Genomic DNA, 57,671 nt, shown 5'->3' on the forward strand with positions numbered 1-57,671 from the left:
CCCCGTTCGCGCACCCCGCCCCCCCCGCGCGGCGGGGGGGGTGGTGGGCGCGGGGCGGGGCCCCCCCCCCTCCGGCGGGGCGCGCGGGCCCCCGCCGGCCGCTACCGTGATCGCGTGGGTAGCGCCGGGCCGTGCCCGGCGAACCTTCAATCAATACAGGATGCGGGTGCGCAACGTGCCCGGAATGGCCGCCAGTTCTTCGCGCACCGCGGCGGCCTGCTCCTCGCTGGCGGTGATGTCGATCACCACGTAACCCACCTTCGGGTCCGTGCGCAGGAACTGGCCGTCGATGTTGACGTTGTGGCGCGAGAAGATCTCGTTGACCTTGGACAGCACGCCCGGCACGTTCTGGTGGATGTGCAGCAGGCGCAGGCTGTCTTCGTGTTCGGGCAGGGTCACTTCCGGGAAGTTGACCGCCGACAGGGTGCTGCCGTTGTCGCTGTAGCGCACCAGCTTGGCGGCGACTTCCACGCCGATGTTGTCCTGCGCTTCCAGCGTGCTGCCGCCGACATGCGGGGTCAGGATCACGTTGTCGTGGCGGGTCAGTGGTGATTCGAAGATGTCGCCGTTGCCCTTCGGCTCCACCGGGAACACATCCAGTGCAGCCCCACCGACATGGCCGCTGGCCAGTGCTGCGTCCAGCGCATCGATGTCGACCACGGTGCCGCGCGCCGCATTGATCAGGTGCGCGCCCTTGCGCATCTTCGCCAGCTCGGTGCTGCCGATCATCCACTGCGTGGCCGGGGTCTCCGGCACGTGCAGGGTAACGATGTCGGCACGTGCCAGCAGGTCGTCCAGGCTGGCCGCGGCACGCGCATTGCCCAGCGCCAGCTTGGTTTCCACGTCGTGAAAGATCACCTGCATGCCCAGCGATTCGGCCAGCACGCCGACCTGGGTGCCGATGTGGCCGTAGCCGATGATGCCCAGCGTCTTGCCCCGTACCTCATGGCTGCCGCTGGCGGACTTCGACCAGCCGCCGCGGTGGCATTCAGCGTTCTTCTGCGGGATGCCACGGGTCAGCATGATCGCCTCGGCGATCACCAGTTCGGCCACGCTGCGGGTGTTGGAATAGGGCGCGTTGAACACCGGGATGCCGGCCAGCTCGGCCGCGTCCAGATCGACCTGGTTGGTGCCGATACAGAAGCAGCCCACCGCGATCAGGCGCTTGGCCTCGGCCAGCACCTCGGCGCTGAGCTGGGTGCGCGAACGGATGCCGACGATATGCGCTTCGGCGATGCGCGCCTTCAGTTCGTCCTCGGGCAGCGCCTTGGTGTGCGCCTCGATCTGGCTGTAGCCGGCGGCGCTGAATACCTCCACGGCGGTCTGGCTGACCCCCTCCAGCAACAGCACGCGGATATCCTGCTTCGGGAACGAGGTCTTCTTCGGCGACATGGGGCAACACGGCCAGTGGGACAGGGGCTGACCACTATGCCAGATCGGACCGCCCATGGTGCAGTGCGCAATTGGTTGCATCCGTAGCTATCTGTGCGGCACTGCGGGGCTGGACGCTGGCGCGTGCCACTGGCACGCTTGCCCGTTCGTCACGCACCGCGCTGGACCGTCATGACCGATTCCCGCATTGCCTCGCTGCTGCAGGCCTGTCCCGGCCTGAAGCTGAAGACCGACCCATCCGACCTGGAGCATTACGGTCGCGACTGGACCCGGCGCTGGACGCCGGCGCCGCTGGCGATCGCGCTGCCGGCCACGGTCGAGGAGGTGCAGGCGGTGATGCGCTGGAGCGCGGCCGAAGCGGTTGCGGTCGTGCCCTCCGGCGGCCGTACCGGGCTGTCCGGCGGCGCGGTAGCCGCCCACGGCGAACTGGTGCTGAGCCTGGAACGGATGAACAAGGCCCTGGCCTACGACGCGGTCGACCGGACCCTGGTGGTACAGGCCGGCATGCCGCTCGAAGCGCTGCACAACGCCGCGCTGGAGCATGGATTGATCTATCCGGTCGACTTCGCCGCGCGCGGATCGTGTTCGATCGGCGGCAACATCGCCACCAATGCCGGCGGCATCCGCGTGATCCGGTACGGCAACACCCGTGAATGGATCGCCGGGTTGAAGGTGGTCACTGCCAGCGGCGAACTGCTGGAATTGAACAAGGGCCTGATCAAGAACTCCAGCGGCTACGACTTCCGCCAGCTGCTGATCGGTTCAGAAGGCACGCTGGGCGTGATCGTCGAGGCGACGGTGAAGCTGACCGATCCCCCGCCGGCCAGCAACGTGATGCTGCTGGCGCTGCCCAGCTTCGAGGTGCTCATGCAGGTATTCGCCGCCTTTCGTGCGCGCCTGCAGCTGCAGGCGTTCGAGTTCTTCACCGACCGGGCGCTGGAACACGTGCTGGCACAGGGTGCGCAGGCGCCGTTCGACGAAGTGCATCCGTACTATGTCGTGACCGAGTTCGCTGCCAATGACGAGGCACAGGAAGCCGCGGCCATGGCGGCCTTCGAGGACTGCATGGGCAACGGCTGGGTCAGCGACGGCGTGATCAGCGCCAGCGACGCCCAGGCGGCCCAGCTGTGGCGCCTGCGGGAGGGCATCACCGAATCACTGGCGCGCTACAAGCCCTACAAGAATGACGTCTCGGTGCGTATCTCGGCGATGCCGGCATTCCTGGCCGAGACCCAGGCGCTGATCGGCCAGGCTTATCCACACTTCGATGTGGTCTGGTTCGGCCATATCGGCGACGGCAACCTGCACATCAACGTGCTGAAGCCGGACGACACCAGCGACGCCGAGTTCCTTGCCCAGTGCGAGCAGGTGACCAAGCTGCTGGCGCAGGTGCTGGCGCGTTTCGATGGCAGCATTTCGGCCGAACACGGGATCGGCCTGGTCAAGAAGGGTTACCTGGACAGCACGCGCGGGTCGGCGGAAATCGGGTTGATGAAGGCGGTCAAGCGCGCGTTCGATCCCGAAGGGCGGCTGAACCCGGGCAAGCTGTTCGACGCCTGATCTGGGCAAACCCTTCACGCACCCGTTACGCTCCTCCCATTCCTTCAACCGGCCTTCGACCGATGATCCGACCGTTCCTGCTGATTGCCCTGCTGTCCCTGCCGCTGGCCGGCTTCGCTTCCAGCTTCGCCGGCACCTCGGCCGGTTCGGCAACCGGTGCATCGTCCGGCTCGTCGGGCAGCAGCTCGGGTGACGACAAGGTCGTGCGCGCAGCGCGCGATGATGCCGCGGCCTTTGTCGCCAGCGACGGCCAGATCCGTGGCGCGCGCCTGCAGGCCGCGCTGGTCCATCTGCGCGAGCAGGACGCTGCCGCGCAGCAGCAGAGCGATCTGGAACTGGCGCGCGCCCTGCTGGCGCGTTGATCCGGGCCGCATGCCGCCCGCGGTTTCGCTTGCCGTGGCGCCGGCCGATGCACGGCTGAACGTCTTGCGTACGCGGGCAGCAGCAGATGCCGGCCGCGACCCGGCGCTGTCCAAGCGTGCCCTGCATGCAGGATGGGGTATCGCATTGGCGTGGCTGGCGATACCGGTGGCGCATGCGACCGACCGCCTGCAGCTGGACCCCGCAGGCCTGGACCCAACACAACAACGGCTGGCCCGGCAGACCCTGGCCGACGTGCAGTCGCTGCTGCCCGAGGGGCTGCTGCGCGCGTTGCCGCCGCAGGTGCAGGTGCGCTGGAGTGAGGCCCTGCCGGCCGATGTGCACGGTCGGGCCTTTGGCGGACGCGTGTCGCTGCGTCGCGACCTGCTGGATGAGGAGGTGCCCGCCGCCCGCCGCGCGCGACGCAGCGCGCTGGTGCACGAACTGGCCCACGTTGCCGACCGCAACGGTGCAGGCTGGTCGCGCAGCGCGCGCTGGCGCGATCTGTCCGGCTGGCAGCGCAGGCCGTGGCATCTGGGCCGCGGTGACAATGATTTCCGTGACCGCAGCCCGGATCCCTACGAGCTGACGGATGCGGCCGAGTACCTGGCAGTGAATGCCGAGCATTTCGTGCTCGATGGTGCGTTCGCCTGCCGCCGTCCAGCCCTGGCGCAGTGGTACCGGGCGCATTTCGGCACGCCGCCATCGCTGCCACGCCCGCACTGTGACGCGACCCTCCCATTGCTGCAGGCCGAAGCGGAGGAGGGGGCAGCCTCGTTGCTGCAGCTGGATCCCGCGCGCGTCTATGCGGTGGACTACCTGTTTGCTGAAGGCAGCCGGCAGCCGATGAGCCGCTGGGGCCACAGCATGCTGCGGCTGGTCATCTGCCGGCCGGGCCGGACGCCGGGACCAGCGTGCCGACTGGATCTTGAACATCACCGCGTACTGTCCTTCCGCGCGTTCGTGGGTGATGTGCAGATTTCCAACTGGCGTGGCCTGACCGGCGACTATCCGTCGCGTCTGTTCGTGCTGCCGCTGCAGCAGGTGGTGGATGAATACACCAAGGTCGAGCTGCGTGGCCTGCAGTCGCTGCCCCTGCGCCTCCAGCGCGAAGAAATCGCCAGCCTGCTGGAACGCACCGCGCAGGTGCATTGGACCTATGACGGACGCTACTACTTCGTCAGCAACAACTGCGCGGTGGAGACTGCGAAACTGCTGCAGGCCGGCGTGCCCCGGCTCGGACAGGCCGGGCTCGCCCAGCTCACCCCGCGGGGACTGCGGCGTCGGCTGGCACGGCTGCATGTTCTGGACGACCAGGTCCTGGCGGATCGGGCGGGTGCGCAGGCCCAGGGGTATTACTTCGCCTCCGCGCGTGATCATTACCAGCAGCTTTTTTCCGTGGCTGCCACCCAGCTCGCCTTGCCCGCGCGCGACGTGCGCGCATGGCTGAATCTGCCCGCGCGCGAGCGCGGCCCCTGGCTGCTGCAGGGTGATCTGCGCGCAAGTGCTGGCCTGCTGCTGCTGGAACAGGCCGCGCAGCGACGCGCGGAGCTGCGCGCGCGTGATGTGCTGAAGCGCCGTCTGCTGGCGGCGCCGGAGGGCGCTGAGGCACGCAGTCTGCGTGAACTGCTGGACCTGAGCGGGCAGTGGCTGCGTCCCGGGGAGCTGCTGGCGGACGGCGGCTACGGCTTGCCGCTGCCTGAGGAGCAGGTACTGCTGGCCGACCGCGTTGCGCTGGCCAGCGCCCAGGCGGTGCCGGCATGGCGGACCCTGCGCATGCAGCTGCGACAGCAGCTGCCGGCGTCGCAGCGGGGGGAACTCGATGACATCGACGCGAACCTGGCGGCGCTGGGTGAGCGTCTGCGACGGCAGGCGACGCCTACTGACGCGGCAGTTCGATGACGAAGCGGCTGCCGCCGCTGCCACCGGGCGCGCAGTAGACCTTTCCGCCATGTGCATCGGCAATGGCCTTGACCACGGCCAGGCCCAGGCCGCTGCCACCGCCCTGGCGCGAACGTGAACCGTCGGCGCGCATGAAGGGGCTGAAGATGTCCGCGTGCAGTGCCGGATCGATGCCGGGGCCCTCATCCTCGATGGCAACCTGCACGTGTCCCGGGGTGTCATGCACGGCGATCCGCACCCGGCCCGGGCTGGCGTAGCGCCGTGCGTTCTCCAGCAACGCAAGAAGCGCCTGCCGCAGGCGGGTCGGATCGCAGTGGGCGTTGTGCTCCTCGCGGCTGGTCTCCAGTTCCAGCACGAAGCCGGCCGCGCGGAACTGGGGATCGACCAGGGTCATCACCGAGTGCACCTCGGCCACCACATCGGTGCGGGCGCGGCGCACGTCCAGCCGGGCGTTGTCCGCCAGGCTCAGCACGCGCAGATCCTCGATCAGCCGCGACAGCCCTTCCACCTGCGCCAGCAGGCTGCGGAACTGCGATTCGTCGGGGTGGAACACGCCTTCGGCCAGGCCCTGCAGGCGACCACGCAGGATGGTGACCGGCGTGCGCAGTTCGTGGGCGATGGCGGCGTGCCACATCATCCGTTCGCTTTCCATGTGCTGCAGGCGGCGCGCCATCGCGTTGAAGTCGTCGACCAGCGCGGCGACCTCGCCGGGAGAGTTGCCGTCGGCGCTGGCACGTGCGCCCAGGTCGCCGCTGGCCAGCGCGCGCACGCTGTCGACCAGCGAATTCAACGGGGACAGGATACGGTGGGCGAGGCGGAACGATGCGGCGATCGCAAGGGCCAGCCCGGTCAGGATGACACCGACCATCCAGGCCAGTTCGGGACCGGTGGGCAGCCAGCTCTCCGGCTCGACCGTACTGGCCGGCGAAAACTCGACCAGCACCGCATACAGCAGCCAGGACGAGAGGATCATCATCACGATGACGCCGATCACCATCAGCGACATCGAGACGACGATGTGCCGGCTGAGCCCGGACCGGCGCATCAGCGGTCGGCCATCAGGCGGTAACCGACGCCGCGCACGCTGGCCGGGATGTTGACCATGCCCACGTCGTCCAGCTTGCGGCGCAGCTTGCTGACATGGCTGTCGACCGTGCGCTCCAGCGCTTCACTCTCAGGCAGGCATTCATGCATCAGTTCGCTGCGGCTGAAGATGCGGGTCGGTGCCAGGGCCATGCAGTGCAGCAGCTTGAACTCGGTCAGCGTCAGCAGGACTTCATGGCTGTAGCCATCGCCTTCCACATGCACGGCATGGGTTGCCGGATCGATCAGCAGCTGCCCGATGCGCAGTGCCGCCGGTGCATCCACGCGTGAGGATCTGAGCGTCCGCCGCAGCACCGCGCGCACGCGCGCAGCCACCTCGGCCGGGTTGAACGGCTTGACCACGTAGTCGTCGGCACCCATGCGCAGCGCGGTCAGCTTGTCCAGGTCCTGGTCGAGCGCGGTCAGCATGATCACCGGCGTTTCCCCGCGCTGGCGCAGCTGGCTCAGCACGCTCCATCCGTCCAGCCGCGGCAGTTGTACATCCAGCAGGACCAGGTCCGGACGCATGTTGCGGTGCAGGTCCAGTGCACTGTGGCCGTCGCCGGCGCGCAGGGTGCGCAGGCCCTCACGTTCAAGATAGGCAGTGAGGATGTCGGCGATCTCGGCCTCGTCCTCCACGATCAGGACCAGGGCGGCGAGGGCAGTGGAGGCGTGCATGCGTGGATCAGGCCATAAGGTGCTTGCCTCCATCGTATCTCCACACTTCCTCCATCGAAACCCCATCATCGCCGCGCAGACTGCGCGCTTCATGACCTATCCGCCGCGCCTGCGGCATTGTGCACAGCAATGAGAACCTTCAGGACCCCGGCCGCGTTGATCGCGGTCCTCGCCTTGGCCATGACGGCCTGTTCCTCGCCCGAAGCCAGCCCCGAACCCGCACCGCGCGTGAGTGTGGTCACCGTCGGCCCACAGGTCGTGCAGCGCGACGATGAGCTGCCGGGCCGCGTGACGGCCGTGCGTACCGCACAGATCCGTGCGCAGGTCGGCGGCATCGTGCAGCGTCGCCTGTTCGAGCAGGGGGCCGAAGTCACCGCCGGGCAGGCGTTGTTCCAGATCGATCCGGCGGCCTTCCGTGCGGACGTCGATTCGGCGCTGGCGGCCCTGCAGCGCAGCGAGGCGGCGCTTGCCCGCAGCCGTGTGCAGTCGCAGCGGCTGCACGCCCTGGCGGCGGCGCAGGCCGTCAGCCAGCAGCATCGCGACGACGCCAGCGCCGAGTACGAGCAGGCGCGCGCCGCGGTGAATGAAGCCCGGGCGATTCTTGCCCGCCGCCAGCTGGACCTGCGCTATGCGACGGTCAGCGCGCCGATCAGCGGACGCATCGATCAGGCATGGGTGACCGAGGGAGCGCTGGTCGGCGTGGCCGATGCCGAGCCGATGGCGGTGGTGCAGCAGATCGACCAGGTCTACGTGGATGTTCGCCAGCCTGCGTCCCAGCTGGAGTCGCTGCAGCGCAGCGCCGCGAGCGGTGGACAGTCGTCGGTGGCGATCATCGGCCCGGCGGGCCGGCCTTTGTCGGAACGTGGCGAGCTGCTGTTCTCCGGCATCAGCGTCGATGCGCGTACGGGCGACGTGATGCTGCGCATCCTGGTGAACAACCCGCAGCGCCAGCTGCTGCCCGGAATGTACGTACGGGCAAGAGTGCCGCGCGGTGCTCCGTCCAGTGCGCTGGTTCTGCCGCAGCAGGCCGTACTGCGCAGTGCTGGTGGTCAGGCCTACGCCTGGGTGGTCGGCAGTGACGGCAAGGCGGTGATCCGCACGCTGGAGATCGATGGCAGCGTGGATCGGCAGTGGCTGGTCCGGAATGGCCTGAAGGCGGGCGAGAAGGTGGTCGTCGAAGGCCAGGAGCGCCTGCAGGAGGGCGTGGTGGTCCAGATGCACGACTGGTCACGGCCCGTCGCCATTGCCGGGGCTGCACCGTCAGGTCGTCAGGGCTGAGTCCGCCAGGACCCGGCCGATCCAGGAAAATCCAACATGGCACGTTTCTTCATCGATCGCCCGGTGTTCGCCTGGGTGCTGGCGATCTTCATCATCCTTGCCGGTGTCCTGGCGATTCCGCGGTTGGCCGTGGAGCGCTACCCGGCAGTCGCTCCGCCCAGTGTCAGCATCTATGCGAGCTATCCAGGCGCAAGCCCGCAGACATTGAACGATGCGGTGGTCGCGCTGATCGAGCGCGAACTGTCCAGCGTCAAGCACCTGCTGTACTTCGAATCGTCGGTGGATACCTCCGGGGAGGCGTCGATCACGGCGACCTTCCAGCCGGGAACCAACCCCGAACTGGCCCAGGTCGATGTGCAGAACCGGATCAAGGCGATCGAGCCGCGGTTGCCGCGCAGCGTGCGCCAGAACGGGCTGTACGTGGAGGCGGCCGATTCCGGTTTCCTGATGCTGGTCGGCCTGCGTTCGCCGGATGCCAGCGTCAGCGAGGCCGCGCTGGGTGACTTCATGGCGCGCAACATCATCGAGGAACTGCGCCGCATCGACGGTGTCGGGCGCGTGCAGCTGTTCGGCGCGGAGCAGGCGATGCGCGTCTGGCTCGATCCCACGCGGCTGACCGGGTACGGCCTGACCATCGGTGACGTTGCCAGCGCCATCGAGCAGCAGAACCTGGAGATCGCACCGGGTCGCATCGGCGACTCCCCCGGTCTGCCCGGCCAGCGCCTGACCGTGCCGCTGACCGCCGATGGCCAGCTGTCCACGCCCGCGCAGTTCGCTTCGATCGTGCTGCGTGCGCGGGCGGATGGCTCGCGGGTACTGCTGGGTGACGTCGCCCGGGTCGAACTGGGGGCGCAGAGCTACGCCTGGGGTACCCGAGAGGATGGTCAGCCTGCGACGGCGGCGGGCGTCCAGCTGCGGCCCGGAGCGAACGCCGTACGCACTGCGGCAGCGGTGCGCGAAAGGATGGCCGAGCTGGCGCCGCTGCTGCCGCGTGGTGTCGAGGCGAGCATTCCGTTCGATACCGCACCCTTCGTCAGCATCTCGATCCGCAAAGTAGTGCAGACACTGCTGGAGGCCATGCTGCTGGTGTTCGCGGTGATGTACCTGTTCCTGCAGAACTGGCGCTATACGCTGATACCTGCCGTGGTCGCGCCGATTGCGCTGCTGGGTACGTTCGCGGCGATGCTGGCGCTGGGGTTCTCGATCAACGTCCTCACCATGTTCGGCATGGTGCTGGCGATCGGCATCATCGTCGATGATGCGATCGTGGTGGTCGAAGGCGTGGAACGGATCATGGCCGAGGAGGGGTTGCCACCCCGCGAGGCGACGATCAAGGCAATGCGCGAACTGACCGGCGCGGTGATCGGCATCACCCTGGTACTGACCGCGGTGTTCATTCCGATGGCGTTCGCCAGTGGTTCGGTAGGCGCGATCTACCGTCAGTTCACCGTCGCGATGTCGGTATCGATCCTGTTCTCCGCACTGCTGGCGCTCAGCCTCACGCCTGCACTGTGCGCCACGCTGCTGCGCGGAAGTACACGCGGGCATCATGGCCGCAGTGGCCTGTTCGGCGCCTTCAACCGCGGCTTCGAGCGGATGACCGGCCGCTACCAGCGTGGCGTGGCCGCTGTGCTGCAGCGAAGCGGGCGCATGATGGGGGTGTTCGTCGCACTGGTGGCAGCGCTTCTGCTGGGCCTGAACGGGTTGCCCGGGGCATTCCTGCCGGAGGAGGACCAGGGGTACTTCATGACCTCGATCCAGCTGCCGGCCGAGGCGACCACCGAGCGCACGCTTGCCGTCGTTGAAGCGTACGAACGTCACGTGGCCTCGCGCCCCGGCGTTGCATCCAACCAGTCGATCCTCGGGTACAGCTTCTCCGGCTCGGGGCCGAGTGCTGCACTGGCCTACACGATGCTGAAGGATTGGGGGGAGCGTGCCGGTGCGACGGCTGCCGGCGAGGTGGAGGCGGTACGGAAGGCGATGTCGACGCTGGTCGAGGGCGAAGTCATGAGCGTGATGCCGCCGGCCATCGACAGCCTCGGCCGCTCGTCAGGCTTCTCGCTGGCGCTGCAGGCGCGGACCGGGCAGACCCAGGCCGAGCTGCGCGCTGCCCTCCAGCAGTTGCTGCAGCTGGCCCAGGCCAGCACACTGCTGTCCGATGTGCATGCCGATGGAATGCCCGCAGGTACCAGCGTCCGGCTTGACATCGATCGCGCCAAGGCCGAGGCGATGGGCGTGGCGTTCAGCGAGATCAGCGGAACGCTGTCGGCGGCAATGGGCTCGCAATACGTCAACGACTTTCCGAACAAGGGACGGCTGCAGCAGGTCATCGTCCAGGCCGATGCGCCGTATCGGATGGAGCTGGGCGACGTGCTCAAGCTGTATGTCCGCAACAGCGAAGGGGGCATGGTGGCGCTGTCGGAGCTGGTCGATCCGCAGTGGACGGAAGCGCCCCTGCAGCTGCAGCGCTATCTCGGCTTCCCGGCATTGAATCTGTCCGGCGCGCCCGCGTCGGGCGTTTCCACCGGGCAGGCGATGGACGAGATGGAGCGCCTGGCCCGGCAGCTGCCGGCGGGCTTCGCACTGCAGTGGACCAGTCAGTCGCTGCAGGAGCGCGAGTCCGGCGCGCAGGCCCCGTGGTTGCTGCTGCTGTCGATGCTGGTGGTGTTCCTGGTCCTGGCGGCGCTCTACGAGAGCTGGTCCATACCAATGGCGGTGATGCTGGTGGTGCCGCTGGGCCTGCTGGGAGCCGTAGCGGCGGTGCTGCTGCGGGGCATGCCCAACGACGTTTTCTTCAAGGTCGGCATGATCACGGTGATCGGCCTGTCGGCGAAGAACGCGATCCTGATCGTCGAGTTCGCGCGACAGCTGCAGCAGCAGGGACGCGGGCTGGTGGAAGCGGCCGTGGAGGCAGCGCGCCTGCGCCTGCGGCCCATCGTGATGACGTCGCTGGCGTTCGCGCTCGGCGTGGTGCCTTTGATGGTGGCGCAGGGTGCCTCGAAGGAAACACAGCAGGCAATCGGTACCGGTGTGTTCGGTGGCATGGTCAGCGCGACCGTGCTCGCGGTGTTCTTCGTGCCGGTGTTCTATGTGGTGGTGCAGGGGGTGCGGCAACGGATCGCGCGGCGCCTGCGCAGGCGCCGGCCACTGCCGGAAGGATCTGTGGATGGGAACGGATAACGGTCAAAGGCTGCACGACGTACAGCTGAAGGCGCTGGAACGGCGCCTGTGCCAGGCCCTGATCGAGGGTGATCGACAGGCACTGTCGCTGCTGTTGTCGCCGGCGATGTTCATGATGGATGGCGATGGCGGGCGTCTGTTTGATCTGCCCTGGCTGGATGACTGGTTGGGCGGGCACCTGCAGGTGCGGGCGCTGCATCTGCAGGCGGTGGACACCCTGCTGTGCGGTCGGCTGGCGCTGCTGTCCAGCCCGGTGCAGATGGTGGTCGTCCGGCACGGGCAGGAGCAGGCATTGCGGGTGCGTCTGTTGCGGGTCTGGGCCTGTAGTTCCGGCGGGGAGGGCGCGCAGCTGCTGTCGATGACGGTGCTCGCGGCGTGAACGCGATCACATCGGTTTCAGCGCCGGCTCATCGCCGGATGATAGGGTGGTTATCTTCAGTACGGTCGACAAGGAGTCGAGTCATGCGTGTAGTTTCCAGTCTGTCGACGGCTTCGCTGGCCCTGGTGCTGGCGGCCTGCCAGCCATCGACGCCGCCTGCCGCAGCAGGTGGCACGGCTGATCCGGCGCCGCCGGAGCCGCAGCCGCTGTCCACGAACTCGACCGCCAGCCAGACGGCCTATCAGTGTGGCGATCTGGCCGTGCGTGCGACGTTCAACGGCGAGGACGCAGCCACCGTGGTGATCGGGGATCGCACGTTCGCCATGACCTCCGAGCGTGCTGCTTCGGGGGCGAAGTACGGCGACGGGCAGGGCAACAGTTTCTGGACGAAGGGCCACGACGACGGGCTGCTCAGCCTGAAGGGCGAAGTGGACCGCGAGTGCCGCGCGGTGGAGACCACGGAAGGCGACGGCCGTGCCGGTGCTGCCGCGTTCAGGGCGACCGGCAACGAACCGGGCTGGCTGGCGGTGGTCGACGGTGACACGCCGGGCCTGCAGGTGCAGGTCGATTATGGCCAGCGGCACTTCGACGTGGGCGCGCCCAACCAGGGGGCGGACGGGTGGAGTGGCAAGGCTGCGGACGGTACCGACATCAAGCTCACCTTCCAGCGCACGACGTGCACGGACGACATGAGCGGCGAGCCGTTCGAGGCGAAGGCGATGCTGACCGTCGGCACGCGCCAGTACCATGGGTGTGGCAATTTCGGCGCCAGGCAGCCGTAAGTTGGTCGGCAGAGCCGAGCGGGGCTCGGCTCTGCCAGGCGCGTGCGGTCAGCTCAGTCCGCGCGGCCTGCGAACTCGCCGGTGGCAGTGTTCACCAGCACGCGTTCGCCATTGACGATGTACTCCGGCACCATGATCTCGATCCCGGTATTGAGCTTGGCCGGTTTCGGACGCTTGGTGGCGGTGCCGCCCTTCAGTTCCGGCGGGGTCTCGATCACTTCCAGCACCACCGAGGCCGGCAACTGGATGGCCACCGGCTGCTCGTCGATCACCTGCACGTAGATGCCGGTCAGGCCATCGGTGATGTAGCCGGCGTCGTCGCCGATGACGTCCGCATCCAGGGTGTAGGGGGTGTAGTCCTCGTCATCGAGGAAGACGAACGCATCGCCATCCTTGTACGAATAGGTGGACTGGCGGCGCAGCAGTTCGACCTCGACCAGATTGTCGTCGGCATCGAAGCTGGCATCGAGCTTGTTGCCGCCCGGCACGCTGTACATGATGAAGCGGAAGCGGACGTTGCCACCCCGGCCCTGCGGGGAGCTGCGCTCGATGTCGCGGATCTGGTAGACGCCGTTGTTGTACTCGACGACGTTGCCCTTCTTGATGTCGTTGGCTTTCATGGTGATCTGGGTCGTTGGGGGTGGACGCCGTCCCGGCGCCCGGGGGAATCACTTCGGAGCGAGGCGGGTAGCGCCGTCCAGGCGGATGGTCTCGCCATTGAGGTAGGTGTTGCCGAGGATGAAGCCGACCAGGCTGGCGAAATCCTCCGGCTTGCCCAGCCGCGACGGGAACGGGATCGAGGCGGCAAGCGACTGCTGTACGGCTTCGGGCATGCCATCGACCATCGGTGTCCAGAACACGCCCGGGGCGATGGTGTTGACGCGGATGCCGAAGCGCGAGAGCTCGCGGGCCATCGGCAGCGTCATCGACACCACACCGCCCTTGCTGGCGGCGTACGCGGCCTGGCCGATCTGGCCCTCATAGGCGGCGATGCTGGCGGTGTTGATGATGACACCGCGTTCGCCATCGGCGCCGGCCTCGTTGTGCTGCATGCGGTTGGCGGCGGCCTTGGCCACGTTGAAGCTGCCGACCAGGTTGACCATCACCGTGCCCTGGAAGCCGGCCAGCGGCATCGGGCCTTCCTTGCCGAGCACACGGCCCGCGCCGAGGATGCCGGCGCAGTTCATCGCCACGTTGAGGCCGCCGAGGAAATCGTGGGCCTGGTCGATGGCCGCCGCCACGGCAGCTTCATCACTGACGTTGACGTTGAAATAGCGGGCGTTGTCGGCACCCAGCGCGGCGACGGCGGCGCTGCCTTTGTCGTCGTTGAGGTCGAACAGGGCCACCTTGCCGCCTTGGGCGACGAGGTGCTCGGCCACGGCCAGGCCAAGGCCGGAAACGCCGCCGGTGATCACGGCACGTACGGAAGACAGCTGCATTGCACGGTCCTGCAGGTTCGAGAACCGCCGATTCTAACGGAAGCCACGACCGCTGCCGTTGTGCACCGCGCCGCCCGGAGCCCGGGCGACGCGCCCTGATGGATCAGACGGCCGCGAGGGCCTGGCCGGTGCGGCTGGCGGTCGCACGCCCGAGCAGGCCGGCCAGCCAACGACCGGTTTCCGCCAGCGTCGGCAGGTCCACCCCGCTGTCCAGGCCAAGGCCCTGCAGCAGATAGACCACGTCCTCGCTGGCGACGTTGCCGCTGGCGCCTTTCGCGTAAGGGCAGCCGCCCGCGCCGGAGACGGCGCTGTCGACCACGCGCACGCCTTCTTCCAGGCAGGTGGCGATGTTGGCAATGGCCTGCCCGTAGGTGTCATGGAAGTGCACGGCCAGCGCGCTCATCGGGATCTCCGCGGCGACTGCCTGCAGCATCGCCCGCGCCTTGCGCGGCGTGCCGACGCCGATCGTGTCGCCCAGCGAGATCTCATAGCAGCCCATCTGGTGCAGGGCGCGCGCCACCCGCACCACATCGGCCAGGGGGACCTCGCCCTGGTAGGGACACCCCAGCACGGTGGAGACATAGCCGCGCACCCGTACGCCATCGGCGGCGGCGCGGCGCAGGATCGGCTCGAAGCGTGCCAGCGACTCGTCGATGCCGGCGTTGGTGTTGGTGCGGTTGAACGCCTCGGAGGCGGCCGTGAACACCGCCACTTCCTCCACGCCGACCGCGAGCGCCCGCTCGTAGCCCTGTTCATTCGGTACCAGCACTGGATAGTGGATGCCGGGCCGGCGCTGGATGCCGGCATAGACCTCAGCGGCATCCGCCAGCTGCGGCACCCACTTCGGGCTGACGAAACTGGTCGCTTCGATGCTGCGCAGGCCGGTGGCCGACAGGCGGTTGATCAGCTCGATCTTGTCGGCCGTAGAGACCGGTTGCTTTTCGTTCTGCAGCCCGTCCCGCGGGCCGACCTCGACGATGCGGACGTAGTCGCTCATGCCTCCGTCTCCGCAGCGGGGCGCTGGCAGACCGCCTCGATGTTGTTGCCGTCCGGGTCGAGCACGAAGGCGGCGTAGTAGTTCGGGTGATACCAGGGACGCACGCCGGGAGCGCCATTGTCGCGTCCTCCGGCGGCCAGGGCGGCGGCATGGAACGCGTCCACCTGCGCGCGGCCGGTACAGGCGAAGGCGACGTGCACGCCATGGCTGACGCTGCCGCCATTGCCGATCCAGAAGAACGGCTTGCCATCGCGGCCGAAGCCGACCTGGTCGTGGGTGCCGGTCTGCTCCGCGGTGACTTCCATCACCACGCCGATCTGCAGTGGGGCCAATGCCTGGCTGAAGAACGCCCTGCTGCGCGCCAGGTCGGCGCTGGTCAAACCAAGATGATCGAGCATGTTCAGGCCTCCGTTACCCAATGGGGGGCGCGCTTGTCGAGGAAGGCGCCCAGGCCTTCCTGACCCTCGGCCGAGACCCGCAGGCGCGCGATCAGGGCGGCATTGTCGCGGTCGAGCGCATCGCGGTCATGGCTGTCACGGACCTGCCGGACCAGGCGCTTGGCCGACGCTGAGGCGATCGGGCCGGCCTTGTCGAGCAGGGCCAGCTGGCGCTGCACCGCCTCGTCCAGCCGCTCCGGTTCCACCAACTGGTGCACCAGGCCGATGCGCAGCGCGGTGTCGGCGTCGAAGTGCTCGCCGGTCGCGAACCAGCGGCGGGCCTGACGCGGCCCGATCGCCTCGATCACGTACGGTGAGATCACGGCCGGCAGCAGGCCAAGGCGGCTTTCGGTCAGGCCGAACCGGGCGCTGGTGCTGGCGATGGCGATGTCGCAGCAGGCGACCAGGCCGACGCCCCCGCCGAAGGCGGCACCGTGGACCCGGGCCAGGGTCGGCTTGGGCAGTTCGTCCAGGGTGCGCATCAGGCGCGCCAGGGCCAGCGAATCCTCGCGGTTGTCAGCCTCGCTGGCAGCGGCCATGCCCCGCATCCACTGCAGGTCGGCACCGGCCGAGAAGGATGCGCCGTGGCCGGCCACCACCACCGCGCGCACCGCGTCTTCCCGCCCGGCCGCCTCCAGCGCGGCGGTCAGCCGGGCGATCAGGCCGGCATCGAAGGCGTTGTGCAGCTCCGGCCGGTTCAGCCAGAGGGTGAGGACGGCGCCACTGCGCTCGATCTGCAAAGCATCGTTCATGGGATTCCAGGGTCACTCCATACCTGTATGGATCATAGCGGGCCATTGGTCATGGGCCATGACGCGACGCGGGAATGTTAGAATCGAGAACCATTTACATCCAGCAGAGAACAGGCTAGATGACGCTGTCCGAACTGCCCCTGCATACCTCGGCCGTGGTCGACTCCGTGCAGGACCTGCATGCCAACGATGCCATTGCCCGCCGCCTGCGCGAGCTGGGCTTCGTCAAGGGCGAGGAGGTCCGCCTGGTGGCCAAGGGCCCACTGGGGGGAGAGCCGTTGCTGGTGCAGGTCGGGTTCACCCGTTTCGCACTGCGTATCAGTGAAGCCAAGCGCGTCGTGATCGACGCTGCCAGCCAGGAAAGACGTGCATGACCGCATCCGCCACTGCCGCCCCCCTGCGCATCGCGCTGGTCGGTAACCCGAACAGCGGCAAGACCGCCCTGTTCAACCAGCTGACCGGCAGCCGGCAGAAGGTCGCCAATTACACCGGCGTGACCGTCGAGCGCAAGGAAGGACGCCTGCGCGCGCCCTCCGGCCGCGAGTTCGCCGTGCTTGACCTGCCGGGTGCGTACAGCCTGCACCCGGCAAGCCTGGACGAGGCGATCACCCGCGACCTGTGCCGGGGCTTCTATCCGGGCGAGGCCGCGCCGGACGTGCTGTTGTGCGTGATCGACGCCACCAACCTGCGCCTGCACCTGCGCTTCGCACTGGAACTGCGGGAGCTGGGCAAACCGATGGTGGTGGCGCTGAACATGGTGGATGCGGCCGAGCGCCGTGGCATCCAGCTGGACGTGGCAGCGCTGGAGCGCGAGCTGGGCGTGCCCGTGGTCGAGACCGTAGCGGTACGCAAGCAGGGCGCGCGCGCGCTGGTCGAGCGCCTGGACCGCATGGTGCCGCACCTGGATGCGCCGTTGCCGCCAGCTGAGGACGGCATCGACTACCACGCCCGGGTACGCGACATCCTGGCGGTGGCCGTGCGCATGCCGGCACGCACCGCGAAGATCGACGACACGCTTGACCGCTGGCTGCTGCACCCGGTGTTCGGACTGGTGACGCTGGTCGTGGTGATGTTCCTGATCTTCCAGGCGGTGTTCGCCTGGGCGACACCGCTGATGGATGGCATCGAGGCCGGCTTCGGCTGGCTGGGCGAGGTGGTCGGTGGCGCGCTGCCGGAGGGGCCGCTGACCAGCCTGCTGACCGACGGCATCATCGCCGGCCTGGGAGGCGTGGTGGTGTTCCTGCCGCAGATCCTGATCCTGTTCGCGTTCATCCTCGCGCTGGAAGAGTCCGGCTACCTGCCACGTGCAGCGTTCCTGCTCGATCGGCTGATGGCCGCGGCCGGCCTGTCGGGGCGTTCGTTCATCCCGCTGCTGTCCAGCTTCGCCTGCGCGGTGCCGGGCATCATGGCCACCCGCAGCATCCAGGATCCACGCGACCGGCTGGCGACGATCCTGGTGGCGCCGCTGATGACCTGTTCGGCCCGCCTGCCGGTGTATGCCCTGCTGATCGCCGCCTTCATTCCCGATGGCAAGGTCGGCATCTTCAACCAGCAGGGCCTGGTGCTGTTCGGACTGTACGTGGCCGGCATCCTCAGCGCGCTGGCGATGTCGTGGGTCATGAAGAAGTGGCGCCGCGACAAGAGCGAGCATCCGCTGATGCTGGAGCTGCCCTCGTACCGTATTCCGCATCCGCGTGATCTGGCAGTCGGCCTGTATGAGCGCGGCATGATCTTCCTGCGGCGCGTGGGCGGCATCATCCTGGCGTTGACCGTGCTGCTGTGGTTCCTGCTGTCGTTCCCCGGTGCGCCTGCCGACGCCACGCTGCCGGCCATCGATTACAGCTACGCCGGCCGCATCGGCCATGCGATGACCGCGGTTTTCGCCCCGCTGGGTTTCAACTGGCAGATCTGCATCGCACTGATTCCGGGCCTGGCCGCGCGTGAAGTGGCGGTTTCCTCGCTGGCGACGGTGTACGCGCTGTCCGCGGCCGACGACGATGCGGCGATCTCGGCGCTCACGCCGGTGGTGGCCGATGGCTGGTCGCTGGCCACGGGCCTGTCGCTGCTGGTGTGGTTCATCTATGCGCCGATGTGCATCTCCACGCTGGCCACCATCAAGCGTGAGACCAACTCGTGGAAGAAGATGGGTTTCGCGGCGTTCTACCTGTTCGCAGCGGCCTACGTTGCAGCGCTGATCACCTACCAGGTGACCGTGGCGCTGGGAGGCGGCTGATGGACGCAGGACTGCTGCTCCAGTACCTGATCGTTGCGCTGGCCGTGCTGGTCAGCGCATGGGTCGTACTGAAAAAGCAGTTCCCCGGCAGCGTGCGCAGGATGCGCGGTGCCTTGGCACTGGCGCTGCTCAAGCCAGGCCGCGCCGGCTGGTTGCAGGCGCTGGGCCGCACGATCGCGCCGCCTGTCAGTAGCGGCGGCGGTGCCTGTGGTGGCTGCGACAGCTGCGGGCCGACGCCGCCGAAGCAGCACTGACTAGGCCGGGAGAGAGCGGGGGGCTGCTGCGCTCGCCGAAGCGTCAATCCCGCACCAGCCCACCGTCCACCACCAGATTCTGGCCGGTGACCGCGCGCGCCCAGGGGCTGGCGAAGAACAGCGCGGCGTCGGCGAACTCGGCCGGCGTGGTCACGCTGCGCAGTGGCGTGTTGGCGGCGATGTAATCGAACACCGCCTGCGGTGTCGCGGCGCTGGCGTCGGTGCTGCGCAGCAGGCCACCGGACAGCATGTTGACGGTGATCCCGTGCGGCCCCAGGTCGCCGGCCAGGGTGCGTGTCAGCGAAAGCAGGGCGGCTTTGGCTGCCGTGTAGTCGTGATAGGGCACCACCGGGTTCTGGAACAGATTGGTGCCGATGTTGAGGATGCGGCCGAAACCGCGCGCCTGCATGCCGGGCAGGGCGGCCTGCACGGTGTTGAGCGCGCCGCGCACGCTGCCTTCGAACTGCGCCTGGAACGCCGGCCAGCCAATGTCGGCGGCGCCGTCGCGCGCATCACCATTGAAGGAGAAATCGGCCAATGCGTTGTTGACCACGGTGGTCACGCCCTGGCCGAAATGCGCCAGCGCCTGCTGCAGCAGTGCCTCGATCTGGCTCCGGTCGGTGACGTCGGCGCGGAGCGCGAGTGCCTGCCCGCCCAGCTCCACCGCCAGCGCACGTGCGGCCGCCTCGCTGCGGTGGTAGTTGATGATGATCCGGGCACCCTGCGCGGCGAATGCGCGGGCGATATGCTGGCCGAGGCCGCGGCCAGCGCCGGTGACCAGTACCAGCTGTTCGCTGATCTGCATGGGAAATGCGGTCCATTGCATGAAGAGTCCTGCAGCGTAGCAGCGATGATGCTTGCCGGACCGGGCATGCTGCCGCTAGCCTGCGGGGCATGAACCAGACTCCCCTGCGATTGCTCATTCACGGCGCTTCCGGGCGCATGGGCCAGGCCCTGCTGCGGCTGGCCGCCGATCATCCCGAAACCCTGCAGATCGTGGCGGCGGTGACCGGCCGCGCGCCGGCCCAGCGGGTGGTCGACGGAGTGCCGTTCTTTGCCGCCAGCGAGCTGGCAGGGGCGCCGGCATTCGATGTGGCCATCGACTTCAGCCTGCCGGAAGGCTTCGATGCGATGCTGGCCCTGTGCGTTGAACGCGGCGCAGGCCTGGTATCGGGTACCACCGGCATCTCCAGTGCGCAGCGCCAAGCGCTGGACGCCGCCGCGGCGCGCATTCCGCTGGTGTGGGCTTCGAACTTCAGCCTCGGTGTCGCGGTGCTGGACGAGCTGGTCGAGCGCGCTGCGCAGGCCCTGTCGGGCTGGGACTGCGACATCGTGGAATCGCACCATACGCAGAAGAAGGATGCGCCCTCGGGAACGGCACTGACCCTGGGCGCAGCCGCGCAGCGGGGTGGGGCGGATCCGCAGTACGCCAGCCTGCGGGCCGGCGATATCGTGGGTGAGCATCTGGTGCAGTTCACCGGCCTGGGCGAGCGCATCGAACTGGTCCACCGGGCGACCAACCGCGACATCTTCGCCCGCGGTGCGCTGTTTGCCGCCCGCCAGCTGCAGGGGCGGGCGCCCGGGAGCTACCGGGTGCGCGACCTGCTGGACACCCCGGCGGGCTGATTCACGGGGTCGGATCCCTTTCCCACGGAAAGGGATCTGACCCCTCGCCGCGATTGCTGTCAGAGTCCTTTTCCCGCATGAAAAGGGATCCGACCCCGGCCATCGCGCTTTGCACACGCGGGCGTATTGAAATGAATACGCAGTCGCCTGTTCATGAAACGATTCAACCGCTGGCGCGAGCGCTCCGGCAGCGCTACAATTCGCACTCGCCGAATCACCAAAGCCGGACCGGTCCTGAACCGCACGTCCGCGCTTTTTTGCAACCGGATTTCCGTGAAGCACAGGCGTGACTTCGGCACCCCCTCGGTAGCCAAAGTGAGATTTCCGTGACCCAAGCCGCAATCCTCGTCCTCGAAGACGGCACCGTATTCGAGGGCGAATCCGTAGGCGCGCCCGGCCTGTCCGTCGGTGAAGTGGTGTTCAACACCGCCATGACCGGTTACCAGGAAGTGCTGACCGATCCGTCCTACGCCCGGCAGATGGTCACGCTGACCTATCCGCATATTGGCAACACCGGCATGACCGACCAGGACGACGAAGCCTCCAAGGTGTGGTCGGCCGGCCTGATCGTGCGCGATGTGCCGCGCCGCCCCAGCAACTGGCGCAGCCAGGTGTCGCTGCAGGACTGGCTGATCCAGCGTGGCGTGGTGGCCATCGCTGGCATCGATACCCGCAAGCTCACCCGCATCCTGCGCGAGAACGGCGCCCAGAACGGTGCGCTGATGGCAGGTGACATCGATGTTGAGAAGGCGCTGGAAGCCGCCCGCAAGTTCCCGGGCCTGAAGGGCATGGATCTGGCCAAGGTCGTCACTACCGAGAAGACCTATGTCTGGACCGAGGGCCAGCTGGACCTGGATGCCAACGCCTTCGTCAGCGTGCCGGCCCGCTTCAAGGTCGTGGCCTACGATTTCGGCGTGAAGACCAACATCCTGCGCATGCTGGCCGAACGCGGCTGCGAAGTGACCGTGGTGCCGGCGCAGACCCCGGCGGCTGAAGTGCTGGCGCTGAAGCCCGACGGTGTCTTCCTGTCCAATGGCCCGGGTGACCCGGAGCCGTGCGATTACGCGATCGCCGCGATCAAGACCTTCATCGACGTGAAGATTCCGACCTTCGGCATCTGCCTGGGCCACCAGCTGCTGGGCCTGGCCTCGGGCGCGCAGACCGTCAAGATGGGCCATGGCCACCATGGTGCGAACCATCCGGTGCAGGACCTGGACAGTGGCCGGGTGATGATCACCTCGCAGAACCATGGTTTCGCGGTCGATGAAGCCACCCTGCCGGCGACGTTGCGCGTGACCCACCGGTCGCTGTTCGATGGCACCAACCAGGGCATCGCACGCACCGATGTGCCGGCGTTCTCCTTCCAGGGCCATCCGGAAGCGTCGCCGGGCCCGCACGACGTCGGTCCGCTGTTCGACCGTTTCGTGACCCTGATGGAACAGGCCAAGGCGTGATCCGCAGGCCACCGGCCACCGGTGGCACCGCGATGGACCGTAAGCCCCCGCATTGCTGCTGCCTCCCGGCGCGGCGCTGCGGATCGAGATTCCTGATCGACAGCGTGCGATCACTCCCCCTTGTCACGCTGTACTGACTTAGAGAAGAAAATGCCCAAGCGCACTGACCTAAAGACCATCCTCATCATCGGTGCCGGCCCGATCGTCATCGGCCAGGCCTGCGAGTTCGACTACTCCGGCGCCCAGGCCTGCAAGGCCCTGCGCGACGAGGGTTACCGCGTGGTGCTGGTCAACAGCAACCCGGCCACGATCATGACCGACCCGGAGATGGCCGACGCCGTCTACATCGAGCCGATCAACTGGCAGACGGTCGAGAAGATCATCGCCAAGGAGAAGCCCGACGCGCTGCTGCCGACCATGGGGGGACAGACCGCGCTGAACTGCGCGCTGGACCTGGCCGACAACGGCGTGCTGGAGAAGTACAACGTCGAGCTGATCGGTGCCAAGCGCGAAGCGATCCGCATGGCCGAAGACCGCGAGCTGTTCCGCGTGGCGATGGGCGAGATCGGCCTGGAGTGCCCGACCGCCGCCGTCGCTCACACGCTGGACGAAGCGCTGGAGATCCAGACCCGCGTCGGTTACCCGACCATCATCCGTCCGAGCTTCACCCTGGGCGGCAGTGGCGGTGGTATCGCCTACAACCGCGAAGAGCTGGTGGAAATCGTCAGCCGCGGCCTGGAACTGTCGCCGACCACCGAAGTGCTGGTGGAAGAGTCGGTGCTGGGCTGGAAGGAATTCGAGATGGAGGTGGTGCGTGACACCGCCGACAACTGCATCATCGTCTGCTCGATCGAGAATCTCGATCCGATGGGCGTGCACACCGGTGACTCGATCACCGTGGCCCCGGCGCAGACCCTGACCGACAAGGAGTACCAGCGCCTGCGCGATGCCTCCATCGCCGTGCTGCGCAAGATCGGCGTCGATACCGGCGGCTCCAACGTGCAGTTCGGCATCAACCCGAAGACCGGCCGCGTGGTCGTCATCGAGATGAATCCGCGCGTGTCGCGCTCCTCGGCGCTGGCCTCCAAGGCCACCGGCTTCCCGATCGCGAAGGTGGCCGCCAAGCTGGCCGTGGGCTACACCCTGGACGAACTGAAGAACGAGATCACCGGTGGCCTGACCCCGGCGTCGTTCGAGCCGTCCATCGACTACGTGGTCACCAAGATCCCGCGCTTCGCCTTCGAGAAGTTCCCGGCCGCCGATGCGCGCCTGACCACCCAGATGAAGTCGGTGGGCGAAGTCATGGCGATGGGTCGCACCTTCCAGGAATCGGTACAGAAGGCGCTGCGTGGCCTGGAAACCGGCAAGGTCGGCTTCGACCCGACCGGCCTGGACCTGGCCAACGAGGAAGACCTGCAGACCCTGCGCCGCGAGCTGAAGGCACCGGGTCCGGAGCGCCTGTTCTACGTGGCCGACGCGTTCCGCGCCGGCATGAGCGTGGAAGAGATCCATGCGCTGTCGTTCATCGACCACTGGTTCCTGGACCAGATCGAGGAAATCATCGCTGCCGAAGGTGAAGTCGCTGCCGATGGCATCGATGCACTGGACGCCGCCCGCCTGCGCAGGCTCAAGCGTGCCGGTTTCTCCGACGCCCGCTTGGCCCAGCTGACCGGCACCAACGAAGCGGCCATCCGTGCGCTGCGTCGTGCCCACAAGGTGCGCCCGGTCTACAAGCGCGTGGACTCCTGTGCTGCCGAGTTCGCCACCGGCACCGCCTACCTGTACTCGACCTACGAGGACGAGTGCGAGGCCGCGCCGAGCAATCGCGACAAGATCATGATCCTGGGCGGCGGTCCGAACCGCATCGGCCAGGGCATCGAGTTCGACTACTGCTGCGTGCATGCGGCGCTGGCGCTGCGCGAGGATGGTTATGAAACCATCATGGTCAACTGCAACCCGGAAACCGTTTCGACCGACTACGACACCTCCGACCGCCTGTACTTCGAGCCGCTGACGCTGGAAGACGTGCTGGAGATCGTCGAGCTGGAACAGCCGAAGGGCGTGATCGTGCAGTACGGCGGGCAGACGCCGCTGAAGCTGGCCCGCGCGCTGGAAGCCAATGGCGTGCCGGTGATCGGCACCAGCCCGGACTCCATCGACCTGGCCGAGGACCGCGAGCGTTTCCAGCAGCTGGTGGACAAGCTGGGCCTGAAGCAGCCGCCGAACCGTATCGCCCGCAACGACCAGGAAGCCCTGCTGCTGGCCCGCGAGATCGGCTACCCGCTGGTGGTGCGTCCGAGCTACGTGCTCGGTGGCCGTGCGATGGAGATCGTGTACGGCGAAGCCGATCTGGCCCGCTACGTGCGTGATGCGGTGAAGGTGTCCAACGATTCGCCGGTGCTGCTGGACCGCTTCCTCGACAACGCTGTCGAGTGCGATGTCGACATCATCGCCGACAAGGATGGCAACGTGCTGATCGGTGGCGTGATGGAGCACATCGAAGAAGCCGGCGTGCACTCGGGCGACTCCTCGTGCTCGCTGCCACCGTACTCGCTGTCGGCCGAGACCCAGGCCGAGCTGCGTCGCCAGGTGGTGGAGCTGGCCAAGGCGCTGAACGTGGTGGGCCTGATGAACACCCAGTTCGCGATCCAGACCAGCGACGAGGGCGACGACACCGTCTACCTGCTTGAAGTGAACCCGCGTGCCTCGCGCACGGTGCCGTTCGTGTCCAAGGCCACCGGCATGCCGCTGGCCAAGATCGCCGCACGCTGCATGGCCGGCAAGACCCTGGCCGAGCAGGGCGCGACCGAAGAGATCGTGCCGGACTACTACTCGGTGAAGGAAGCGATCTTCCCGTTCGCCAAGTTCCAGGGCGTCGATCCGATCCTCGGGCCGGAAATGCGGTCCACCGGCGAGGTGATGGGCGTCGGTCGCAGCTTCAACGCCGCCTTCGCACGCGCGCAGGAAGCCGGCGGCATCAAGGCCCCGCCGATCGGCAAGGCCTTCGTGTCGGTGCGCGACCCGGACAAGAAGCGCGTGCTGCCGGTCGCCAAGGCGCTGCTGGCGCGCGGCTACAGCCTGGTGGCCACCCGTGGCACCGCCGCCTGGCTGCAGCAGCATGGCATGCAGTGCGAGATCATCAACAAGGTGGTCGAGGGTCGTCCGCACATCGTCGATTCGATCAAGAACGGCGAGATCGTCTACATCGTCAACACGACCGAAGGTCGCTCGGCGATCAACGACTCGTTCTCGATCCGTCGCGAGGCGCTGCAGCACCGCGTCACCTACTCGACCACCATTGCCGGCGCCAAGGCGCTGGTGGATTCACTGGAATTCCGCGGCACCGGCCCCGTCTGGTCGCTGCAGGAGCTGCACAAGGAGTTGAATGCATGAGAGCCCCCATCACGATGAAGGGCGCGCAGAAGCTGCGCGACGAACTGGATCACCTGAAGTCGGTCAAGCGGCCGAAGGTGATCGCCGCGATCGCCGAAGCGCGTGAGCATGGCGACCTGAAGGAGAATGCCGAGTACCACGCCGCGCGCGAGGAACAGGGCTTCATCGAAGGCCGCATCAAGCAGCTGGAAGGCGAGCTGTCGCACGCCGAGATCATCGACGTGAGCAAGCTCAATGCCGGCTCCAAGGTGGTGTTCGGCGCCAGCGTGACCCTGGCCGACGTGGAAACCGACGAAGAGAAGAAGTACCAGATCGTGGGTGACCTCGAAGCGGATATCAAGCTGGGGTTGATCGCGATTTCCTCGCCGGTGGCGCGCGCGATGATCGGCAAGCTGGAAGGCGATTCGATCGTGATCGACGCCCCGGCTGGGCAGCGCGAGTACGAGATCGTCAGCGTCAGCTACGTGGACTGAGCACGTGGCGACGGCGACCCTGCTGTTGCCCGCACGCAGCCGCTTTGCCGCGGCTGCGCTGCCGGACGATGTGGCACGTGCGCTCGGCCGTGCCACAGCGGTGCAGGTCGAGCCGGGTGAACGGGCGCAGCTGATGCGCCATTTCACGGTCGCCGCGCCGCACTGGCCGGTGGCCGCGCTGACCCGCCAGCGTGACGTGGGCGATGCGGCCGGTGCCAGCTGGCTGCGCGCCGATCCGGCCTGCATGGTGCCGGACATGCATGGCGCGCGGATGATGGCCTACGGCGAAACCCTGCGACCAACCCTGGCAGACAGCCTCGCCCTGCTGCCGGTGCTGCAGCCGTTGTTCGCCGAGGCCGGCTTCGTGCTCGACGCGCCTGATCCGTCGCGCTGGTATCTGCGGCTGCCGATCGATACCGCACTGCCGGCGTTCGACGGTCCCGACGAGGTGCTCGGCGATGACCTGTTCTCGCACCTGCCGGAAGGCGAGGGCGGCCGCCGCTGGCGGGCGCTGATGACCGAGGCGCAGGTGCTGCTGCACAACCACTCCTGGAACCAGCAGCGCGCCGCGCAGGGCCAGCAGCCGATCAATTCGCTGTGGTTCTGGGGCGGTGGCGTGATGCCGGTGTCGGTCAGCACGGTGCATGCGCAGGTGCGCAGCCGCGATGCGCTGCTGCAGAGCCTGGCGCAGGCCGCTGGCGTGGCGGTGGATGGTGAGCAGGCTGTCGATGCGCTGGTTGACCTGCGCCAGCTGCGTTCGCTGCAGCAGTTGGGCAACGAGGCGATCCGCCCGCTGCTGGCCGCGTTGAAGCGTGGCGAACTGCAGCGCCTGGTGCTCGATTTCGAGGACGGCCTGCAGTTCCAGCTGGATCGCGGACAGCGCTGGCAGTTCTGGAAGAAGCCGCGCCAGCTGCACGACTGACCGGGGACTCGGCCGAGCGGGGTCGGATCCGTTTTCCATCGGAAACGGCGCTGACCCCCAGGGTTTGCCGGGGTTGCCGGCCAGCGGGCGGCACTATCGCAGGTAGCGGCGCCTCAACGGACCTCGCTGACCACCGTCGGCAGTGTCCAGTGCCCGCCGAGCATATTGCGACACTGGCCCGTCGTGAAATCGCTGCTCTTCACGAAGCGCTCCCCGTCCCACACCCAGTCATTGGCGGAGATGCAATCGCCGACACCGCGGCCTCGGGAGCGGCCTCGCAGCGTAGCGTCATCGCGGTCAAAATCTTCGGCCAGGTTGGTGACAAAGGTCGCCTGGTACGGCGATTTGTCTCGCACCACCCAGTAGGCGTTGCTCATGTTGTAGGCACCCACGAAGCAACTGGTGCTTGCCAGTACATGCTGGGCGTCCAGTCGCTGGATCTCGATCTCATCTGTCCCGCCCTCGCTCAGGCGGCCGCACTCATCCGGCTTCGGCAGGCTGGCGATCAGCGCCTTGCGCAGGCCCGGTGCCTTGGCCAGTGCCGCGTCCGAGGCGCGCGATGCCACCAGCGTGCCGCGCACGATCACTGGCACCGGCAACGCCGCAGGCACGCTTGCTTCGGGCTTGTCGCCACGCCGTACCAGCGCACCGGGCGTTCCTAGCCGGCCCTGGGCCTCGTCCATCTTCAGCAGTACGGCCGCTGCACCGCTGTCGGAGATCGGCCACGCCTTGCCCTTGCCGTCGATGATGTCGATGCGTGCCTGGCGCGGCAGCGCGGCGACCAGCGCATCGGTCTGTCCCTGCTGCAGCAGTACTCGGTCTCCGTCGCCGGTGTCGCGCACCGGGCCCAGGTCCTTGCCGTTCAGGCGCAGGCGCAGCGCCCAGGTCGGCGTCGCGCTTTCGCCGTCCTCGCCATTGCGCAGCCGCGCGAGCACCTTCGTACCCGGGCCGCCCGCGCGTTCCAGCATCAGGCTGAGCAGATTGCCGGGTTGTTCCGGACTGTAGCCGGCGGCGCGGCAGGTGCGGGTGTTGTCACAGGCCAGCGACCAGTCGTTGTGCTGGAACTGCACGCCGGCCTTCGGTTCGGGCGTGGCGGCGTGGGTGGCCGGGGCCAGGGCGAGGCCCAGCAGCGCGGGAAGGAGCGTGCGATGCATGCGTTGAAGTCCATTTCCGGGCCGACAAGCATGGAAGATGCGCTGGCAAATTCCAAATGCCAGCGATCGGGGTGGAGCCTCCTGCGGGCAGAGAGATCCGACCCCGCGCTATCATGGGGATGTCTTCCGCAACCCGGCGATGCCGATGTCCCTTGCCGCCGATGCTGCGCAGCCGTCCTCTGATACGCCGATGATCCGCCGCCGCGATGCGGTCATGCCCGGCAGCTGGCCAGACGGCACGCTGCCACTGCTGGCGCGACTCTATGCCAGCCGCGGCGCCGGTACGCCAGAGCTGGCACTGCCGAAGCTGGGCAGCCTCCACGCGCCCGAGCTGCTGACCGGCATCGATGATGCGGTGGGTCTGCTGATCGAAGCCATCGCCAACGACAAGCGCATCCTGGTGGTCGGCGATTTCGACTGTGATGGCGCTACCGCCTGTGCGGTCGGCGTGCGCGGCCTGCGCATGCTCGGCGCACAGCATGTCTTCCATGCGGTGCCCAACCGGATGGTGCACGGCTATGGACTGTCGCCCTCGCTGGTGGAGGAACTGGCCGCGCTGCAGCCGGACCTGCTGGTCACCGTCGACCACGGCATTGCATGCCATGCCGGCGTCGCGGCCGCAAAGGCGCGTGGCTGGCAGGTGCTGGTCACCGACCATCATCTGCCGGGCCCGCAGTTGCCTGCGGCCGACGTGATCGTCGATCCGAACCTGGATGGCGACGCATTTCCCAGCAAGTCGCTGGCCGGTGTCGGCGTGATCTTCTACGTGCTGATGGCGCTGCGCCGGCGGATGCGCGAGGCCGGCGTGTTCGCCGATGGCAAGGGCCCGGACCTGACCACGCTGCTGGACCTGGTGGCGGTCGGCACCGTCGCCGACCTGGTGGCACTGGATCCGAACAACCGCGCACTGGTCAGTGCGGGCCTGCGCAGATTGCGTTCGGGGCAGGGCTGTGTCGGCCTGAAGGCGCTGATCGAAGCCAGTGGGCGCGACGCGGCGCGGCTGACCGCGACCGACATCGGCTTCGCCCTGGGCCCACGCCTGAATGCCGCCGGTCGGCTGGAAGACATGGCGCTGGGCATCGCGCTGCTGCTGACCGAGGACCCGCGGCAGGCGCGGGAGATCGCGCAGACGCTGGAGCAGATCAATGCGGAACGCCGCGCCGTGCAGCAGTCGATGACCGACGATGCCGAGCAGGCGCTGACCCGAGTTGTGCTGGACATGGCCGGGCAGCGGCCGGTGGCGGCCTGCCTGTTCGATGCCGAGTGGCATCCGGGCGTGGTCGGTCTGGTGGCCTCGAAGATGAAGGATCGCCTGCACCGGCCGGTGATCGCCTTCGCGCCGGCCGAGCCCGGTGCCGACACCCTGCGTGGCTCCGCGCGTTCGATTCCGGGCCTGCATATCCGTGACGCGCTGGCATTGGTCGATTCACGACATCCCGGCCTGATCGAGCGCTTCGGCGGTCACGCCATGGCGGCCGGCCTCAGCCTGCGGCTCGATCATGTCGACGCCTTCAAGGCGGCCTTCGTTGCCGTCGTGCTGGAGATGCTCGACCCAGCGGCACTTCAACAGCAGGTGCTCAGCGACGGCGAACTGGCAGCGGACGAGCTCGACCATCGCCATGCCGATGCGCTGCGCCTGGCCGGTCCTTGGGGGCAGGGCTTCCCGGAGCCGCTGTTCGATGGCCATTTCGAAGTGGCCAACTGGCGCGTGCTGAAGGAACGCCACCTCAAGCTGGAACTGCGCCTGCCTGGCGTGCCCGGCACGATCAACGCGATCCATTTTGGCGGCTGGCACGGCAATGCGCCGAGCCGCCATGTGCATCTGGCCTACCGGCTGGCCTGCGACGACTATCGCGGTGGTAGCGCCATCCAGCTGATTGTCGAGCATTGCCTGCCGGCGTGAGGCAGCGTTCGCGCACTCCCGCCGGGGCCAGCGTTGGCGACGGGGTCGCGGGGAAGGAAATGTGAAGAAATTCGCAGTTCCTTGAATTTCCTTAATGAATTCATCTCTTTATCCAGAGGCAAAAGCGTCAAAAAGCTGGCGCATGTCACCTGCCGGTGGCAAAGTCGGGCCACGACCAACATGGGACGACGGAACGCCCGATGTACGCCGAATCACTGCTTCCCGGCGCCGCACTGCAGCGCCTGCACCAGGACCGACGCCTGATCCGCGTCGAAACCGCTCTGGATCCGGACACTTTCCTGGTCAAGCGTTTCGAGGGCAGCGAGGCGGTGTCCAGCCCGTTCGCCTACCGTATCGAACTGCTGTCGGTCCAGCCGCGGCTGGAACTGAAACAGCTGGTCGGGCAGCCGCTGCGCCTGCAGTTGGGTGATGAATTCGGCAACCGCAGCGTGCACGGCTACGTTCGCGAGTTCGCCAGTACCGGCCAACAGGCCCAGTTCAGTGCCTACCGGGCCGAGCTCGCGCCCTGGTTCGCCTTCCTCGATTACACCTGCAACTGCCGGATCTTCCAGGACCGCAACGTGCTGCAGATCATCGAGGAGGTGTTCCAGGGCTACGCACAGCTGGCGAAGTTCCGCTACGACCTCAATGCCGGCAAGCTGCCGCCGCTGCCGTACTGCGTGCAGTACAACGAGTCCGATTTCGCCTTCGTCAGTCGCCTGCTGGAAGATGCCGGCCTGTACTACAGCTTCGTCCATGACGAAGAGGGCCATACGATGGTGATCAGCGACGATTCAACGCTGAGCACCGCGCACGGCGAACCGCAGCCCATCGCGTTCGTGTCCGACCAGGGCACGTTGGCCAGCACCGGTCTGCACCGCTGGGGTGCACGCCGACGCGTCGGGCCCAGCGTGCAGACCCTGCGCAGTTTCGACTTCAAGCAGCCGGGCCAGACGCTGGATGGCAACCAGGGCAACCAGGTGCCGCTGGGCCTGCTGCCGCCGCTCGAGCAGTACCGCTACGACGGTGCGGCGCGTTTCACCAACAGCCGCATTGGCCAGGCGCTGGCGGCGGTGCGCAACGAGGAAGTGGCTTGGCCGACCAAGCTGTTCGAGTGCGCGGGCAACGCCGGTGAGCTCGACGCCGGCGCCTGCTTCGAACTGGAGCGGCACCCGGATTTCATCGGACGTGACGATACCGACCGCAGCTTCTTCGTGGTGAGCGTGCAGCGGGAAGGCCACAACAATTTCGCTGCCGATTTCGGCAGCGCTGAAGCCCCGAGTGTCGAAGTGCAGGCCGAGGTGCTGCGCCGTCGCATCCCCTACAGGCCGCTGCGGCGGACGCCGTGGCCGCGCATGCCGGGTCCGCAGACCGCCACCGTGGTTGGTCCGCCGGGGGAGGAGCTGCATGCCGACCGCTACGGCCGGGTGAAAGTGCAGTTCCATTGGGACCGCCAGCTGGATCGCCGCGAGAATGCCTCGTGCTGGATCCGCAGTGCGAGTCCGTGGGCAGGCGCCGACATGGGTGGCGTGTCGCCGCCGCGCGTGGGCCAGGAGGTGATCGTCGATTTCCTCGATGGCGACCCGGACCGCCCCATCATCACCGGTCGTGTCTACAACGAGGACAACATGCCGCCGTTCGGCATGGAGGTGAGCGGCCTCAAGTCGAAGACGGTCAAGGGCGCGGGCTGGAATGAGATCACCATGCATGATGGCGCCGGTGGCGAGCTGCTGAACATGCGGGCGCAGCGTGACATGGTCACCACCGTGCTCAACGACCAGAACGCCAGCGTCAAGAACAACAAGTCCACATCGGTGTCGGTCAACCATCGAATGGACGTCGGCGCCAACCAGGACATCAGCGTCGGCGGCAACCGTGGCATCACGGTCACCGGCACCGACACGCTCGGCGTTACCGGCACCCGCACCACCAATGTGACCGGCGCGGTGACCGAGAAGTACGAAGCAGGCGAAACCAAGACGATCTCCGCAGCCGGCTATACCGAAACCATCACCGGCGACTTCAAGACCACCCTGACCGGCAACTTCACCAGCCAGCGCACCGGCACGTGGACCGAGACCGTCACCTCGACCTCCAGTCGCACGGTTGGCGGACTGGTGACGGAGACGCTGAACGCCGCGCGGGAGGTGACCATTACCGGTCATGACAAGCGCAGCGTGCAGGGCAAGGTCGACGACAGCAATGTCGGCGAGCGGGTGATCGACGTCACCGGCAATTTCAGCCAGGACGTGACCGGTACGCACAGCCAGGGCTCGGATGGCGCGATGAGCCTGGAGTCGGCGGTCAAGCTGTCCACCAAGGTGGGTGGCTCGGTCATCGAGATCACCGACAGCGCCATCAAGATCACCGCCGGTGGCTCGGAAGTGGTCATCGACGCAGGCGGTGTGTCAGTCAACGGCAGCGAGATCAAGCTCAACTGCTGAACAGCACGGGAGATACACCATGCAGGACACCCCCATGCTGCGCGGCCTGAACGCATTGCGCGACGCCTGGCTGGAGGCCAGCGCCGACAGCAGCAGGCGCCTGTTGGTATGGCGTCTGTCGGCTGCCGCCAGCCGCCTGCTGGCCGCGTTCTTCGAGATGCAGCGCAACGACGCAGGGCGTGATACGCCGGACTGCTTCCTGCGCATCGATACCGCCTATGAGCTGGGCTTCCGTTACAGCCGGCAGGTCAAGCAGGATCTGCTCGACCGTTATCTGGCCAGCCAGGACGAGCTGCGCGCGCAGCAGGTGCCACTGGGCTGGCGTGGCCCGAGCGAGGCGCATCCGGACAGCGCGCAGGGTGTGGTCGATGTGCTGGAGAGTTTCATCGACCATCACGGCGAGCATCTGCGCCTGCTGGCTGCCGTGCTGGAACCGGAGCGTTGCGTGCCCGGTGAAGGCTTCGAGCGCTGGCTGGATGCGGCGCTGGCCGCTGCGCCGGGAGAGCGCCTGCGACTGGTGCTGGTGGATACCGAAGAGGACCCGCGCTGGCAGCCGCTGCTGGAGCGTCATGCCAGGACCGCACGGGTGGTCACCGCACCGGTCGACATGTTTGCGATTGCCCGGGATACCGCCGCGCAATCCGGTGGTCGCGGTCCGGAAGTGCTGTACCGGCAGCTGCTGGCGGACCTGATGCTGCTGCTGGAGCGAGGCAGTCCGTCGCAGGTGGTGGCCCGCGCCGGACGCGCGCAGGGCCTGGCGCAGCGGCATGGCTGGCAGGACCAGCAGTCGGTGGTGCAGATGATGGTGGCTGGTGCCTGGCTGAAACATGGCGATCACAGCCAGGCGATCAACAGCTACCGGCAGGCACGCAGCGCCGCCGAAGGTGCACGTGCCAGCGGCAATCCTGCCGCGCCGGAACTGGTGATGCAGAGCTGGTTCGGTGAAGCGGGCTGCTGGTTGGCGGCCAAGCAACCCGAGCGCGCGGCACACACCTACCTGCAGGCATCCGCGTCCGCAGCCAGCATTCCGCATCCCATGTTCGCACTGGAGGGCCAGCGCATGGCGGGCTGGTGTCACGTGCAGGCGGGCCAGCGCGAGGCGGCGCGCACGCAGCTGCTGGAGGCGATCCGCATCGCCAAGCCGCTGGCGCCGGCCGACCGCAAGGCAACGACGCTGCCGCAGGCACTGTGGGATCTGCTGCAGCTTCAGGACGCACGACGCTGCGAACAACTGCAGCAGGTCGCCACTGACTACCTGCAGGCCAGCACCGGCCTGCTGGAGAAGGCGGACGCGCAGGGGCGCGCACTCGGCCCGCGTCCTCCGCGTCCGGCGCTGGATGCCATCGACGCCGAGCTCGATGCCGCGCTGGAGCGCGGTTTTCATCGTGCGCAGCAGGAACGCGAGCGGCTGATCCAGGGCGGTGACGAATTCTTCCGCAAGATCGTGGCCGTCGGCCGTGATTTCCTCGACCCGGGCTGGAACGGCCTGCCGGCGATCGAACACCCGCTCGACCACGAGATTCCGGTGTGGAGCGAGCCCCCGGCGATGCAGCCGCTGCCCGATCCCAGTGGCCTGCTGCAGCCGCCCGTGGCCGCGCCTGCCGGGCCCGCCGTTACAGGAGTGGCTGTTGCATGAAGTCGAACAAGACCGTGGTGATGCTGGTGGCCATCGTGCTTGGCATCATCGTCGTGACCTGGATCAGCGCCGAGTACCGTGACGAAGTAAAGGCGTTCCTGCGCGCGTTGTTCCGCGCCTTGTAAAGCAACAGGGAGTGTTGCCGTGAGCATCGCCGCCAAGCATTTCGATCCGCAGCTGGGTATCGACATCCACATGTATGCGGTGCCGCCGTGCCCGCTGCCGACGCCGCACATCGGCCTGGTGCTCGATCCGTTCGACTACATCCCGTTCATCGGTTCGACCATCAAGGTCAACGGCGTGCATCGCGGCACCGCCGGTACCGGCGGCCTGGACATCCACATCCCGCTCGGTGTGTGGGGGCCGCCGTTGGCGGCACCGATGGGGCCGCAGTTCGACGGCGAAGAGATCTTCATGGGCAGTCGTACCGTGTCGGCCGATGGCGAGCCGTTCTCGCGGCTGGCGATGCCGGTGCTGGACTGCAATCTGGCCGGCATGATCAACCCGTTCCGGGTGAAGAAGCCGAAGAAGCCACTTCGGGCGATGTCACTGCCGACCGGCCTGAACGTGGCCATTCCCACCAGCGTCAAGGTGGGAGGACCACCGACGGTGTCATGGACCGCGCTCGCGTTCCGCGCGGCGTTCGCAGGCCTGGGCAAGCTGCGCAAGAGTGCGTTCTTCCGCAAGAAGATGGATGCCTTTGCCAATTGGCGGCGGGGCAAGTGGGGAAACCTGCCCTCGGGTTTCCTGAAGTGCAAGGTGCTTCGCGCCGAGCCGGTGGACATCCGTGATGGCAGCGTGGTGGTCAACCACCAGGATTTCGATGTTCCGGGCCGCTTGCCACTCACCTGGCAACGCAGCTACGGCTCGCGCCACGCGGGCGCGCCGGGTCTGTGCGGCGCGGGTTGGCAGACGCCGGCAGACATCCGCCTGGAGCTGCTGGCCGACGGCAGCGTCTGGCTGTCCGGCCCCGACCAGGTCGCGTTCTTCCCCGAGCTGCCGCCCGCCGAGGGAGAGGCCGGGGCGATTCTCGATTTCGTCGATGGCGCGCGCCTGCTGAGGCGGCGCGGGCAGTGGCGGGTGCGCTTCAAGAACGGCCTGCAGTACGTGTTCGGTGGCGAGCTGCCTGCAGGTGTCAGCGCGCTGCCGGGCCCGCAGTCCTGGCCGATCGAGCGCATCGAGGATGCGCATGGCAACCACTGGCGCTTCGAGCGTCGCGACGGCCATCTGGTGCGCATCGTCGAGAGCGGTATCGGTGACCTGCAGGGCCGCTTCATCGAAGTGGAGGCCCGGCACGGTCGCATCGACCGCATGGCGCTGCATGACCCGGCCACCGGCCTGGTGCATCCGCTGGTGAGCTATCGCTACAGCGGCGAGGGTGACCTGCTGGCAGCGGTGGATGCGCTTGGAGCTCCGCGCACCTTCGCCTACGAACAGCACCGCATGGTGCGGCACACCGACCGTGTTGGCCTGTCGTTCCATTACGCGTTCGACGCGCAGGGCAGGGTGGTGCACTCGTGGGGCGACGGCGGCCTGTACGACTATCACTTCGAGTACGACGCGCTGCTGCGCGAGACCCGGGTGACCGACTCGCTGGGCCACCTGAGCGTGGTCAAATTTGACGAGAACCAGCTGCCGCTGTGCGAGATCGACCCGCTCGATGGCGTGACGCTGTTCGAGTACGACGATTTCGGGCGTACCGTGGCGGTGACCGACCCGGAAGGACTGCGAACGGCGTTTGCCTATGATGCGCATGGCAACCTGGTCTGCCTGACCCGCGCCGATGGCACGTCGATCCAGATGGAGTACGACCTGGACGACCACATGGTGTCGTTGCGTACGCCGGATGGTGTCGACTGGCAGCAGGCCTACAATGGCCAGGGCCTGCTGGTCAGCCAGACCGATCCATTGGGTGCAACCACCCGCTTCGACTACGACGCACAGGGCCAGTTGCAGGCGCAGACCAACGCACGGCACGCGGTCACGCAACTGCGCTATGACCGTCATGGACTGGTGGCCGCGGTTATCGATGCGCTGGGCCATCAGAGCCGGTTTGAGCATGATCCACTCGGCAACCTGCTGCGCCAGGTCGACCCGCTGGGGCAGGTCAGCCGCTACGAGTACGACGCCAAGGGACGCCTACTGGCCACCGCTGGCCCCGACGGCAACGGTGTGCGTTGCGAGTATGATGCCGAAGATCAGCTGCTGCGCTATACCGACGAAGCGGGCGCGCAGACGCGGCTGCAGTACGTGGGCATCGGACAGATCAGCAAGCGCCTGCAGGCCGATGGGCACAGCGTGGAGTACCGCTACGACACCGAAGAGCAGCTCATCGCGGTCATCAACCAGCGCGGCGAAACCTATCAGCTGGTGCGCGACGCGCTGGGCCGCATCGTCGAGGAAGTCGACTACTGGGGGCAGTCGCGGCGCTATACCTATGACGCGGCCGGACGACTGACCGCCACCGTGGATCCGCTGGGCCAGCGCATCGCCTTCACCACCGACAAGCTCGGGCGCATCACCCGCAAGACGCTGCCGGATGTACGCCATCCTGGACAGCAGGTACAGGAACACTTTGTCTACGACGTGCAGGGCCAGATTGTCGAGCTGCGCAATCCGGTGCGTACAGTGAAGCGCCGGTATGACCCGCTGGGGCAATTGCTGGAGGAACTGCAGGACGGGTTCCGCGTCGGCTATGCCTATGATGAAGTAGGCAACCGCGTACTGCGCGAGACCGCTGCCGGCAATCGGTTAGCGTTCGGCTACGACTTGCGCGACCAGACCGTATCGGTGGCCATCAATGACGAGCCGCCGATCTCGATGGAGCGCGACGCGCTGGGCCGCACCACGCGCGAGCAGCTGAGCCCGCAATTGCAACGCGAGTTCACCTACGACAGCCGCAACCTGCTGACCTCACAGTCGGTGTTGAAAGATGCCGCCCCGTTGTTCGAGACGCGTTACGACTACGACCGCAGTGGCAACCTGACCAAACGTAGCGACAGCGCACAGGGCGTCGATGAGTACCGCTACGACGCGATCGGGCGCCTGCTGCAGCATATCGACCCGAAGGGAAGGGTCGAGCGCTACTTCAACGATCCGGCCGGCGACCGGCTGCGCACCGAAGTGAAGCAGGTGCAGGCGCGCAAGGTGGTAGGCGGCGACGACGACGACCTGACCACCTGGACGCGCGAAGGCACCTATCAGGGCGTGCACTACGTGTTTGACCGGGCGGGTGATCTGGTGCGCAAGGGCGCACCGCAAGGGGATGCGCCGGATGACCTGACGCTGATCTGGGATGCCAACCATCGGTTGGCGGAGAGCCGCCGCAACGGGCAGTCAACGTACTACGGCTATGACCCGCTGGGGCGGCGGGTGTTCAAGCGCAACCCGACGCAGACGACGTGGTTCTTCTGGGATGGTGATGCGTTGCTGGGCGAAGTGCAGCAGGCCAATGACGCCGAAGAGGTGGCGCCGGTGTGGGTGGGGAATGTGGGCAGCCTGGTCGAGGTACGGCGTCGGCAGCGGCAGCTGGAGAGGCTGCATGAGCGGGTGCGGGAGTATGTGTACTACCCGGGTACGTTTGTGCCGTTGGCGTTGGTTGTAGAGCGCTCCAGCAGGGGCGTAAGCGCAACTAGCAGTGCTCCAACTCCCGCAGCGAGCGGCGCAGATGCTCTGCTACATCGTAATCGTGCTTCAATACCAGTGAGTTCCACAGTTGGGGCCAGTAAACGCGGTATCGGTTTGTTGGGCGGTGGAGCATCATTGGGCTCAAGTGGGTTAATCATTGCCGCCGAGGTGGTCGAGCGCGGTGAAAAGCCACCCGAGCCGCTTCACAGTGAAGCGGCATTTGCCGATCCCGTTTCAAGCCTAGTGGGCGAGCTGGGATCTTCGGGTGCCAAGGTCAAGGAAAACCAACCGGGCAAGGAGGTATGGGTCTATCAAGTTGATCCTAATGGACGGCCCATCCGGCTGCTTTGTCGCGACGGGAGGTGCGGCTGGTCAGGCTCGTATGATGGTTGGGGCAAGTTGCATGAGGAACGCTTCGATGACGGGGTTCACAACTTCATCAGATTCCAAGGGCAGTACGCGGACCTTGAAACCGGCCTCCACTACAATAGATATCGCTATTACGATCCGCACGCGGGTTCGTATGTTTCAGAGGATCCAATTTCTATTGCTGGTGGAGTAAACATATATGGATATGCAAGGAATCCGTTTCGCTGGTTTGATGCGCTGGGGCTCTATGTAACAAAAACACTTGCTGAGTGGTTGAAGGATTACCCAGATCTATTGCAGGAGGCTAGGGATAAATTCAAGAGCGCGCCTGAGTGGCAGGGCATCGACCCGGATAGTACGCCCGTGTTCTATCGGCCGAAATCGGAAGTGGACGTTATTCGCGCTAAACCTGGAGAATCCGGTGGCCATCATCCTCACGGCTTGGCGCTGGGTGGGCCAGAGGGGCAGGTACTAACGATTACGAATGAAACGAGAAAGATTAAGAATCCGAATCATAGTGCTGCAACTGGATTGCAGAGAAGAATAATAAATGTGATAAAGGCGCAGTGTAGGAGCTGATATGAATATTCTGTATTCGAATTTCCTGGATTTTCTTGTGGGAAAGGGCTGGATTTTGGTTGGTAGGGATGGTGGTGATGGATCGCCACCTGTTATCGATGATTCGATAAATGCAGATGTTCCGGCCTTTTACTTGGAGTTTCTTTCGAATTTCACATCGCTCTCGAACAAGGATGAGTCACGGTGGTTCGTCTCAATCGAGGAGTTTGCGGGTGTCTCGGATGGCGCGTTCTCCTGGGATGAGTTTGAGAAGATGAGCATTGACGCTGCAATGACGGATGCTGATGGCGAGGATGTTCGAAAGTTCTGGGCAGAGTATTTGCCGATTTTTATGGCGGTCGACGGAGACTATCAATTCGTTGGGCTGGGCCGGAGCTCTGGGGCGGTTGTGCACGGCGTTGAGCCCGAGTTTGAAAGTGTTACTAGGCTTGCCGAGACATTCGACGAATTTCTCACTGCGGCGATGAATGGCCAGTACGACGAACTATTCTTTGGGCGCTAGTTGCCGGGTGCGCACCGGCAGCATCCGCTGGCGCGCAGACGCGGCTGCAGCACGTGGGCATCGGCCAGATCGGAAAGCGCGTGCAGAAAGTTTTTCTGATGCATGGCAGACACGAAGCAGCATTCCCGACTCCGGGTGCTGAGCTGGTGTTCTTCAACGCCCCTTTCAACACTGAGAGGCTCGCCCGGATCGAGCAGGTTCACCTCTGGTCACCTCCCGGCGACAAGCTCGAAGCGCTTCCGGAGATCCTCAAGGAAATGCAGGGTCTCAAGACGCTCAGCATCGGGCCGGGATCAATCGCACCGTCGATCATGGATGGACTCGAGGAAGGACTTCTGCCTGAGAGCATCGAGGCATTGAGCATCCATCTTGGCACGGGGACGTTGGCCTGGCCGGGCGTTGTGCTACCCAATCTGAGGACGCTGTATGTCGACGTGCCGGTGCGCTTCGACACATCAAGCTTCCCCGCGTTGAAAGTACTTTCGCTCTATCCAGACAGGGCATTGAAGAATCTCAGGCAGGCCCTGGCCCTGCCTCTGGAAGAACTGAACATTCTGAATGTCCCCGTGGATGGTGAGATCTTCAACATCCTGTCTGCATCGGCTGGTGGCCTCGAACGCCTGGGACTGTTGGGTGGCACGAAGCTGAAAAGCCTCGATGGCATCGAGACACTTGCCGCGTTGACGTCGGTATGGCTGAAGAATCTGAGTTCGCTGACAGACATCCGTGCACTGGTGGGGCTCGAGCAGCTCAGGAAACTGGATATCCAGTACTGCAAAAAGATTGCCAACATCGAGGTCATCAATGATCTTTCCGCGCTTCGTGAGTTGACGCTCGTGGGTTGCGGAAAGGTGGGTCTGAAGAAAATACAGGCAAAGATCGAATCGCTTCAGAAGCGCACCATCGGGGCGACGACCTAGCCACATTGCATGTGCGGTGCCGGTCTGCTGAGCCAGGTGGATCGGTGCCGCTGCGCACCATCCGGCGGGTTGTGCGAGGCGGTACCGGTGCCCCGGGGACCGCGGAAGCCAGGTGTTCGGGGAAATCGCTCGTCGCGGCGTCGATCCGTGCCCGCTGAAACTGCATGAGGTTCATGCGTGACTGAAACTGCATTCTCCCGCGTTTATGCCTCGGGTTCGTTGGAGGTGAGTGCCCAGGTCCTTCGGGATTTCGGACTGGAACCGTCGACGAGTGAGCTGATGCTTCGGCTGGGGCTTCCTTCACGGCTGCCGGGCGATGTACCTCTTGTTCAGTTCGAAGTGCCCCACGTGGTCGAGATCGATGGCACCGGACTTCTGGCTATCGCGCGAGAGCCATGGGGCGAGGATCTGCTGCTGTGCCTGTCGGCGAGTGGCGAGGTACTTGCCGTGGGCGATGGCGGACGTCAGATCGTGAATGGACGCCTGTCGAGCTTCCTTGGGTTTCTCGAAGCGTATGAGGCATTCCAGGCCCAGGCAAAGGCGGATGATTCCGGTCCGATGGTCTACTCCCAGGCGGAGATGCAGGCCCGGCTGGAGGCATTCGAGCGGGGTGAGATTCCCAAGCGCTCTGCAAAGCCGCGATTCGATCGCAGTAGGGCGATCAGGACGCTGGTGTCGGAGTGGAGGAGGCTTGATGCCGCTGCACTGACGGAAGGGTCACGGTGGTCAATTGTTCTGGAACAGATCCAGGATGGCCTTGTTTGAGATGTCGGTCCTGTAAGGCGACATTCGGGCAGCAGAATCCGGACGACCACTGGGTGGCGTCCGGCAGCAATATCTTCCAGAGCCATCGCGGACGATCACCCGATCAACCCCGATCCGGCCTGCCATGCGTTGAACAGTTCGTCCTCGCTCTGGAGACGTACCATGTCGCCCGTCCTTCGTCGTGTGCTGTGCCTGCTGGCGCTGCTGCTCTGTGCCTTCACCACGGCCGCCCAGACCCACGGCCGTCCGTCCGTCCGCCCGGTTCGTGCGGTCCCGTTGCTGCAGGTCGCGGGCGCCGAGCAGCCCATCGTGCTGCGTCGGGCCTCCATCGAAGGGGAGGTCCAGGCGGGTATCGCCCAGACCCGCGTCACGTTGGAGTTCCATAACCCCAACCGCCGGGTCATGGAGGGCGAGCTGCAGTTCCCGCTGGCTGATGGCCAGCAGATCACCGGCTTCGCCCTGGATATCGATGGCCAGTTGCGCGAGGCGGTGCCCGTGCCGAAGGACCGGGGGCGTCAGGTGTTCGAGGACATCGCGCGTCGCGGCGTCGATCCGGGCCTGCTGGAGCAGACCGCCGGCAATCAGTTCCGCCTGCGTGTCTACCCGTTGCCCGCCGGCGGCAGCCGCCGTGTGCAGCTGGTGCTGCGCGAACCGCTGGCGTTTGCCGCCGACGGCTGGCAATGGACCTTGCCGTTACAGTTCGCCGCCGGCGCGGCTTCGGTCGAGCTGACGCTGCAGGCGCCGGAGGCGGCGACCACGGGCGCAGGGCCGTTCCGCTTCACTGAGGGGCAACTGCATTGGCAGGGCCGAGGCGCCCTGTTGCCGGCGCAGCTGCAGTGGACGCTCCCGGCATCACGTCATGCACGGGTACAGGTCGCACCGTGGCAGGACGGTCACTATCTGCTGGCACAGCTGACGGTGCCGGTCGATAACGCGCCGCGTACGCTGCCGACCGATATCGGCCTGCTGTGGGATGGCTCCGGCTCATCAGACCGGCGTGACCGTTCGCGGGAGTTTGCACTGCTGGACCGTTACTTTGCTGCGTTGGGAAACGGCACGGTCGCGCTGACAGTTCTGCGTGACCGGGCCGAGCCGGTGCGTCGCTTCCGTATCCGCGGCGGTGACTGGTCGGCATTGCGGCAGGCGTTGCAGGCCGTCCGCCCGGATGGCGCCAGCGCGCTGGCGCAGTGGCAGCCGCAGGCAGCCGTGAAGGAGTACCTGCTGGTCAGCGACGGTCTGTTGACCTACGGCCCGCAGGTGTTGCCGACGCTCGCCGCCGACCAGCGCCTGTTCGCGGTCAGCAGTGCGGGCGCACATACCGATGTCGTTCGGCTGCGCGGTTGGAGCGAATCACATGGCGGTCGCTTCGTCGCCCTGGGAACGGATGTCGATGCCGCTGCACGCGAACTGCTGTCTTCGCCGCTGGACGTGCAGGTCGATGCGGGCCGCGGTGTACAGGACGTGGTGATCGATCGTCGCAGTGAAGCGCAGGGCTGGCTGTGGCTGCACTCGCGGCTGGCGGCGGACGGCGTGCCGATGCGGGTCCGCGTCGGCGGCCAATGGCTGGCGCTGCCCGCGACACAGACGAGCGGCAATGGAGAACTGCTGGCCGGCCTGTGGGCGCAGGTGCGGCTGCAGCAGCTGGCCGCCGACCGTCGCGGCAACCGTGAGGCGATGCAGCGCCTGTCGCAGCAGTTCGGCCTGGTCGGTCCGGATACCTCGTTGATCGTGCTGGAGACGCTGGACGATTACCTGCGCTACGCGATCCGGCCTGCCGGCGCGCTGCGGGCCGGGTACGATGCCCGCTTTGCACGCGTGGTCGCTGACCGCAGCGCCGCCGAGCGCCGTCGCCTGGACGACATCGCCGCACAGTGGCAGGAGCGCCGGGAGTGGTGGCGCCGCAGCTGGCCGAAAGACACGCCGCCGCAGTTGCAGGGAAAGGCGTTGGACAGGGTTGCCGTCTCTGCTTCGGCCGCCGCGCCGGTAGCGATGCTGGCGGCCGCACCTCCCGCGCCCGCACCGATGCTTGCGGCCGCGGAACGCGACGTCCAGGTGTCGCGTGCACGCGCCCGTCGCTCGGCACCTGCACAGGAAGCCGCACGCGATGCGAGCACAGGGAGCGGCGCTGCCGCAGCGCCAGAGGCGGCAGCGAACAGCGGTGCGCTCGGCATCCAACTGGCCGCATGGCAGCCAGATTCGGCCATTGCCCGGCGCCTGCGCCAGGGGCCGTCCTCGCAGCTGTACGACCGCTACCTGGCCGAGCGCGCCGCGCATGCCGACAGCAGTGCGTTCTTTCTCGACGTGGCCGATCTGTTGCTGGAGCAGGGGCAGCGGGACCTGGCCCTGCGCGTGCTGTCCAACCTGGCCGAGATGGACCTGGACAACCGCCATCTGCTGCGCGTGCTCGGCTACCGCCTGATGCAGGCCGACGAACCGATGCTGGCGGTGCCGGTGTTCGAGCAGGTGTTGGCGATGGGCGAGGAGGAGCCGCAGAGCTTCCGTGATCTCGGCCTGGCCCTGGCGGCGGCGGGCCGGCCACAGCAGGCGCTGGCGCCGCTGTACCAGGTGGTGACGCGGCCCTGGGACAGCCGGTTCAACGGCATTGCACTGATCGCGCTGGACGAGCTGACCCAACTGGTTGCACGCAGCACGCCAGGGCTTGATACCTCGGCCATCGACCCGCGCCTGCTGCAGCCGATGCCGCTGGACCTGCGGGTAGTGCTGTCGTGGGATGCGGACAACAGCGACATGGACCTGTGGGTGACCGACCCGAACGGCGAGCGCGCGTACTACGGCAATCGTCTGACCTACCAGGGAGGACAGATGTCACAGGACTTCACCGGAGGCTATGGACCCGAGCAGTTCTCACTGCGTGATGCCAAGCCGGGCAGGTACAAGGTGGAGGCCAATTATTTCGGCAGTCGCCAGCAGCTGGTGACCGGTGCCACGACCCTGATGCTGCGCCTGACCACCCATTGGGGCACGCCGAAGCAGAAGGACCAGAGGGTGACGATGCGGTTGAAGGATCGTGCCGAAACAGTGCTGGTGGGCGAGTTCGAGGTCAGATAGCGCCGAGCTCAGTTCGGGCAGGCTTGAGTCGGAGCCGGGCATGACCCGGCTCCACGCGATGGTGTCACGGTGCCGTCGCTGCGCCTGCCACCGAAGGCGATGGCGGATGGACGCGCAGGCCGAACAGGGGACGCAGCCAGCGGACACGACGGATCAGCAGCTCGTGGATCAGCAGGCAGCCGGCGACGGTGCCGGCAACCAGCAGAGCCGGTTCCAGCCAGGGGCCGAGCTGAAGGGGCCGCAGCCAGTAGAGCAGGACGATCAGCACGGTCTGGTGCAGGATGTACCAGCTGAAGACCGCCTCTCGGCAGTAGTCGAGGCCACGCCACGGCCGGTCGACCAGCACGCGGGCCCAGCCGAACATCGCCAGCAGTGCGCACCAGGTGTACAGGGCCCGGCCGACGCGCTCGGTCTGCGCCCATGGCAGCGACAGCACCCATGGATCGAGCTGGCCAAGGTCCGGCATCCGGCCCAGGGCGCGGATGCCGAGTTCGACCAGCAGCCCGATCACGGCCAGCGCCAACGTCAGGCGCCGGCCGCGCACGAGCAGGTCCCAGCCGCGTTGCCAGCGTGCGGCCCAGAAACCGGCCAGGAACAGGGGCAGGGATTCGGCATGCACGTAGAGGTCGTTCAGCAGCGCATGGGTGGGCGGCCACGCAGGCATCACCACCAGCAGGGCCCAGGCCAGCCAGAGCACCGGCAGCACCAGGCCGATGATCGCGATCAGGCGGTCATCGGGCCGCCATGACGGCAGCCGCGCCCACAGGGCCTGCATCGGACCGGCCAGCGCGATGGCCAGCAGGGTGTAGGGCACCAGGTACGCCAGATACCACAGGTGATTCCAGGTGAACCCGTAGGCTGCGCCGTCGAAATGCGCGCCCGGCCACGGCCGGAACTGCCAGTAACGCCACAGGAAGGCGCCGAGTCCTGGCGTCACATCGCCCTTGTCCACCGCTTCGCAGTAAGCCTGCAGCGAGACGACAGCGACGATGCCGAACAACAGCGGCAGCAGCAGGCGTCCGCTGCGTTTCAGTGCGAACCGGTGCCGCCCGTGCCGCGGCAGCGAGAGGCCCAGAGCGATACCCGAGATCACGAACAGCAGTGGCATGCGCCAGCGGTTCAGAGCGATCATCGGCCACTGCAGCCACTCGGCGGTGTAGGCGCTCTTGAGATGGAAGCCCCAGCCATCCACATAGGCCATGGCCGCGTGGTAAAGGATGAGCAGGGCGAAGGCGAGCACGCGGAGCGTGTCGATGTCATGGCGTCGGGTCATGGCCGCAACCGGCAGGAAGGTGACGCCAGACTGCGTCCGCAAAGGTGGCGGCGTAAGCGGCAGGGGGCCACCGGTGCCGCGGTAGTGACCAATGGCGGGCGTGCCGGGATCAACGGGGAGGCTACGCTCGCTCCCTTGATGCACGCTGAGGGACCGCGACGAGATGGATGCAGCAATGGCTCAGGGCAGACTGCCGCGCTGGCGAACGTCAAGTCGTCTGCTGGTGTGGGCCGCGATCCTGTCGGCGACCGCAGTGACGAACGCGCTGGTGGAAGTGATGGATTCCGGGCGCCACGGCACCGCCCTGGCCCTGTGGGAGCCCCTGGTCTGGGAGTTCAGCAGCGCCGGAGCGGTGCTGCTGACCCTGCCGCTGCTGTGGTGGGGGTGCCAGCGCTGGCCGTTGCATGCCGACACCTGGAGGCGCCTGCTGCCGCTGTACCTGCTGGCCAGCGTGGGGTGGTCGCTGCTGCACGTGGTGGGGATGATGGTGATCCGCCACCTCGCGTACGCCGCACTGGGCCATCACTACCAGGACGATGACGGCTGGTTGCAGCGCTTTGCCTACGAGTACCTGAAGGATGTCCGCACGTTCGCGTTGTTCGTGGCGCTGGAGCACCTTGCCGGCTGGTTCGGCCGCCGCCGCCAGGGTGAGGCATCCCTGCTGGCCGCGCCGGATGTCGGTCCTCCGGTCGAGCCGGTCGAGCGCCCGCAGCACTTCCTGGTGCGCAAGCTGGGCAAGGAATTCCTGGTCGCCACCGAGGACGTCGAGTACGCCCAGGCCGCTGGCAACTACGTGAATCTGAGGGTCCGCGGCCATGACTATCCGCTGCGGATCACCATGGCGGTGCTGGAGCTGCGGCTGGATCCGCTGGTGTTCCTGCGGCCGCATCGCAGCTGGCTGATCAACCGCGGCCAGCTGCGCTCCATCGAGCCGTTGGATGGCGGCGAGGCCCTGCTGCACATGGCCGATGGGGCCAAGATTCCCTGCAGCAGGCGCCAGCTGCCGCTGCTGCGGCAGGCGCTGGCGGGAGGATAGGGGCGGGCGGACCTGCGGAGCGCCCGCCCCCTTCGTGCTTACTTCCTGTCCTTCTTGATCATCGCGTCGATGCGCGCGGCGCGGGCTTCCGAGCCGGGGTGCGACGACATCAGGCCGCCTTCGCTGGACAGCTTGCGGAACATGCTGGCCAGGGCTGCCGGATCATAGTTGTGGCGCTTCATGAACTGGTAGCCGTACTCGTCCGCCGCGCTCTCTTCCTTCTGCGAGAACTGGGCGTTGACGAACCCCTCGGCCAGGTCGCCGAGCTGGCCCTGGCTGAGCTGGGTCAGGTTACCGTTGCCCGACGCTGCCAGGCCTTCGCGGCCGGCCGATGCGAGCAGTGCGGTGCGCATCTTGGTCTTGCTGTGGCCCAGCTTCACGTGGCCGATTTCGTGGCCGATCACGCCACGCACCTCGTCATCACTGGCCATGTCCATCAGGCCGGTGTAGACGCGGACGCAGCCGTTGGCCATCGCCCAGGCGTTGACATCGGCGGTCCGGTAGACCTTGAAGTTCAGATTCAGGCCGTCCTCGTTGGCGAGCCCCTGGGTGATCTTGGCCAGGCGCTGGGCATAGGGATCGTTGGCGGGTGCCAGCTGGTTCTCCTTGTCCATGTAGGCGCAGGCCTGGTCGGCGGCCGCCGAGACCTCTGCGTCGGACAGGGTCAGCGCCTTGCCGGCCTTCAGGCCGGTGCTGGTCAGGCCCTTCAGGTCGATGGCCGAGGCATTGGCGGCCAGCAGGCAGGCGGCCAGGCACAGGGTGGAACGCATGATCTTCATTGAAATGGTGCTCCTTGGATTGGGATGGGCCGCGCGTCCCCCTGTTGCCGCGGCGGCCGGGAAGTCTACCGGCTTCAGCCCGGCCCGTGTCCAGCCGCCGGCCGGGCCGCTGGGGGTGCCTCGCCGCCTGCCGGGCGCCTGCGTTATCATTGGCAGTCATTTTTTGAACGCACGACCGCCGACATGATCGAACTGAATCCTGTCCGCCAGCGCATCACCGATCTGACCGATCGCGTGCTGTCGCTTCGGGGGTATCTTTGACTACGACGCCAAGAAAGAGCGTCTTGAAGAAGTAACGCGGGAGCTTGAAAACCCCGACGTCTGGAACAACGCCGAGTACGCCCAGAACCTGGGGCGCGAGCGATCCAGCCTGGAAAAGACCGTGGGCGGCATCGCCTCGGTGCTCGATGGCCTGAAGGATGCGACCGAGCTGCTGGAGCTGGCCGAGTCCGAGCAGGACGAGGACACCGCGCTGGCCGTGGTTGCCGATCTGGACAAGCACCAGTCGCACGTCGAGAAGCTGGAGTTCCAGCGCATGTTCTCCGGCGAGATGGACAATGCCGCTGCGTTCGTCGACATCCAGGCCGGTGCCGGTGGTACCGAAGCCCAGGACTGGGCCGAGATCCTGCTGCGCATGTACCTGCGCTGGTGCGAATCGCGTGGCTGGAAGACCGAGCTGATGGAAGTTTCCGGCGGTGATGTGGCGGGCATCAAGTCGGCCACCCTGCGCGTGGAAGGTGACTATGCCTATGGCTGGCTGAAGACCGAGACCGGCGTGCACCGCCTGGTGCGCAAGTCGCCGTTCGACTCGGACAACCGTCGCCACACCAGCTTCACCTCGGTGTTCGTTTCGCCGGAGATCGACGACAACATCGACATCACCATCAACCCGGCCGATCTGCGCACCGACGTCTACCGTTCGTCCGGCGCCGGTGGTCAGCACGTCAACAAGACCGAGTCGGCGGTGCGTATCACCCACATTCCGACCAACATCGTGGTGGCGTGCCAGACCGGCCGCAGCCAGCACCAGAACCGCGACAACGCGATGAAGATGCTGGCCGCAAAGCTCTACGAGCTCGAGATCCAGAAGCGCAACGCGGAGAAGGATGCCGTGGAAGCGACCAAGTCCGACATCGGCTGGGGCAGCCAGATCCGCAATTACGTGCTTGATCAGAGCCGCATCAAGGACCTGCGCACGGGCATCGAGCGTTCCGATACGCAGAAGGTGCTCGATGGTGACCTCGATGAGTTCGTCGAGGCCAGCCTGAAGGCCGGCCTGGCGGTGGGGTCCAAGCGCGTCGATGCCTGATGCGCACGCCTGCGCCGATATCATCGCCTTCCGCAACGGAGGGCGATGATGCGCAGCGAGAGTGAACGCAGGGAGCTCGGCGGTTTCCTCAAGGCCTGCCGCGCCCGTGTCGACCCGGCCACGCTGGGCCTGCCGGCCGGGCGCAGGCGTACCCCCGGCCTGAAGCGCGAGGAAGTGGCGCTGGCGGTGGGGGTCAGTGTCAGCTGGTACACCTGGATCGAGCAGGGACGTGAAGTGCGTGCGTCGCCGGAAGTGCTCGAGCGCCTGGCCCGGGTGTTGCGGATGAGCGATGACGAGCGCGCATATGCGTTCGCGCTGTCCGGCTATGGCGTTCCGCTGGAATCGCCAGATGAAAGCGTGACTGATGGCCTGCGCCAGCTGGTGGACGCGATGCAGCCGATCCCGGCCTACGTACGCAACACCCGTTTCGACATCCTGGCCTGGAATCCGGCCATTGCCGAACTGTTCGTCGACTACAGCCAGCTGGCGCCGCATGAGCGCAACACGCTGCGGCTGATGTTCCTGTATCCGCCTTATCGCACGTTGATCCTCAACTGGGAGGAGATGGCCCGGGGCCTGCTGGCCGGCTTCCGCGCGGCGATGGCGCAGGCGCAGGACAAGGCGCCTTTCCTGACGCTGGCCGAGGACATCGCTGCCCACAGCGATACGTTCCGGCAGTGGTGGCCGGAGCATGATGTGCGCCGCTTCGACGAGGGGGCGAAGAAGCTGAACCACCCCACGCGCGGGTTACTGGACCTGCAGTACGTGGCGCTGGTGCCGGAGAGCCGGCACGACCTGTCGTTGGTCACCTACCTGCCGCGAAAGTAGGTGGGTCGGCAGGGCTGCGCCCTGCACCCGCAGAGGCTTCAAGCCACGGCAACGGCAACGGCGTGCATTCCGTGGGATGGCGGGGCGGCGTCGAAGTGCGGGGACGCCGTGAACCCGTCCATGGGGGCTTGGCAGCCGCATCCATGCGGCTGACACCCCGCACTCCGACGCCGCCCCGCCTCTGACAATTTCCCGCGGCTGTGGGTGGGTGTCGACCTTGGTCGACACATCTGTCAGATATCGAAATTCATTTGGAGCCAGATCCGTTCCGACAGATCGCGGGAAACTGTCGAAGGCGGGGGGGGGGGGGGGGGGGGGGGGGGGGGGGGGGGGGGTGGGGGGGGGCGGCGCCCCCCCCCCCCGACAACCCCATTCAGGCAGGTAAGGGCAGGGCACAGGATAAGCAGACGCCTTGTTGCGCGGCAGCTTCGGGTCCACATTCCTGACAGGAGACGGGCAATCGGCCCGTTGCCGAGACAACAGGAGCCCTGCATGTCCGCTGCCCCCGCCATTGCGATTTCCCTCGATCCGGCCACCGGCCAGGAAATCGCCCGCCATCCCTTTGTTACCGACGCGGAGCTGGAGGTGATCCTCGATCGAGGCCAGGCCGGCTTTGCCGCGTGGAGTGCGCAGTCGCTGGAGCAGCGCGCCGATGTCCTGCGTGCGATGGCCGCAGTCCTGCGCCGCGACCGCGAATCGCTTGCGGCGCTGGCCACCGCCGAGATGGGCAAGGTCCATGCCGAATCGTTGGCCGAAATCGAGAAGTGCGCGGTGCTCTGCGAGTGGTATGCGGATAACGGCGCACAGTACCTGCGCGACGAGCCGACGCTGGTTCCCGATGACAAGGCCTACGTGTCCTACCTGCCACTGGGCGTGGTGCTGGGCATCATGCCGTGGAATTTCCCGTACTGGCAGGTGATGCGCGCAGCGGTGCCGATCCTGATGGGAGGCAATGGTTTCCTGCTCAAGCCGGCCGAGAACATCGTCGGTACCGCCCATCTGCTCGACGCCGCCTGGCGCGACGCGGGCCTGCCGGATGGCACCTTCATCGCCGCCAACATCAGCCGTGAGGGCACCAGCCGTGCCATCGCCGATGACCGCATCGCAGCCGTCACCCTGACCGGCAGCGTCGGCGCAGGCCGCAGCATTGCCGCGCAGGCCGGGCAGGCATTGAAGAAGGTCGTGCTGGAACTGGGGGGCTCGGACCCCTTCATCGTGCTGGACGATGCCGACCTCGACGCGGCGGTGGATGCGGCACTCGCCTCGCGCTTCCAGAACACCGGACAGGTCTGCATCGCCGGCAAGCGCATCATCGTCGAGGACGGCGTGTACGACCGTTTCGTGGCGCAGTTCTGCGCGAAGGTGCAGGCGCTGACCGTCGGTGATGGCCGTGAACCCGGCAACCGCATCGGTCCCATGGCCCGGCAGGACCTGCTCGAGCAGCTCGATGCGCAGGTGCGTGCATCGGTAGAGGCCGGTGCGCAGCTGCTGGTCGGCGGTCATCAGCTGGATCGTCCGGGCAGCTTCTATGCCCCCACGGTGTTGGCCGGTGTCGAGCCGGGCATGCAGGCGTTCGATACCGAGACCTTCGGCCCGGTGGCTTCGATCAGCCGCGCACGCGATGCCGATCATGCGGTGGAGCTGGCCAACCAGAGCGAATTCGGCCTCAGCGGCAACCTGTGGAGCGGCGATCGCGAGCGCGCGATGCGGTTGGCACGCAGGCTGCAGACCGGGGGCGTGTTCGTCAACGGCTTCTCCGCGTCCGACCCGCGCGTGCCGATCGGTGGCGTGAAGAAGAGTGGCTTCGGCCGCGAGCTGTCGCATTTCGGCATCCGCGAGTTCGTGAACGCGCAGACCGTGTGGTTCGACCGTCGTTGACGCACGGCTTGCATCCTTCCTGTAACGATCCACCACCAGTCCAGTGAAGAGGGACGGCATTCCCATGTCCAAGGGTTCAGATCTGCTTGTCGCGGCGCTCGAGAACGAGGGCGTCGAACGTATTTTCGGTATTCCCGGCGAAGAGAACCTCGATGTCGTCGAGTCGCTGCGCCATTCCAGCATCGAGCTGGTCATCACCCGCCATGAGCAGGCGGCGGTGTTCATGGCGGCCACCTACGGACGCCTGACCGGCAAGCCGGGCGTGTGCCTGGCCACGCTCGGCCCGGGTGCCCTCAACTTCACCACCGGTGCGGCCTACGCGCTGCTGGGCGCATGGCCGGTGATCATGATCACCGGGCAGAAGGGCATCGTCGCCAGCAAGCAGGCGCGCTTCCAGATCGTCGACATCGTCAGCACGATGAAGCCGCTGACCAAGCAGGCGCGGCAGATCGTATCGGCGCGTACCATCCCGACCATCGTCCGCGAGGCATTCCGTGTCGCGCAGGAAGAACGTCCGGGCCCGGTTCTGCTGGAACTGCCGGAGGACATCGCGGCCACTGAAGTCGAGGATGTGGCATTGATCCCGACGCATGCGGTGGATCGACCGATCGCCAGTCCCGAGGCGCTCGATCGCGCCGCGCAGATCATCCGCAATGCCAAGCGTCCGCTGCTGATGATCGCCTCCGCGGCGTCACGGCCGCAGTCCAGCGACGCGCTGTCAGCCTTCGTACTGCGTGCCGGCATTCCCTTCTTCACCACGCAGATGGGCAAGGGTGCGGTGGCGGGCGGATCAGGCCTGTACATGGGGACCGCCGCGCTGACCGAACGCGACTATGTGCACATGGCCATCGACCAGGCCGACGTGATCGTCACCATCGGCCATGAAGTGACCGAGAAGCCGCCTTTCGTGATGCGGCCCGGCGGACCGACCGTCATCCACATCGGCTATTCGCAGGCGGCGGTCGAGCAGGTCTACTTCCCGCAGGTGGAGGTGATCGGCGATATCGGCCGTTCGCTGACCCAGCTGGCCGACCGCATCGAAGGCCAGGTGGCCCATGCCGATGCGCTGCTGCCGCTGCGGGCCACCATCCTCGACCATCTCGCCGACCGTGCCGAAGAGGCCCGGTTCACCCCGCAGCGGCTGGTCCACGACGTGCGCCGGGTGATGCCGCCCGACGGCATCGTGGCGCTGGACAATGGCATGTACAAGATATGGTTCGCGCGCAATTACCGCACCCAGGTAGCCAATACGCTGCTTCTGGACAATGCGCTTGCCACGATGGGTGCGGGCCTGCCTTCGGCGATCATCGCCTCGATCCTGTACCCGCAGCGCCGGGTGCTGGCGGTGTGTGGCGACGGCGGCTTCATGATGAACAGCCAGGAGCTGGAAACCGCGCGGCGGCTGGGGCTGAACCTGGTGGTGCTGATCCTCAACGATGGTGCCTACGGCATGATCCGCTGGAAGCAGGCGGTGGATGGCTTCACCGACTATGGGATGACCTTCGGCAATCCTGACTTCGTCAGGTACGCCGAGGCCTATGGTTGCAAGGGCCACGAAGTGACGGCCATCGAGCAGTTCATCCCCACGCTGGAGGCGGCGTTCAACGAAGGCGGGGTGCACCTGGTGTCGGTGCCGATCGACTATTCGGAGAACGAGCGGGTGCTGGTGGATGAATTGCGGCAGGCGTTCCCCGGGAATGCCTGAGGTAGCGCCGGGCCACGCCCGGGGATTCCTGCCGACTGACCGCCGGGCATGGCCCGGCGCTACCGGGCCGTGGGCGCCGGCCAGGGCCGGGGCAGGGTGGTTTTGCTATGCTGTGCAGCCGGCCGTGCCGGGCGCAAGACTCCCCCAACTACACGATTCCCGCAGATCCATGAGCGAAGCTACCGAAACCCCTTCCGTCGACGAAAACAAGTTGATCGCCGAGCGCCGCGAGAAACTCAAAGCGCTGCGCGGGCAGGGGATCGCGTACCCGAACGACTTCCGTCGCGAGGACTTCGCCGGCCAGCTGCAGGACGAGTACAGCGACGCCGAAACCTGGACCGCCGAGGCCCTGGAAGCCAATGGCCGCCAGGTGCGCATGGCCGGACGCCTGATGGCCAAGCGCATCATGGGCAAGGCCAGCTTCGCTCAGATCCAGGACGAGTCCGGCCGCATCCAGCTGTTCCTGCAGGGCGCGGCCCTGGGCGATGACTACGCTGCCTTCAAGGGCTGGGACGTGGGTGACATCATCGCCGTCGAGGGCGGCCTGACCCGTACCCGTACCGGCGAACTGTCGGTCAAGGCCGCAACGATCCGACTGCTGACCAAGTCGCTGCGTCCGCTTCCGGACAAGTGGCATGGCCTGGCCGACGTCGAGCAGCGCTACCGCCAGCGTTACGTCGATCTGATCGTGACCCCGGAGTCGCGCGCGGTGTTCATCAAGCGCTCGAAGATCATCCGTGCCATGCGCGCGTGGCTGGACAACCGCGACTTCCTCGAAGTCGAGACGCCGATGATGCATTACATCCCCGGCGGTGCGGCGGCCAAGCCGTTCACCACCCATCACAACGCGCTGGACCTGGACCTGTACCTGCGCGTGGCGCCGGAGCTGTACCTGAAGCGCCTGACCGTCGGTGGCCTGGAGCGGGTGTACGAGATCAACCGCAATTTCCGCAATGAAGGCGTCAGCACCCGGCACAACCCGGAGTTCACCATGATGGAGCTGTACGAGGCCTACGCCACGTACAACGAGATCATGGACCTGACCGAAGGCGTGATCCGGGACGTGGCCAGGACGGTGAACGGCACTACCGAGGTGGAGTGGGACGGCGCGAAGATCGATCTCGGCCCGGCGTTCCGCCGCTGGCGGATGGACGAGGCCGTGCGGCACCACAATCCGGAGATCTCCGCTGCCGACTGCACCGACCGCGAAGCGCTGCTGCGGCACTGCGAGCGCCTGAAGATCAAGGTCAAGCCGTCCTACGGCTGGGGCAAGCTGCTGCTGGAGATCTTCGAAGCCACCGTCGAGCACACCCTGATCCAGCCCACCTTCATCACCGATCATCCGGTGGAGGTCTCGCCGCTGGCGCGTGCCAACGACAACGACCCCGGCTACACCGATCGCTTCGAGCTGTTCGTGAACGGCAAGGAGCTGGCCAACGGCTTCTCCGAGCTGAACGATCCGGAGGATCAGGCCCAGCGCTTCCAGGCCCAGGTGGCCGCCAAGGAGGGGGGCGATGACGAGGCCATGCACTACGACGCCGACTACATCCGCGCGCTGGAGTACGGCATGGCGCCGACCGGCGGCCTCGGCATCGGCGTCGACCGCCTGGTGATGCTGCTGACCGGCAGCAGCTCCATCCGCGACGTGCTGCTGTTCCCGTACATGCGTCCGGAGCACTGAGCCGGGGTTTTGTGACTCCCGTTTGTGCGCGCCGTCCCGAAACGGGACGGCGCAATTGACGTCTCTGGCACTCGGCGTATCGTAATTGCACTGCCTTGACGCCGGCTATGGCTTGATCGGTGACGGGGAAGAGCGCAATGTGGAGAGCCCGCTTCACAATGTGACCACGATCATGAACCGGGACGCATGACACGGGAGTCAGTCCGATGCAGGGTGCCAGCGTGCGCAGCGGCAGCGTTTCCACGCCTGCTGATGACCAAGCGTGGTCGAGAAACCAGGCGGAGTACACGTTGAACATCGTCATCGTCGATGACCAGACCTCCGCGCGGACGATGCTGCGGCACGTCATCGAGGACATCGCGCCGGAACTGAGCGTGCATGACTTCGGCGATCCCCTGACCGCGCTGGCCTGGTGCGAATCGCATCCGGTCGACCTGCTGCTGCTCGACTACCGCATGCCGGAAATGGATGGGCTGGAATTCGCCCGCCGCTTCCGGCGCCTGCCCAAGCATCGCGACATCCCGGTGATCCTGATCACCGTGGTGGGCGACGAGCCGATCCGGCAGGCCGCGCTGGAGGCAGGCGTGATCGACTTCCTGGTCAAGCCGATCCGCCCGCGCGAACTGCGGGCGCGCTGCTACAACCTGCTGCAGCTGCGCCAGCAGACCGAGAACGTGAAACAGCGCGCGCTGTCACTGGAACAGCGCCTGCTCGCCAGCATGCACGAGGTCGAGGAGCGGGAGCGCGAGACCTTGTCGCGATTGGCTCGTGCGATCGAGTTTCGTGACGCCGGCACCAGTGCCTACCTGGAGCGGATGGCCCGCGTCGCCGGGCTTATCGCCGAGCAGCTGGGCCTGCCGGAAGACGAGGTGCGGCTGATCGAGATGGCGGCGCCCCTGCACGACATGGGCAAGATCGCCATACCGGATGCGGTGCTGCTCAAGCAGGGCAAGCTCAATGAAGAGGAGCTGGCGATCATGCGCCGTCACCCGCGCATCGGCCATGAACTGCTCAGCGGCAGCCAGAACCGCTTCATCCAGGTCGGTGCGCTGATCGCGCTGCGCCACCATGAACGCTACGACGGCAGTGGTTACCCCGATGGACTGGTAGGCGAAGCGATTCCACTGGAAGCGCGCATCGTTGCCGTCGCCGATGTCTTCGACGCCCTGATTTCCCCGCGTCCATACAAGGAAGCCTGGACGATGGAAGCAACGCTGGCCTATCTGTATGCCCAGCGTGGCCGCCTGTTCGACCCCCGCTGCGTGGATGCGCTGCTGCGGGGCCGCCAGCAACTGCTGGACATCTGCGCGCAGCACTCGACGGCCTCCACGCGACCGGGTGGATGAGATGCAGGACCTGTTCGCACGGCTGAAGCGCCGGCTGTCGCAGCGGCCCGACTCCGAGCACGGGCAGGTGATAGTGCGGATCGCGCTGATCTCGCTGATCCTGGTTTACGTACTGCTGTCCGGGGCCCGGATGCATCGCCTGGAGCAGTACCAGGGCGTGCTCGTGACCGTGCTGACCGGGCTGTCGATATCCCTGCTGCTGTTCGCCTGGTTGCTGTGGAAGCCGGGGCGCTCCGATGCGCGCAGGGTGGTCGGCATGGTCGCCGACTATGGGTTGATGACGGTCGGCATGGTGCAGATGGGCGAGCCTCTGGCCTGGGTCTATGCGGTGGTGATGTGGGTCACGGTGGGCAATGGCCTGCGCTTCGGCAACCGCTATCTGGGCGTGGCGATCGCCATGGCCCTGGTCAGCTTCGGTACCACCGTGTTGTTGACACCGTATTGGCGTGACAACCCCAGCCTGGCCGTGCCCCTGTGGCTGGGCCTGGTGGCGGTTCCGCTGTGCTGCTCCTCCCTGTTGCGACGACGGATGCGACATCCCCCCATGGACACTCCTGCCGTTGAATCCTCCCCGGCCCGGTCGCTGCTGGCCCGGGTGAAGCAACGGCTGTCCGGACGCGAGGACAGCGAGCACGCGCAGAACCTGATCCGCATCGTGATCACCGCGCTGTTCATCAGCTATCTCGGCTGGCGCTACCTGAGCGCGGGTGGCGAGACGCTGACCACGACGTGGCTGATCCTCGCCTTCGAGCTGGCCATCTCGGCGGGCCTGCTGGTGGCGATCCTGGTCGATCCCGGGGTGTCACACGTCCGCCGCGTGATCGGCATGCTGACCGACTACACCTGCATGGCCTGGATCATGACCATCCAGGGTGAGCCGGCAGCTCCGCTGTACGCGGTGATGCTGTGGGTCACGATCGGCAACGGCATGCGCTACGGCAGCACCTACCTGCGGGTGGCAACCGCAATGGGGTGCCTGGCTTTCCTGTGTACCGTGATGCTGTCGCCCTACTGGCGCAGCCACGACTACCTCGGCTGGGGCCTGCTTCTGGGCCTGGGCGCGATTCCGCTGTACTTCGATTCGCTGCTGCATGCCTTGACCCGTGCGGTGGCCGAAGCGCGCCAGGCCAACGAAGCCAAGAGCCGTTTCCTGGCGAACATGAGCCACGAATTCCGTACGCCGCTCAACGGCCTGGCCGGCATGACCGAAGTGCTGGCCACCACGCGGCTGGATGAGGAGCAGCGCGAGTGCCTCAGCACCATCCAGGCGTCCACCCGCAGCCTGCTGGCGCTGGTGGAGGAGGTGCTGGACATCTCGGCGATCGAGGCCGGCAAGGTCCGGGTGGAATGGCATGAGTTCGCGCTGGCCGACGTGCTGCAGGCGATCAACCTGATCCTCACCCCGCAGACGCGTTCCAAGTCATTGGAGTATCGCGTCGACGTGGACGACAACGTTCCGCCACGGTTGTTCGGCGACGCCGGCCATCTGCAGCAGATTCTGCTGAATCTGATGGGCAACGCGGTGAAGTTCACCGACAGTGGCTTCGTCCATCTGCGTGTCAGCAGCCATGACGAGCGTGGCAGCGAGCGTGCCCGGCTGCGTTTCGAGATCCTCGACAGCGGCATCGGCGTACCCGTGGCCCTGCGCAGCCGCCTGTTCAACGCCTTCGAGCAGGCCGACGTCGGCCTGGCCCGCCGCCATGAAGGCACCGGACTGGGTACGGCGATCGCCAAGGGGCTGGTCGAATCGATGGGCGGGCAGGTCGGTTACCTGCCGAACACGCCGCGCGGCAGCGTGTTCTGGGTGGAAATCGCGCTGGACGTGGCGCCGACGCCGGACGTGCAGGGCGAGCTGCCGGAGGGCGGAAACGTCATTGCGTTCTCCAATCCATTCCTGCGCCATCGGGCCCGTGTACGCAGCCTGCGGGTGCTGGTTGCCGATGACCATGCCGCCAACCGCATGGTGCTGCAGCGGTTGCTCGAGAAGGCCGGCCACAAGGTCACATGCGTCAATGGTGGGGTCGAGGTGCTCGACGCTCTCGAGCAGGCCAATTACGACGCAGCCATCGTTGATCTGCACATGCCCGGCATGAGCGGCCTGGACCTGCTCAAGCAGCTGCGGGTGATGCAGGCCAGTGGCCTGCCGTATGTGCCGGTGATGGTGCTCAGCGCCGATGTCACCCCGGAATCCATCCTGCGCTGTGAGCAGGCAGGTGCACGTGCATTCCTGGCCAAGCCGGTCGTCGCGACGCGTCTGCTGGAGGTGTTGGCCGATGTGGCCGCCAACACGCGTA

44 protein-coding genes (1 of these 44 running past the window's edge) are annotated in these 57,671 nt (G+C 66.6%); 32 read left to right on the plus strand and 12 right to left on the minus strand.

The window, feature by feature from the left end; translation table 11 throughout:
- Positions 1-150 precede the first annotated feature (150 nt).
- Positions 151-1,392 (minus strand): phosphoglycerate dehydrogenase, encoded by a 1,242-nt coding sequence (gene serA / locus ACVOMM_RS13740; RefSeq protein WP_053519501.1) that lies wholly within the window; start codon positions 1,390-1,392, stop codon positions 151-153.
- 171 nt (positions 1,393-1,563) lie between these two features.
- On the opposite strand from serA, the gene ACVOMM_RS13745 reads away from it, so the two are divergent.
- From ACVOMM_RS13745 to ACVOMM_RS13755, 3 genes are all read left to right on the plus strand, one after another.
- Entirely contained in the window at positions 1,564-2,952 is a 1,389-nt protein-coding gene (locus ACVOMM_RS13745; RefSeq protein ID WP_478053778.1) for an FAD-binding oxidoreductase, read from the plus strand.
- Between the two features lie 62 nt (positions 2,953-3,014).
- Positions 3,015-3,314, plus strand: a complete 300-nt coding sequence (locus ACVOMM_RS13750; RefSeq protein WP_053519503.1) for a DUF2388 domain-containing protein — start codon at positions 3,015-3,017, stop codon at positions 3,312-3,314.
- 10 nt (positions 3,315-3,324) lie between these two features.
- Complete coding sequence (locus ACVOMM_RS13755; protein WP_481526374.1) at positions 3,325-5,214, plus strand: DUF7844 domain-containing protein; 1,890 nt, start codon at positions 3,325-3,327, stop codon at positions 5,212-5,214.
- Here ACVOMM_RS13755 and ACVOMM_RS13760 read toward each other — a convergent pair.
- The gene (locus ACVOMM_RS13760; RefSeq protein WP_053519504.1) at positions 5,192-6,259 is read right to left on the minus strand and encodes an ATP-binding protein; all 1,068 of its coding nucleotides are present in this window, start codon (positions 6,257-6,259) and stop codon (positions 5,192-5,194) included. The two genes, ACVOMM_RS13755 and ACVOMM_RS13760, sit on opposite strands and share 23 nt — an antisense overlap.
- Complete coding sequence (locus ACVOMM_RS13765) at positions 6,259-6,975, minus strand: response regulator (RefSeq protein ID WP_180876004.1); 717 nt, start codon at positions 6,973-6,975, stop codon at positions 6,259-6,261. Before ACVOMM_RS13765 ends, ACVOMM_RS13760 begins: the two co-directional genes overlap by 1 nt.
- Before the next feature lie 129 nt (positions 6,976-7,104).
- Between ACVOMM_RS13765 and ACVOMM_RS13770 the strand changes: the two genes are divergently transcribed.
- The 4 genes from ACVOMM_RS13770 to ACVOMM_RS13785 all read left to right on the plus strand — a co-directional run bounded on the left by ACVOMM_RS13770 (position 7,105) and on the right by ACVOMM_RS13785 (position 12,594).
- Positions 7,105-8,253 carry an efflux RND transporter periplasmic adaptor subunit gene (locus ACVOMM_RS13770; protein WP_111186469.1) on the plus strand — a complete coding sequence of 383 codons (1,149 nt, stop codon included), beginning with the start codon at positions 7,105-7,107 and terminating at the stop codon, positions 8,251-8,253.
- A gap of 36 nt (positions 8,254-8,289) precedes the next feature.
- The gene (locus tag ACVOMM_RS13775; RefSeq protein ID WP_193396333.1) at positions 8,290-11,433 is read left to right on the plus strand and encodes a multidrug efflux RND transporter permease subunit; all 3,144 of its coding nucleotides are present in this window, start codon (positions 8,290-8,292) and stop codon (positions 11,431-11,433) included.
- Positions 11,420-11,812, plus strand: coding sequence for a nuclear transport factor 2 family protein (locus ACVOMM_RS13780; protein WP_368865665.1), 393 nt, complete (start codon positions 11,420-11,422; stop codon positions 11,810-11,812). Before ACVOMM_RS13775 ends, ACVOMM_RS13780 begins: the two co-directional genes overlap by 14 nt.
- An 83-nt stretch (positions 11,813-11,895) precedes the next feature.
- Positions 11,896-12,594: an MliC family protein gene (locus tag ACVOMM_RS13785; protein WP_053519509.1), complete on the plus strand. Its 699-nt coding sequence runs from the start codon at positions 11,896-11,898 to the stop codon at positions 12,592-12,594.
- A 53-nt stretch (positions 12,595-12,647) separates the two neighbouring features.
- Here ACVOMM_RS13785 and yeiP read toward each other — a convergent pair whose 3' ends face one another.
- The 5 genes from yeiP to ACVOMM_RS13810 form a co-directional block, all read right to left on the minus strand.
- Positions 12,648-13,214 (minus strand): elongation factor P-like protein YeiP, encoded by a 567-nt coding sequence (yeiP, locus tag ACVOMM_RS13790; protein WP_005409468.1) that lies wholly within the window; start codon positions 13,212-13,214, stop codon positions 12,648-12,650.
- Positions 13,215-13,262: 48 nt separating this feature from the next.
- Positions 13,263-14,033 (minus strand): SDR family oxidoreductase, encoded by a 771-nt coding sequence (locus ACVOMM_RS13795; RefSeq protein ID WP_128988706.1) that lies wholly within the window; start codon positions 14,031-14,033, stop codon positions 13,263-13,265.
- A gap of 103 nt (positions 14,034-14,136) precedes the next feature.
- Entirely contained in the window at positions 14,137-15,030 is an 894-nt protein-coding gene (locus ACVOMM_RS13800; RefSeq protein WP_481526375.1) for a hydroxymethylglutaryl-CoA lyase, read from the minus strand.
- The gene (locus ACVOMM_RS13805) at positions 15,027-15,428 is read right to left on the minus strand and encodes a VOC family protein (RefSeq protein ID WP_053519512.1); all 402 of its coding nucleotides are present in this window, start codon (positions 15,426-15,428) and stop codon (positions 15,027-15,029) included. The genes ACVOMM_RS13800 and ACVOMM_RS13805 overlap by 4 nt, the downstream gene beginning before the upstream one ends.
- Positions 15,429-15,430: 2 nt before the next feature.
- Positions 15,431-16,219, minus strand: a complete 789-nt coding sequence (locus ACVOMM_RS13810) for an enoyl-CoA hydratase/isomerase family protein (RefSeq protein WP_053519513.1) — start codon at positions 16,217-16,219, stop codon at positions 15,431-15,433.
- Positions 16,220-16,338: 119 nt separating this feature from the next.
- On the opposite strand from ACVOMM_RS13810, the gene ACVOMM_RS13815 reads away from it, so the two are divergent.
- The 3 genes from ACVOMM_RS13815 to ACVOMM_RS13825 are packed head-to-tail and all read left to right on the plus strand — an operon-like array spanning position 16,339 to position 18,706.
- Positions 16,339-16,593: a FeoA family protein gene (locus ACVOMM_RS13815; RefSeq protein ID WP_053519514.1), complete on the plus strand. Its 255-nt coding sequence runs from the start codon at positions 16,339-16,341 to the stop codon at positions 16,591-16,593.
- Positions 16,590-18,452, plus strand: a complete 1,863-nt coding sequence (feoB, locus tag ACVOMM_RS13820) for a ferrous iron transport protein B (protein ID WP_414488047.1) — start codon at positions 16,590-16,592, stop codon at positions 18,450-18,452. The genes ACVOMM_RS13815 and feoB overlap by 4 nt, the downstream gene beginning before the upstream one ends.
- The gene (locus ACVOMM_RS13825) at positions 18,452-18,706 is read left to right on the plus strand and encodes a DUF6587 family protein (protein WP_445394521.1); all 255 of its coding nucleotides are present in this window, start codon (positions 18,452-18,454) and stop codon (positions 18,704-18,706) included. Before feoB ends, ACVOMM_RS13825 begins: the two co-directional genes overlap by 1 nt.
- A gap of 43 nt (positions 18,707-18,749) precedes the next feature.
- On the opposite strand, the gene ACVOMM_RS13830 is transcribed toward ACVOMM_RS13825, so the two are convergent.
- Complete coding sequence (locus ACVOMM_RS13830; RefSeq protein ID WP_481526376.1) at positions 18,750-19,532, minus strand: 3-oxoacyl-ACP reductase; 783 nt, start codon at positions 19,530-19,532, stop codon at positions 18,750-18,752.
- A 68-nt stretch (positions 19,533-19,600) separates the two neighbouring features.
- Between ACVOMM_RS13830 and dapB the strand changes: the two genes are divergently transcribed.
- From dapB to ACVOMM_RS13855, 5 genes are all read left to right on the plus strand, one after another.
- Complete coding sequence (gene dapB / locus ACVOMM_RS13835; RefSeq protein ID WP_128988716.1) at positions 19,601-20,332, plus strand: 4-hydroxy-tetrahydrodipicolinate reductase; 732 nt, start codon at positions 19,601-19,603, stop codon at positions 20,330-20,332.
- Positions 20,333-20,658: 326 nt separating this feature from the next.
- Entirely contained in the window at positions 20,659-21,786 is a 1,128-nt protein-coding gene (gene carA, locus ACVOMM_RS13840; RefSeq protein WP_053519346.1) for a glutamine-hydrolyzing carbamoyl-phosphate synthase small subunit, read from the plus strand.
- A 150-nt stretch (positions 21,787-21,936) separates the two neighbouring features.
- Complete coding sequence (carB, locus tag ACVOMM_RS13845) at positions 21,937-25,179, plus strand: carbamoyl-phosphate synthase large subunit (RefSeq protein ID WP_053519344.1); 3,243 nt, start codon at positions 21,937-21,939, stop codon at positions 25,177-25,179.
- A gap of 8 nt (positions 25,180-25,187) precedes the next feature.
- Complete coding sequence (gene greA, locus ACVOMM_RS13850) at positions 25,188-25,652, plus strand: transcription elongation factor GreA (RefSeq protein ID WP_026347191.1); 465 nt, start codon at positions 25,188-25,190, stop codon at positions 25,650-25,652.
- Between the two features lie 4 nt (positions 25,653-25,656).
- The gene (locus ACVOMM_RS13855; protein WP_128988718.1) at positions 25,657-26,574 is read left to right on the plus strand and encodes a phosphoglycerate mutase; all 918 of its coding nucleotides are present in this window, start codon (positions 25,657-25,659) and stop codon (positions 26,572-26,574) included.
- Positions 26,575-26,687: 113 nt separating this feature from the next.
- Here ACVOMM_RS13855 and ACVOMM_RS13860 read toward each other — a convergent pair whose 3' ends face one another.
- Positions 26,688-27,728 carry a DUF1176 domain-containing protein gene (locus ACVOMM_RS13860; RefSeq protein WP_481526377.1) on the minus strand — a complete coding sequence of 347 codons (1,041 nt, stop codon included), beginning with the start codon at positions 27,726-27,728 and terminating at the stop codon, positions 26,688-26,690.
- A 145-nt stretch (positions 27,729-27,873) separates the two neighbouring features.
- Between ACVOMM_RS13860 and recJ the strand changes: the two genes are divergently transcribed.
- From recJ to ACVOMM_RS13905, 9 genes are all read left to right on the plus strand, one after another.
- Complete coding sequence (gene recJ / locus ACVOMM_RS13865) at positions 27,874-29,631, plus strand: single-stranded-DNA-specific exonuclease RecJ (protein WP_481526378.1); 1,758 nt, start codon at positions 27,874-27,876, stop codon at positions 29,629-29,631.
- A gap of 200 nt (positions 29,632-29,831) precedes the next feature.
- The gene (locus tag ACVOMM_RS13870; protein WP_065175609.1) at positions 29,832-32,075 is read left to right on the plus strand and encodes a type VI secretion system Vgr family protein; all 2,244 of its coding nucleotides are present in this window, start codon (positions 29,832-29,834) and stop codon (positions 32,073-32,075) included.
- A gap of 19 nt (positions 32,076-32,094) precedes the next feature.
- Positions 32,095-33,711: a hypothetical protein gene (locus ACVOMM_RS13875; protein ID WP_481526379.1), complete on the plus strand. Its 1,617-nt coding sequence runs from the start codon at positions 32,095-32,097 to the stop codon at positions 33,709-33,711.
- The gene (locus ACVOMM_RS13880; RefSeq protein ID WP_006441023.1) at positions 33,708-33,836 is read left to right on the plus strand and encodes a hypothetical protein; all 129 of its coding nucleotides are present in this window, start codon (positions 33,708-33,710) and stop codon (positions 33,834-33,836) included. The genes ACVOMM_RS13875 and ACVOMM_RS13880 overlap by 4 nt, the downstream gene beginning before the upstream one ends.
- A 19-nt stretch (positions 33,837-33,855) precedes the next feature.
- On the plus strand, positions 33,856-38,286 hold the full coding sequence (locus tag ACVOMM_RS13885; protein ID WP_481526380.1) for an RHS repeat-associated core domain-containing protein: 4,431 nt from the start codon (positions 33,856-33,858) through the stop codon (positions 38,284-38,286).
- Between the two features lies 1 nt (position 38,287).
- A complete protein-coding gene (locus ACVOMM_RS13890) occupies positions 38,288-38,788 on the plus strand; it encodes an SMI1/KNR4 family protein (RefSeq protein WP_053519334.1) in 501 nt (166 codons plus the stop codon).
- A 53-nt stretch (positions 38,789-38,841) separates the two neighbouring features.
- A complete protein-coding gene (locus ACVOMM_RS13895; RefSeq protein ID WP_481526381.1) occupies positions 38,842-39,708 on the plus strand; it encodes a hypothetical protein in 867 nt (288 codons plus the stop codon).
- Between the two features lie 177 nt (positions 39,709-39,885).
- Positions 39,886-40,473, plus strand: coding sequence for an SUKH-4 family immunity protein (locus ACVOMM_RS13900; RefSeq protein WP_481526382.1), 588 nt, complete (start codon positions 39,886-39,888; stop codon positions 40,471-40,473).
- A gap of 162 nt (positions 40,474-40,635) precedes the next feature.
- Positions 40,636-43,542, plus strand: a complete 2,907-nt coding sequence (locus tag ACVOMM_RS13905) for a VIT domain-containing protein (protein WP_481526383.1) — start codon at positions 40,636-40,638, stop codon at positions 43,540-43,542.
- 64 nt (positions 43,543-43,606) lie between these two features.
- Here ACVOMM_RS13905 and ACVOMM_RS13910 read toward each other — a convergent pair whose 3' ends face one another.
- Positions 43,607-44,815, minus strand: coding sequence for an acyltransferase family protein (locus ACVOMM_RS13910; protein ID WP_065182670.1), 1,209 nt, complete (start codon positions 44,813-44,815; stop codon positions 43,607-43,609).
- Between the two features lie 175 nt (positions 44,816-44,990).
- On the opposite strand from ACVOMM_RS13910, the gene ACVOMM_RS13915 reads away from it, so the two are divergent.
- A complete protein-coding gene (locus ACVOMM_RS13915) occupies positions 44,991-45,851 on the plus strand; it encodes a LytTR family DNA-binding domain-containing protein (RefSeq protein ID WP_065182669.1) in 861 nt (286 codons plus the stop codon).
- A 38-nt stretch (positions 45,852-45,889) separates the two neighbouring features.
- Here ACVOMM_RS13915 and ACVOMM_RS13920 read toward each other — a convergent pair whose 3' ends face one another.
- The gene (locus tag ACVOMM_RS13920; RefSeq protein ID WP_053519322.1) at positions 45,890-46,630 is read right to left on the minus strand and encodes a M48 family metallopeptidase; all 741 of its coding nucleotides are present in this window, start codon (positions 46,628-46,630) and stop codon (positions 45,890-45,892) included.
- A gap of 183 nt (positions 46,631-46,813) precedes the next feature.
- Here ACVOMM_RS13920 and prfB point away from each other — a divergent pair.
- The 7 genes from prfB to ACVOMM_RS13955 all read left to right on the plus strand — a co-directional run.
- A protein-coding gene (gene prfB, locus ACVOMM_RS13925; RefSeq protein ID WP_111186457.1) for a peptide chain release factor 2 occupies positions 46,814-47,939 on the plus strand; the annotation gives its coding sequence in 2 pieces (ribosomal slippage) (positions 46,814-46,888 and positions 46,890-47,939; 1,125 coding nt in all).
- 45 nt (positions 47,940-47,984) lie between these two features.
- Positions 47,985-48,767, plus strand: coding sequence for a helix-turn-helix transcriptional regulator (locus ACVOMM_RS13930; RefSeq protein WP_481526384.1), 783 nt, complete (start codon positions 47,985-47,987; stop codon positions 48,765-48,767).
- Between the two features lie 492 nt (positions 48,768-49,259).
- Positions 49,260-50,645, plus strand: coding sequence for an NAD-dependent succinate-semialdehyde dehydrogenase (locus ACVOMM_RS13935; protein ID WP_346475222.1), 1,386 nt, complete (start codon positions 49,260-49,262; stop codon positions 50,643-50,645).
- A gap of 64 nt (positions 50,646-50,709) precedes the next feature.
- On the plus strand, positions 50,710-52,350 hold the full coding sequence (locus tag ACVOMM_RS13940) for an acetolactate synthase large subunit (RefSeq protein ID WP_481526385.1): 1,641 nt from the start codon (positions 50,710-50,712) through the stop codon (positions 52,348-52,350).
- A gap of 169 nt (positions 52,351-52,519) precedes the next feature.
- Positions 52,520-54,031 carry a lysine--tRNA ligase gene (gene lysS / locus ACVOMM_RS13945; RefSeq protein WP_053520221.1) on the plus strand — a complete coding sequence of 504 codons (1,512 nt, stop codon included), beginning with the start codon at positions 52,520-52,522 and terminating at the stop codon, positions 54,029-54,031.
- A 206-nt stretch (positions 54,032-54,237) separates the two neighbouring features.
- Positions 54,238-55,377 (plus strand): cyclic di-GMP phosphodiesterase response regulator RpfG, encoded by a 1,140-nt coding sequence (gene rpfG / locus ACVOMM_RS13950; RefSeq protein WP_053520222.1) that lies wholly within the window; start codon positions 54,238-54,240, stop codon positions 55,375-55,377.
- A gap of 1 nt (position 55,378) precedes the next feature.
- Positions 55,379-57,671: the 5' portion of a response regulator gene (locus ACVOMM_RS13955; protein WP_322522772.1), read on the plus strand. 422 nt of this gene lie beyond the right edge of the window; 2,293 of the gene's 2,715 nt are visible here — the first part of the coding sequence; it begins with the start codon at positions 55,379-55,381; the stop codon falls past the right edge of the window.

Source organism: Stenotrophomonas sp. STEN009, from assembly GCF_056760395.1.

What these genes read in the sequence shown, in the direction of transcription:
- ACVOMM_RS13815 (WP_053519514.1), top strand. Translation starts at nt 16,339, where the DNA reads ATGACGCTGTCCGAACTGCCCCTGCATACCTCGGCCGTGGTCGACTCC.
- ACVOMM_RS13755 (WP_481526374.1), top strand. Translation starts at nt 3,325, where the DNA reads ATGCCGCCCGCGGTTTCGCTTGCCGTGGCGCCGGCCGATGCACGGCTG.
- ACVOMM_RS13760 (WP_053519504.1), bottom strand. Translation starts at nt 6,259, where the DNA reads ATGCGCCGGTCCGGGCTCAGCCGGCACATCGTCGTCTCGATGTCGCTG.
- ACVOMM_RS13825 (WP_445394521.1), top strand. Translation starts at nt 18,452, where the DNA reads ATGGACGCAGGACTGCTGCTCCAGTACCTGATCGTTGCGCTGGCCGTG.
- ACVOMM_RS13880 (WP_006441023.1), top strand. Translation starts at nt 33,708, where the DNA reads ATGAAGTCGAACAAGACCGTGGTGATGCTGGTGGCCATCGTGCTTGGC.
- ACVOMM_RS13905 (WP_481526383.1), top strand. Translation starts at nt 40,636, where the DNA reads ATGTCGCCCGTCCTTCGTCGTGTGCTGTGCCTGCTGGCGCTGCTGCTC.
- ACVOMM_RS13805 (WP_053519512.1), bottom strand. Translation starts at nt 15,428, where the DNA reads ATGCTCGATCATCTTGGTTTGACCAGCGCCGACCTGGCGCGCAGCAGG.
- ACVOMM_RS13875 (WP_481526379.1), top strand. Translation starts at nt 32,095, where the DNA reads ATGCAGGACACCCCCATGCTGCGCGGCCTGAACGCATTGCGCGACGCC.
- ACVOMM_RS13890 (WP_053519334.1), top strand. Translation starts at nt 38,288, where the DNA reads ATGAATATTCTGTATTCGAATTTCCTGGATTTTCTTGTGGGAAAGGGC.
- ACVOMM_RS13940 (WP_481526385.1), top strand. Translation starts at nt 50,710, where the DNA reads ATGTCCAAGGGTTCAGATCTGCTTGTCGCGGCGCTCGAGAACGAGGGC.
- ACVOMM_RS13785 (WP_053519509.1), top strand. Translation starts at nt 11,896, where the DNA reads ATGCGTGTAGTTTCCAGTCTGTCGACGGCTTCGCTGGCCCTGGTGCTG.
- ACVOMM_RS13765 (WP_180876004.1), bottom strand. Translation starts at nt 6,975, where the DNA reads ATGCACGCCTCCACTGCCCTCGCCGCCCTGGTCCTGATCGTGGAGGAC.
- ACVOMM_RS13870 (WP_065175609.1), top strand. Translation starts at nt 29,832, where the DNA reads ATGTACGCCGAATCACTGCTTCCCGGCGCCGCACTGCAGCGCCTGCAC.
- ACVOMM_RS13780 (WP_368865665.1), top strand. Translation starts at nt 11,420, where the DNA reads ATGGGAACGGATAACGGTCAAAGGCTGCACGACGTACAGCTGAAGGCG.
- ACVOMM_RS13750 (WP_053519503.1), top strand. Translation starts at nt 3,015, where the DNA reads ATGATCCGACCGTTCCTGCTGATTGCCCTGCTGTCCCTGCCGCTGGCC.
- rpfG (WP_053520222.1), top strand. Translation starts at nt 54,238, where the DNA reads ATGCAGGGTGCCAGCGTGCGCAGCGGCAGCGTTTCCACGCCTGCTGAT.
- yeiP (WP_005409468.1), bottom strand. Translation starts at nt 13,214, where the DNA reads ATGAAAGCCAACGACATCAAGAAGGGCAACGTCGTCGAGTACAACAAC.
- ACVOMM_RS13915 (WP_065182669.1), top strand. Translation starts at nt 44,991, where the DNA reads ATGGCTCAGGGCAGACTGCCGCGCTGGCGAACGTCAAGTCGTCTGCTG.
- ACVOMM_RS13935 (WP_346475222.1), top strand. Translation starts at nt 49,260, where the DNA reads ATGTCCGCTGCCCCCGCCATTGCGATTTCCCTCGATCCGGCCACCGGC.
- feoB (WP_414488047.1), top strand. Translation starts at nt 16,590, where the DNA reads ATGACCGCATCCGCCACTGCCGCCCCCCTGCGCATCGCGCTGGTCGGT.
- lysS (WP_053520221.1), top strand. Translation starts at nt 52,520, where the DNA reads ATGAGCGAAGCTACCGAAACCCCTTCCGTCGACGAAAACAAGTTGATC.
- ACVOMM_RS13810 (WP_053519513.1), bottom strand. Translation starts at nt 16,219, where the DNA reads ATGAACGATGCTTTGCAGATCGAGCGCAGTGGCGCCGTCCTCACCCTC.
- dapB (WP_128988716.1), top strand. Translation starts at nt 19,601, where the DNA reads ATGAACCAGACTCCCCTGCGATTGCTCATTCACGGCGCTTCCGGGCGC.
- recJ (WP_481526378.1), top strand. Translation starts at nt 27,874, where the DNA reads ATGTCCCTTGCCGCCGATGCTGCGCAGCCGTCCTCTGATACGCCGATG.
- ACVOMM_RS13800 (WP_481526375.1), bottom strand. Translation starts at nt 15,030, where the DNA reads ATGAGCGACTACGTCCGCATCGTCGAGGTCGGCCCGCGGGACGGGCTG.
- ACVOMM_RS13830 (WP_481526376.1), bottom strand. Translation starts at nt 19,532, where the DNA reads ATGCAATGGACCGCATTTCCCATGCAGATCAGCGAACAGCTGGTACTG.
- ACVOMM_RS13795 (WP_128988706.1), bottom strand. Translation starts at nt 14,033, where the DNA reads ATGCAGCTGTCTTCCGTACGTGCCGTGATCACCGGCGGCGTTTCCGGC.
- ACVOMM_RS13860 (WP_481526377.1), bottom strand. Translation starts at nt 27,728, where the DNA reads ATGCATCGCACGCTCCTTCCCGCGCTGCTGGGCCTCGCCCTGGCCCCG.
- serA (WP_053519501.1), bottom strand. Translation starts at nt 1,392, where the DNA reads ATGTCGCCGAAGAAGACCTCGTTCCCGAAGCAGGATATCCGCGTGCTG.
- ACVOMM_RS13775 (WP_193396333.1), top strand. Translation starts at nt 8,290, where the DNA reads ATGGCACGTTTCTTCATCGATCGCCCGGTGTTCGCCTGGGTGCTGGCG.
- carB (WP_053519344.1), top strand. Translation starts at nt 21,937, where the DNA reads ATGCCCAAGCGCACTGACCTAAAGACCATCCTCATCATCGGTGCCGGC.
- ACVOMM_RS13910 (WP_065182670.1), bottom strand. Translation starts at nt 44,815, where the DNA reads ATGACCCGACGCCATGACATCGACACGCTCCGCGTGCTCGCCTTCGCC.
- ACVOMM_RS13745 (WP_478053778.1), top strand. Translation starts at nt 1,564, where the DNA reads ATGACCGATTCCCGCATTGCCTCGCTGCTGCAGGCCTGTCCCGGCCTG.
- ACVOMM_RS13930 (WP_481526384.1), top strand. Translation starts at nt 47,985, where the DNA reads ATGATGCGCAGCGAGAGTGAACGCAGGGAGCTCGGCGGTTTCCTCAAG.
- ACVOMM_RS13770 (WP_111186469.1), top strand. Translation starts at nt 7,105, where the DNA reads ATGAGAACCTTCAGGACCCCGGCCGCGTTGATCGCGGTCCTCGCCTTG.
- ACVOMM_RS13920 (WP_053519322.1), bottom strand. Translation starts at nt 46,630, where the DNA reads ATGAAGATCATGCGTTCCACCCTGTGCCTGGCCGCCTGCCTGCTGGCC.